This is a genomic window from Actinomadura luteofluorescens, from assembly GCF_013409365.1.
Classification (GTDB): domain Bacteria; phylum Actinomycetota; class Actinomycetes; order Streptosporangiales; family Streptosporangiaceae; genus Spirillospora; species Spirillospora luteofluorescens.
Map to the genome: position 1 here is coordinate 3,743,981 of NZ_JACCBA010000001.1, position 56,721 is coordinate 3,800,701.

The 56,721-nt window shown below is 73.2% G+C and carries 50 protein-coding genes (2 of these 50 only partly in view); 13 read left to right on the forward strand and 37 right to left on the reverse strand.

Features of this window, described 5'->3' with window-relative positions; genetic code table 11:
• The 7 genes from BJY14_RS17225 to BJY14_RS17255 all read right to left on the reverse strand — a co-directional run.
• Positions 1 to 84, reverse strand: partial view of a GDP-mannose 4,6-dehydratase gene (locus BJY14_RS17225; RefSeq protein ID WP_179844547.1) — the 5' end (the start) only. The gene continues 912 nt to the left of window position 1, outside the view; the window shows 84 of its 996 coding nt (coding positions 1-84); its start codon is at positions 82 to 84; its stop codon lies off the left edge, out of view.
• Positions 85 to 98: 14 nt separating this feature from the next.
• On the reverse strand, positions 99 to 1,439 hold the full coding sequence (locus tag BJY14_RS17230) for a hypothetical protein (protein ID WP_179844548.1): 1,341 nt from the start codon (positions 1,437 to 1,439) through the stop codon (positions 99 to 101).
• Positions 1,436 to 2,869 carry a GT4 family glycosyltransferase PelF gene (gene pelF, locus BJY14_RS17235; RefSeq protein WP_218905436.1) on the reverse strand — a complete coding sequence of 478 codons (1,434 nt, stop codon included), beginning with the start codon at positions 2,867 to 2,869 and terminating at the stop codon, positions 1,436 to 1,438. Before pelF ends, BJY14_RS17230 begins: the two co-directional genes overlap by 4 nt.
• 17 nt (positions 2,870 to 2,886) lie before the next feature.
• Entirely contained in the window at positions 2,887 to 4,887 is a 2,001-nt protein-coding gene (locus tag BJY14_RS17240; protein ID WP_179844550.1) for a hypothetical protein, read from the reverse strand.
• A gap of 214 nt (positions 4,888 to 5,101) precedes the next feature.
• Complete coding sequence (locus tag BJY14_RS17245) at positions 5,102 to 5,794, reverse strand: response regulator transcription factor (RefSeq protein ID WP_179844551.1); 693 nt, start codon at positions 5,792 to 5,794, stop codon at positions 5,102 to 5,104.
• 96 nt (positions 5,795 to 5,890) lie between these two features.
• Entirely contained in the window at positions 5,891 to 6,934 is a 1,044-nt protein-coding gene (locus tag BJY14_RS17250; RefSeq protein ID WP_179844552.1) for a maleylacetate reductase, read from the reverse strand.
• A gap of 146 nt (positions 6,935 to 7,080) precedes the next feature.
• The gene (locus BJY14_RS17255; RefSeq protein ID WP_179844553.1) at positions 7,081 to 7,548 is read right to left on the reverse strand and encodes a MarR family winged helix-turn-helix transcriptional regulator; all 468 of its coding nucleotides are present in this window, start codon (positions 7,546 to 7,548) and stop codon (positions 7,081 to 7,083) included.
• 96 nt (positions 7,549 to 7,644) lie between these two features.
• Between BJY14_RS17255 and BJY14_RS17260 the strand changes: the two genes are divergently transcribed.
• Positions 7,645 to 8,727 carry an amidohydrolase family protein gene (locus BJY14_RS17260; RefSeq protein WP_179844554.1) on the forward strand — a complete coding sequence of 361 codons (1,083 nt, stop codon included), beginning with the start codon at positions 7,645 to 7,647 and terminating at the stop codon, positions 8,725 to 8,727.
• On the opposite strand, the gene BJY14_RS17265 is transcribed toward BJY14_RS17260, so the two are convergent.
• The 4 genes from BJY14_RS17265 to BJY14_RS17285 form a co-directional block, all read right to left on the reverse strand.
• The gene (locus tag BJY14_RS17265; protein ID WP_179844555.1) at positions 8,720 to 9,991 is read right to left on the reverse strand and encodes a cytochrome P450; all 1,272 of its coding nucleotides are present in this window, start codon (positions 9,989 to 9,991) and stop codon (positions 8,720 to 8,722) included. The two genes, BJY14_RS17260 and BJY14_RS17265, sit on opposite strands and share 8 nt — an antisense overlap.
• A 1-nt stretch (position 9,992) precedes the next feature.
• Positions 9,993 to 10,811 carry a TetR family transcriptional regulator gene (locus BJY14_RS17275; RefSeq protein ID WP_246395951.1) on the reverse strand — a complete coding sequence of 273 codons (819 nt, stop codon included), beginning with the start codon at positions 10,809 to 10,811 and terminating at the stop codon, positions 9,993 to 9,995.
• A 90-nt stretch (positions 10,812 to 10,901) separates the two neighbouring features.
• Positions 10,902 to 11,306 (reverse strand): hypothetical protein, encoded by a 405-nt coding sequence (locus tag BJY14_RS17280; protein ID WP_179844556.1) that lies wholly within the window; start codon positions 11,304 to 11,306, stop codon positions 10,902 to 10,904.
• 118 nt (positions 11,307 to 11,424) lie between these two features.
• Positions 11,425 to 11,841, reverse strand: a complete 417-nt coding sequence (locus tag BJY14_RS17285; protein ID WP_179844557.1) for a PGPGW domain-containing protein — start codon at positions 11,839 to 11,841, stop codon at positions 11,425 to 11,427.
• A 215-nt stretch (positions 11,842 to 12,056) separates the two neighbouring features.
• On the opposite strand from BJY14_RS17285, the gene BJY14_RS17290 reads away from it, so the two are divergent.
• The 5 genes from BJY14_RS17290 (at position 12,057) to BJY14_RS17310 (ending at position 19,451) form a co-directional block, all read left to right on the forward strand.
• Complete coding sequence (locus BJY14_RS17290) at positions 12,057 to 13,175, forward strand: acyltransferase family protein (RefSeq protein ID WP_179844558.1); 1,119 nt, start codon at positions 12,057 to 12,059, stop codon at positions 13,173 to 13,175.
• A gap of 282 nt (positions 13,176 to 13,457) precedes the next feature.
• Complete coding sequence (locus BJY14_RS17295) at positions 13,458 to 14,876, forward strand: bifunctional cytidylyltransferase/SDR family oxidoreductase (protein WP_179844559.1); 1,419 nt, start codon at positions 13,458 to 13,460, stop codon at positions 14,874 to 14,876.
• 105 nt (positions 14,877 to 14,981) lie between these two features.
• Complete coding sequence (locus BJY14_RS47235) at positions 14,982 to 16,790, forward strand: CDP-glycerol glycerophosphotransferase family protein (protein ID WP_179844560.1); 1,809 nt, start codon at positions 14,982 to 14,984, stop codon at positions 16,788 to 16,790.
• A 38-nt stretch (positions 16,791 to 16,828) separates the two neighbouring features.
• Complete coding sequence (locus BJY14_RS17305; protein WP_179844561.1) at positions 16,829 to 18,796, forward strand: glycosyltransferase family 2 protein; 1,968 nt, start codon at positions 16,829 to 16,831, stop codon at positions 18,794 to 18,796.
• Positions 18,797 to 18,836: 40 nt separating this feature from the next.
• Complete coding sequence (locus BJY14_RS17310) at positions 18,837 to 19,451, forward strand: acyltransferase (protein WP_179844562.1); 615 nt, start codon at positions 18,837 to 18,839, stop codon at positions 19,449 to 19,451.
• Between the two features lie 26 nt (positions 19,452 to 19,477).
• Here BJY14_RS17310 and BJY14_RS17315 read toward each other — a convergent pair whose 3' ends face one another.
• From BJY14_RS17315 to BJY14_RS17360, 10 genes are all read right to left on the reverse strand, one after another.
• Positions 19,478 to 20,080 (reverse strand): hypothetical protein, encoded by a 603-nt coding sequence (locus BJY14_RS17315; protein WP_179844563.1) that lies wholly within the window; start codon positions 20,078 to 20,080, stop codon positions 19,478 to 19,480.
• Positions 20,077 to 21,528 carry a glycosyltransferase gene (locus BJY14_RS17320; RefSeq protein WP_179844564.1) on the reverse strand — a complete coding sequence of 484 codons (1,452 nt, stop codon included), beginning with the start codon at positions 21,526 to 21,528 and terminating at the stop codon, positions 20,077 to 20,079. The genes BJY14_RS17315 and BJY14_RS17320 overlap by 4 nt, the downstream gene beginning before the upstream one ends.
• A 16-nt stretch (positions 21,529 to 21,544) precedes the next feature.
• Positions 21,545 to 22,072: a hypothetical protein gene (locus BJY14_RS17325; RefSeq protein WP_179844565.1), complete on the reverse strand. Its 528-nt coding sequence runs from the start codon at positions 22,070 to 22,072 to the stop codon at positions 21,545 to 21,547.
• Positions 22,069 to 23,355, reverse strand: coding sequence for a glycosyltransferase (locus BJY14_RS17330; protein WP_218905437.1), 1,287 nt, complete (start codon positions 23,353 to 23,355; stop codon positions 22,069 to 22,071). The genes BJY14_RS17325 and BJY14_RS17330 overlap by 4 nt, the downstream gene beginning before the upstream one ends.
• 2 nt (positions 23,356 to 23,357) lie before the next feature.
• Positions 23,358 to 24,956: a glycosyltransferase family 4 protein gene (locus tag BJY14_RS17335; RefSeq protein WP_218905438.1), complete on the reverse strand. Its 1,599-nt coding sequence runs from the start codon at positions 24,954 to 24,956 to the stop codon at positions 23,358 to 23,360.
• 64 nt (positions 24,957 to 25,020) lie between these two features.
• Positions 25,021 to 26,325: a nucleotide sugar dehydrogenase gene (locus BJY14_RS17340; RefSeq protein ID WP_179844566.1), complete on the reverse strand. Its 1,305-nt coding sequence runs from the start codon at positions 26,323 to 26,325 to the stop codon at positions 25,021 to 25,023.
• A 3-nt stretch (positions 26,326 to 26,328) separates the two neighbouring features.
• Complete coding sequence (locus BJY14_RS17345; RefSeq protein ID WP_218905439.1) at positions 26,329 to 27,933, reverse strand: glycosyltransferase family 2 protein; 1,605 nt, start codon at positions 27,931 to 27,933, stop codon at positions 26,329 to 26,331.
• Positions 27,923 to 28,951, reverse strand: a complete 1,029-nt coding sequence (locus tag BJY14_RS17350) for a Gfo/Idh/MocA family protein (RefSeq protein WP_179844567.1) — start codon at positions 28,949 to 28,951, stop codon at positions 27,923 to 27,925. Before BJY14_RS17350 ends, BJY14_RS17345 begins: the two co-directional genes overlap by 11 nt.
• Positions 28,948 to 30,057, reverse strand: coding sequence for a DegT/DnrJ/EryC1/StrS family aminotransferase (locus BJY14_RS17355; RefSeq protein ID WP_179844568.1), 1,110 nt, complete (start codon positions 30,055 to 30,057; stop codon positions 28,948 to 28,950). The genes BJY14_RS17350 and BJY14_RS17355 overlap by 4 nt, the downstream gene beginning before the upstream one ends.
• Before the next feature lie 146 nt (positions 30,058 to 30,203).
• The gene (locus BJY14_RS17360) at positions 30,204 to 31,982 is read right to left on the reverse strand and encodes an ATP-binding protein (protein WP_179844569.1); all 1,779 of its coding nucleotides are present in this window, start codon (positions 31,980 to 31,982) and stop codon (positions 30,204 to 30,206) included.
• Between the two features lie 217 nt (positions 31,983 to 32,199).
• Between BJY14_RS17360 and BJY14_RS17365 the strand changes: the two genes are divergently transcribed.
• Positions 32,200 to 33,579, forward strand: coding sequence for a DUF2201 family putative metallopeptidase (locus BJY14_RS17365; protein WP_312879273.1), 1,380 nt, complete (start codon positions 32,200 to 32,202; stop codon positions 33,577 to 33,579).
• Positions 33,580 to 33,596: 17 nt separating this feature from the next.
• A complete protein-coding gene (locus BJY14_RS17370; protein ID WP_312879275.1) occupies positions 33,597 to 35,450 on the forward strand; it encodes an ATP-binding protein in 1,854 nt (617 codons plus the stop codon).
• A gap of 24 nt (positions 35,451 to 35,474) precedes the next feature.
• Here the strand turns inward: BJY14_RS17370 and BJY14_RS17375 are convergent, their stop codons facing one another.
• A complete protein-coding gene (locus BJY14_RS17375; protein ID WP_218905440.1) occupies positions 35,475 to 37,412 on the reverse strand; it encodes a hypothetical protein in 1,938 nt (645 codons plus the stop codon).
• Positions 37,409 to 38,356, reverse strand: coding sequence for a leucine-rich repeat domain-containing protein (locus tag BJY14_RS17380; protein ID WP_179844571.1), 948 nt, complete (start codon positions 38,354 to 38,356; stop codon positions 37,409 to 37,411). Before BJY14_RS17380 ends, BJY14_RS17375 begins: the two co-directional genes overlap by 4 nt.
• A gap of 120 nt (positions 38,357 to 38,476) precedes the next feature.
• Here BJY14_RS17380 and BJY14_RS17385 point away from each other — a divergent pair, with 120 nt between their 5' ends.
• Positions 38,477 to 39,766 (forward strand): SDR family NAD(P)-dependent oxidoreductase, encoded by a 1,290-nt coding sequence (locus BJY14_RS17385; RefSeq protein ID WP_246395955.1) that lies wholly within the window; start codon positions 38,477 to 38,479, stop codon positions 39,764 to 39,766.
• 4 nt (positions 39,767 to 39,770) lie between these two features.
• Here BJY14_RS17385 and BJY14_RS17390 read toward each other — a convergent pair whose 3' ends face one another.
• The 3 genes from BJY14_RS17390 to BJY14_RS17400 are packed head-to-tail and all read right to left on the reverse strand — an operon-like array spanning position 39,771 to position 43,425.
• Positions 39,771 to 41,387 (reverse strand): hypothetical protein, encoded by a 1,617-nt coding sequence (locus BJY14_RS17390; RefSeq protein WP_179844573.1) that lies wholly within the window; start codon positions 41,385 to 41,387, stop codon positions 39,771 to 39,773.
• A 23-nt stretch (positions 41,388 to 41,410) separates the two neighbouring features.
• Complete coding sequence (locus tag BJY14_RS17395) at positions 41,411 to 42,775, reverse strand: DUF2201 family putative metallopeptidase (RefSeq protein ID WP_179844574.1); 1,365 nt, start codon at positions 42,773 to 42,775, stop codon at positions 41,411 to 41,413.
• Between the two features lie 41 nt (positions 42,776 to 42,816).
• The gene (locus tag BJY14_RS17400) at positions 42,817 to 43,425 is read right to left on the reverse strand and encodes a TetR/AcrR family transcriptional regulator (RefSeq protein WP_179844575.1); all 609 of its coding nucleotides are present in this window, start codon (positions 43,423 to 43,425) and stop codon (positions 42,817 to 42,819) included.
• A gap of 60 nt (positions 43,426 to 43,485) precedes the next feature.
• On the opposite strand from BJY14_RS17400, the gene BJY14_RS17405 reads away from it, so the two are divergent.
• Complete coding sequence (locus tag BJY14_RS17405; protein ID WP_218905441.1) at positions 43,486 to 44,079, forward strand: maleylpyruvate isomerase family mycothiol-dependent enzyme; 594 nt, start codon at positions 43,486 to 43,488, stop codon at positions 44,077 to 44,079.
• Between the two features lie 10 nt (positions 44,080 to 44,089).
• On the opposite strand, the gene BJY14_RS17410 is transcribed toward BJY14_RS17405, so the two are convergent.
• Positions 44,090 to 44,632: a TetR/AcrR family transcriptional regulator gene (locus tag BJY14_RS17410; RefSeq protein WP_246395956.1), complete on the reverse strand. Its 543-nt coding sequence runs from the start codon at positions 44,630 to 44,632 to the stop codon at positions 44,090 to 44,092.
• Between the two features lie 116 nt (positions 44,633 to 44,748).
• Between BJY14_RS17410 and BJY14_RS17415 the strand changes: the two genes are divergently transcribed.
• Entirely contained in the window at positions 44,749 to 45,333 is a 585-nt protein-coding gene (locus tag BJY14_RS17415; protein ID WP_179844577.1) for a DUF2867 domain-containing protein, read from the forward strand.
• 95 nt (positions 45,334 to 45,428) lie between these two features.
• Here the strand turns inward: BJY14_RS17415 and BJY14_RS17420 are convergent, their stop codons facing one another.
• The 6 genes from BJY14_RS17420 to BJY14_RS17445 form a co-directional block, all read right to left on the reverse strand.
• The gene (locus BJY14_RS17420) at positions 45,429 to 47,039 is read right to left on the reverse strand and encodes a monocarboxylic acid transporter (protein WP_179844578.1); all 1,611 of its coding nucleotides are present in this window, start codon (positions 47,037 to 47,039) and stop codon (positions 45,429 to 45,431) included.
• The gene (locus BJY14_RS17425) at positions 47,036 to 47,395 is read right to left on the reverse strand and encodes a DUF485 domain-containing protein (RefSeq protein WP_179844579.1); all 360 of its coding nucleotides are present in this window, start codon (positions 47,393 to 47,395) and stop codon (positions 47,036 to 47,038) included. The genes BJY14_RS17420 and BJY14_RS17425 overlap by 4 nt, the downstream gene beginning before the upstream one ends.
• A 151-nt stretch (positions 47,396 to 47,546) precedes the next feature.
• On the reverse strand, positions 47,547 to 49,277 hold the full coding sequence (locus BJY14_RS17430) for a sodium/solute symporter (RefSeq protein WP_179844580.1): 1,731 nt from the start codon (positions 49,275 to 49,277) through the stop codon (positions 47,547 to 47,549).
• A complete protein-coding gene (locus BJY14_RS17435) occupies positions 49,274 to 49,582 on the reverse strand; it encodes a DUF485 domain-containing protein (protein WP_258942462.1) in 309 nt (102 codons plus the stop codon). The genes BJY14_RS17430 and BJY14_RS17435 overlap by 4 nt, the downstream gene beginning before the upstream one ends.
• Before the next feature lie 86 nt (positions 49,583 to 49,668).
• Positions 49,669 to 50,430 carry a LytR/AlgR family response regulator transcription factor gene (locus BJY14_RS17440; protein WP_179844581.1) on the reverse strand — a complete coding sequence of 254 codons (762 nt, stop codon included), beginning with the start codon at positions 50,428 to 50,430 and terminating at the stop codon, positions 49,669 to 49,671.
• 54 nt (positions 50,431 to 50,484) lie between these two features.
• Entirely contained in the window at positions 50,485 to 51,675 is a 1,191-nt protein-coding gene (locus BJY14_RS17445; RefSeq protein WP_179844582.1) for a sensor histidine kinase, read from the reverse strand.
• Between the two features lie 233 nt (positions 51,676 to 51,908).
• Between BJY14_RS17445 and BJY14_RS17450 the strand changes: the two genes are divergently transcribed.
• Positions 51,909 to 52,100: a hypothetical protein gene (locus tag BJY14_RS17450; RefSeq protein WP_179844583.1), complete on the forward strand. Its 192-nt coding sequence runs from the start codon at positions 51,909 to 51,911 to the stop codon at positions 52,098 to 52,100.
• Between the two features lie 104 nt (positions 52,101 to 52,204).
• Here BJY14_RS17450 and BJY14_RS17455 read toward each other — a convergent pair whose 3' ends face one another.
• A complete protein-coding gene (locus BJY14_RS17455) occupies positions 52,205 to 53,458 on the reverse strand; it encodes a TrbL/VirB6 family protein (protein ID WP_179844584.1) in 1,254 nt (417 codons plus the stop codon).
• Positions 53,459 to 53,628: 170 nt separating this feature from the next.
• Between BJY14_RS17455 and BJY14_RS17460 the strand changes: the two genes are divergently transcribed.
• Positions 53,629 to 54,240 carry a 2'-5' RNA ligase family protein gene (locus BJY14_RS17460; RefSeq protein WP_246396820.1) on the forward strand — a complete coding sequence of 204 codons (612 nt, stop codon included), beginning with the start codon at positions 53,629 to 53,631 and terminating at the stop codon, positions 54,238 to 54,240.
• Between the two features lie 36 nt (positions 54,241 to 54,276).
• Here BJY14_RS17460 and BJY14_RS17465 read toward each other — a convergent pair whose 3' ends face one another.
• The 3 genes in view from BJY14_RS17465 to BJY14_RS17475 are tightly spaced (at most 8 nt apart) and all read right to left on the reverse strand, a layout consistent with a single transcriptional unit that may run on beyond the window.
• On the reverse strand, positions 54,277 to 55,359 hold the full coding sequence (locus tag BJY14_RS17465) for an acyl-CoA dehydrogenase family protein (RefSeq protein ID WP_179844586.1): 1,083 nt from the start codon (positions 55,357 to 55,359) through the stop codon (positions 54,277 to 54,279).
• On the reverse strand, positions 55,350 to 56,288 hold the full coding sequence (locus BJY14_RS17470) for a VOC family protein (RefSeq protein WP_179844587.1): 939 nt from the start codon (positions 56,286 to 56,288) through the stop codon (positions 55,350 to 55,352). The genes BJY14_RS17465 and BJY14_RS17470 overlap by 10 nt, the downstream gene beginning before the upstream one ends.
• Positions 56,289 to 56,296: 8 nt before the next feature.
• Positions 56,297 to 56,721, reverse strand: the 3' portion of a protein-coding gene (locus BJY14_RS17475) for an enoyl-CoA hydratase/isomerase family protein (protein WP_179844588.1). It continues 334 nt past the right edge of the window; the window shows 425 of its 759 coding nt (coding positions 335-759); the start codon falls outside the window, past its right edge; its stop codon occupies positions 56,297 to 56,299.

Sequence of the window (56,721 nt, forward strand, 5' to 3'; positions counted from 1 at the left end):
GCGGTGCCCGCGCTCCACGAGCGCTTCGACCAGGTGGGAGCCGATGAACCCGTCGGCTCCCGTCACGGCGACCGTGTTCTGCATCGGTTGTCTGCCCTTCATCGATGGGAGGTCGCGCGGGCCAGGACGCGGCCCGCGTGGGTCGTGAGGAGGACGAGCAGCCCGCACGAGGCGGCGAGCTGGACCGTGGCCGGGGCCGCGTCCGGCAGGGCGAGGGTCGCCGCGGCCTCGGCGGCCAGGGCGCAGGCGTATCCGGCGAGGGCGGCGCCGACGCGGCCGGTGGCCTGCAGGACGAGGGCCAGGAAGAACGCGCAGCCGAGCGCGGCGAAACCGCCGAGCGTGACGGCGGTGACGGCCGTGGCGGGCAAGCGGGCGACGACCCCGGCGACGGCGATGATCGCCAGCAGCGCCGCCAGGTACTGGACGAGCGCGCGGGCCAGGGCGACGCGGGCGGCGCGGGTGAACGCGGCCATGCCGGTGTGCGAGCGCAGGAGGTGGTGGACGCGCCGGCGGTAGGCGTACAGGACCCATTCGGCGCAGCCCATCGACAGTGAGAGCGACAGCACCGCCACCGTCGTGGTCCCCGACGGGACGGGACGGCCCGCCAGCGCGCACAGCAGCGTGTAGGTCAGCAGCCCGCCGGTCAGCACCCCGAAGAGGGCGAACGGCAGCGCCGCCCTGAGGTCCGCGCGGGTGACCCTGGGGCGTCCGGCGCCGCGCGTGCGGAGGAGCGCGAGCACGACCGTGGCCGCGAGCGACACCGCCCACGCGCCCCAGACGGCGGCGGGCCGTCCCTCCCCGGCGAGGTAGAGGGTCCCCCCGGCGACGCCGGGGAGCAGCGCCGGGAGGAGCCAAGCCTCGGCGCCGTCGACCTGCACGGCCGTGGCCGACAGCAGGTAGACCGACAGCCCGGCGGACAGCGCGGTGGCCATCGTGCCCGCTCCCACGAGGACGCCCGTGCCCACCGTGGCCGGGACGACGACCAGCGTCCCTCCCGCGAGCCCGTACCGCAGGACGCCGGACGCCGCAGCCCGGTCCATGAGCCCCAGCCGGATGTACCCGAGGTAGGCCGTGCCCTGGCTGAACGCCCAGGACAGCAGCAGCGAGAAGACCAGGAGGACGCCCGCGCCCGTCCCGTCCAGCACCTGCGCTCCGGAGACGTAGCAGAGCCCGGGGAGGCCGAACAGCACGCCGCGCAGCAGGTGCCGCAGAGGCTCGGGCCGCCACGGCGCCTCGGTCCTCTCGGGCGGCGGCGGGCGGCGCGGCGTCCGGGCGTACAGGTCCTCCGCCAGCGCGAACACGTCCGGATGGCCGTAGTCCTTGGCCGCCTCGTCGTTGATGCCCTCCGCCTCCAGCCCGGCCGTGACCTCCAGCGCGTCGACGGCGCCCGCGCACAGGTCGGCCATGCGCTCGCGCAGGCCCTCCACCGAGGCGCTCACGCCGGCCTCGCCTCGGCCGCGGGGCGGTGCGCGCCGCCGGGCGCGCGGAGCCCCGCGTAGATCTCCCGGAACGCGTCGATCGCGCGGTCGACGGTGAACAGTTCGAGCGCCCGCTCCCGCGCGGCGCGGCCGAGGCGCCGCCGCGCCACCTCGTCCCCGAGCAGCCGCAGGCACGCGTCCGCCATCTGGCGGGGCGCGCGCGGCGGGACGACCAGGCCGGTGTCGGCGACCGCCTCCCGCACCCCGCCGACGTCGGTCGCGACGGTCGCGCGGCCGCAGGTCATCGCCTCGATCAGCGTGTAGGGGAAGCCTTCGGAGATGCTCGACAGGACGACCACCGTGCCCGCCGCGTAGGCGTCGCGGATGTCGTCGACCCGCCCCTCGAACGTCGCCTGCCCGGCGATGCCGAGGTCGGCGACGAGCTCCTCGCAGCGGGCGCGGTACCGCTCCCCGCCGGACGGGGTGCCGCCGAACATCCGCAGCCGCGCCTCCGGCAGTTCCTCCCGGACCAGCGCGAACGCCCGGATCAGCGTCTCCAGGTCCTTGATCGGGTCGACGCGCCCCGCCCAGCTGAGGGTGGGGCCGGCGGGTTCGGCACCGGCCGCCGGGAAGCTCGCCGGGTCCACGCCGTTGTAGACCGTCTCCATGTTCGCGGGGTCGGCGCCGCACCTCACCTCCCACCGCTGGTTGTAGAGGTTGGCGGGGGTGAGCAGGTCGGCCGAGCGGTAGCCCGCGGCGCACAGCAGGCGCATGAAGCCGAGCACCGCCGCCTTCACCGGATGGGAGAACGGCGACCGCCGCATCCCGATATAGCGTTCCCGCAGGTAGATGCCGTGTTCGGTGAGGCACAGCGGGGTCCCGTAGGTCCATTTCGCGGCGAGGCCGGGCAGCACGGGGATGCCGTTGGACACCGCGTGCGTCACGTCGGCGCGCGGCGGCGGGACCGTCAGCGGGCGCAGCAGGTGCTCCAGCAGGTCGATCGCCGTGAGCGCGTCGTGGACGGTGGGCCGGACGCCGATCCGGTCGAACTCGTCCGCGCGGGCCGTCCAGGCGTCCATGAGCCAGCGGACGGGCCCCTCGGCGCGCATCGCCGCCCCGAGGTCGCTCGTCCGCCCGAACTCGAACAGCCCGCGCAGGATGTGGGGGAACACGTCCGCGTCCCGGGAGGGGGCGAGGACCGCCTCGAGGAAGGAGCGGAAGAGCCGCTCGAACCGGCGGGCCGCGCCGCGGGACGGGGGCCGCCCTCCGGACGGCCCCCACATCGGCACGGACTCGGCGGTCACGTGAGCGGGAAGGTCCCAGACCACCGGTTCCGAGCCGGTGGTCGTGAGCGCCCGGACGTGGAAGGCATGCTCCGGCATGCCCTGGACGAGCTGGTCGCACCAGACGCTCACGCCACCGTAGTTGTGCGGATACGTTCCCTCCGTCACCAGGGTGATCTCCAACGTCAGGCTCCGGGCGGGGTGAGGGTGACGTCCCCGGTCCGGTAGTCCGAGCGCTCGCCCGCGTAGGCCCGGCCGAACGGCGCCCCGCCCTCCTGGGTGCCCTCCGGCATGGTGACCGGCACGTCGAGGCCGTCGGGCGCCCTGACCGTGACCTTGCCGTCCTGCAGGTGGGCGGTGACGTCGGCGCCGCTCTTGAGCGCGGCGCGCCACGCGTCCTGGCGGAGCAGTTCGGCGCCCGCCGCCGACATCGGGACGTTCGTCACCGGGGTGTCGTCGGCGAACACCGCGCGGTAGTCGGCGAGGACCCGGTCGAGCAGCGTGTAGAGGATGCGGCCCTCGGTGAGGTTCGACTGGTGCGCGTAGTGCGGGCGCGGGTCGTTGCCCAGGATGTGCGACAGCGTGATCCGCGTGTCGGTCGGGACGATGTGCGAGGTGAACCCGGTGGCGGGGTCCAGCGGCGTGATGCACGTCGTCGTGTCGGGATGGTCCTCGCACAGGCCGCTGCCGCCGTCGGCGCGGCGCGTGTAGATGTAGTTGTACTCGTCGACCTCCTCGGCTTCCGTCGCGACGTTGAAGAAGACGCTGAGCGGATGGCGCGGGACCGTCCGCACGCTCCCGAGCTCCCGCTGCCCGCTCTCGCGGGAGGCGTCGCCCGCCGTCCACCTGACGCCGGCACCGGCCAGCGCGGACGCCAGGTTGGGGTTGTCGTCGGGCTGCTGCGGCAGGATCCGCAGCCCCGAGTGCTCGCCGGTGACCAGCTCGTCGGTGTCGAGTGAGATGCCGTGGGCGGTCGCCCAGTCGATGTTCTTGGTGACCTCCTTCCTGATGTCGTCGGCGCCGACGTAGAGGGTCTCGCCGGTCGCCGGGTCCTTCACGCACGTCCACGGCCGGATGCGCAGGTCCTGTTGGCAGCCGAGGAAGGCGTGGCCGAAGGTGTGGTTCACCCAGCGGAACTTTCCGCGGGCCGCGACGAAGGCGTCGGCGAGGGGGTCGCCGCCCTTCTCGCGTATCTCGTCGTCGCTGCCGTCGCCGTTGAACGCCAGGTCGAGGGCGAACCCTCGCCGCGTCTGCCACTGGTCGGCGAACGCGACGTCCTCGGGCTTCATGCGGATCTCTTCGGTGAACGTGGGGCCCTGGCAGTCCTCTCCGGGCGTGCAGTCGTCCTCGGTGCTCCACCGCGAGTCCGGCAGGAACACGTCGTCGACGTGGACGCCGAAGTAGTTGCGGCTGTAGCCGAGGTGCACGCCCTTGGTCAGCCAGGTGACGATGCCGTGGCCGATCGTCCGGAACTGCCACTGGTCGCTGTTGGCGCTGAAGGTGAGGACCAGCTCGCTGCGCCCGTCGTGGTTGTAGACGCCGCCGAGCGTGCCCGTCTTTCCCTGGACGGTCCCGGTGAGGAACGTCTGGAACGACGTCCCGGTCGCGGGGTCGTCCGGCAGGGGCGTCGCCAGGAAGCCGTAGCTCTCGCCGACGTCGGCGGCGTTGTCGTCGAACCTCACGGGGCCGCGCAGGTAGCGGAACGCGTCGCCGCGCCCGGCGTCGGTGACCTGGGCGGTGGTGCCGTCCAGGTTGCCGGAGTAGCCCGGCGTGTTCATCCCGACCGTGGAGGACGGGTACACGTAGGAGTCGAGCTGGCGGATCCCGAACCGCTTCTCGTAGTCGGCGAGAACGGTCATCTCGGCGGTGTTGGAGAACGGTGCCGCGTTGGGCAGCACGACCGCCTGGTACTTGGCGCGCGGCGCACCGTCGACGGTGCCGGACAGGAACGCCTCGTCGATCACCGGCCGGCCGGAGTCGCGCAGATCGACGGTCGTGTGGGGGACGCCCTCGGCCTTCAGCTGGTCCGCGGCGGCCGACACCGAGGCGCCGCCGTCGGTGACGACGAGCACCCGCAGGTCGACGCGGGGGCCCGCGGCGGAAGCCGGGGGCTGCGGGCCGAGGGCCAGGGCGGTCGCTGCCAGCGCCCCGAGGACGCCGAGAGCGGGACGGCGGAGGACGCTCACCGGGCCTCCCGGAGCACGCGACGACGGCGACTGAATTTCAACACCGTTCACATCCCGAATAGAAAAGGCAATTGGTTCTTTCGAACCGGACGACCAGAGCATGCGGGACCGCAACGGGCAAGTAAAGGCGGGAGGGGTCCCGTCTTGGACCGGGACCGGTCCTAGGACTCCGCGGGGCCTGCGGATATCGGTTTACCGCGGCCCGTGATCGGCCTTAGGGGATGTCCGCACCGCCGCCGGCGGGCGCCGGGCGCAATTCCCGCCAGCGGGCGATGGCGTGCTCGCGGCCCGCCGCGCCCAGCCGCCTGTAGATCTGGTGCGCGTGGTTCTTCACGGTCTTCTCGGCGATGACCAGGCGCCGCGCGATCTGCCGGTTGGTCAGCCCGGCGGCGATCAGGTCCAGGATCTCGGCCTCCCGGGCCGTCAGCCCGGGGCCCTGCCGGTCCGGCGGGAGCCGCCGCGTCCCGTCGTGCAGCCAGCGCACGAGCGCGGTGACCGCCGGCGGGGACAGCGACGACTCCCCGCGCCCGGCCGCGAGCAGCACGTCCGCGAGGTCCGCCGGTTCGAAGTGGCCGTAGGTCAGGCAGCCGTGCGCCCCGGCGGCGAGGACCTGCACGAGGACGTGCGGGTCCTGCGTCGCGGTCACCACGACGATCCGGACGGCCGCCGCGGCGCGGGCCAGCCGCCCGACGGCGCCCGGGTGCGGCGGCGAGGCGTCCAGCAGCACCACGTCGGGCGCGTGGTCGCGGACGGCGGCCGGGGCGCGGTCGGCGGGCGCGCCGCCGGCGACGGCCACGTGCGGCACCGGGTCCAGCAGCGCCGCGAACCCGATCCGGGAGACAGGATTGTCACTGACAATCAGAACCCGAACCGATTTCGATTCGGGCTCCGGACCGGAAGTGGACATACGCTAAGAATAGAGGATTCCATTGACCGTCCCCTTGACCGTAGGAGGACAGCGGCTCGCATTCGAACATTGCGAGGAATATTCGCTACCGGCCGCTCACCACATCGCGTCGAGCAGTTCCGCGACCGCGTCGGCGTCCGGCGGCCGGGGGTTGGGATAGGGGTCGGCGGCCACCCGCGCGGCCATCTCGGGGAGCCGTTCGCGGGGGACGCCGAGGGCCGACAGGCGGGTCGGGCCCCGGTGCGCCCGGGCCAGCGCGGCGACGACCGCGACCGGGTCCGGCCCGGCCACCCGGGCCAGCCGGGCCGAGGCGGCGGGCGCCGACGGCAGGTTGAACGCCATGACGTGCGCCAGCAGCATCGTGTGCAGTTCGGCGTGCGGGAGGCCGAACGCGCCGCCGAGGACGTGCGCGAGCTGGTGGTGCAGCCCCATCCGCGTCTGCGCCAGGCAGGTCCCGGCCAGCCACGCGGCGGACTGGAGGCGCGCGCGCCCCTGCTGCCCGGTCAGGTCGTCCAGCACCTCGGGCAGCGCGCCGAGGATGCCGGCGGCGGCCTCGGTCGCCAGGGCGTCCGTGACCATCGTGGCGTCCGGCGCCCACAGGGCCTCGACGGCATGGGCGAGCGCGTTCATCGCACTGGTGCGGGTCAGCCCGGACGGCATGCCCAGGGTGAGCCGGGGGTCGTAGACGACCGTCCCGGGTGCCAGCGTCGCGGCGCGGCGCGTGGTCTTCACGCCGTCCTCGGTCTCCCCCAGCACGGGCGTCATCTCCGAGCCGGCGTAGGTGGTCGGCACCGCGACCTGCGGCATCCCCGTCCGCGCCGACACCGCCTTGGCCAGGCCGATCGCGGATCCGCCGCCGACCGTGACGACGCAGTCCGCGCCCGCGGCCGCCTCCAGGGCCCGCGCCGTCACGGCGACGGGGGTGTGCGGCGCCGGACGGTCGAACCGCGCGGCGAGCCGGGCCCCGAGCGCCCCGGCGATCCGGTCGGCGGGCCCGGCGGCGGACGGCGCCGCGACCAGCAGCACCCTCCCCGCCCCGATCCGCGCGACCTCGCCGGCGACGAGATCGCTCGCTCCCGGCCCGATCAGGACGCGGGACGGGAGCGTCTCGTGGACGACGACCTCGTCCGCACTGCTCATGACGACCGGCCCGGCAAAAAGATCATGTGCACTCTCCCGTACGGCGCTGCCGCCTTGTCTACCGCGTGACCTCTCTCTTACTCAGCGCCATGGCCTTCGCATACGACACTCTCCCTTCCGCGACGCCGTCCCGGCGGCGGTTCGGCTCAGCCCTCGTCCTCGGCGATCCGGCGGAGCAGCTCCACGAGCCGGTCGCGCTCGTCGCGGTCGAGGCGGCCGAAGATCCGCTCGCCCACGGCGGCGCCGGCGCGGCGCCCGCCCTCCAGCGCCCGCGTCCCGTCCGGGGTCAGGCTGATCGAGTGGGCCCGGCGGTCCCGCGGGGCGCGCTCGCGCCGGACCAGGCCGCCGGCTTCGAGCTCGTCGACGATGCGCACCATCGTGGACTTGTCGATGCCGGTGAGGTCGATGAGGCGCCGCTGGCTGGACGGCCCGTACATCTCCAGCGCGAGCAGCATGCCGAACCCGCGCACGTCGACGCCGAGGGGGCGCAGCTCGTCGTTCATGCCAGCCCGGCTCCGGTTGTGCGCGGCGGCCAGCAGCATGCCGAGCCCCACGTGCCGGTCGGCGGGGTCGCCGTCCTCGGACAGGACGCGTTCGAGCAGGTCGTCGAGCATGGCCCGAGCTTAGAGGCTTTGATATAGTCTCATTTGAGACTTTCTCATGAGAGAAAGCATGGTGGGCGGCCCATCGAACGATCGAAGGAGACCCGCATGCCCGAGACGACCCGCCGCCGCGCCCTCCAGGTGACCGGCCTGGCGATGGCCGCGGCCGCCGTTCCGGCGGGTGAGGCGGCCGCGGCCGCCGTTCCGGCGGGTGAGGCGGCCGCGGCCGCCCCCCGGCGGTCGCGCGGCAGGATCGACACCCACCACCACGCCGTCCCGCCCCGGATGCGGGAGTGGGCGGTCGAGCAGGGGCTCCTCCCGCCGACCGGCGGCCCGTCCTGGGCCCGGTGGACGCTGCCGAGCACCCTGCGGACGATGAACGCCAACGGCATCGCCGCCGGAGTGGCCTCCGCGCCGGTGCCCGCCGAGGCGTTCCTGGACCGGAGGCTCGCCGTCTCGGGCGTCCAGGTGTGCAACGAGTCGCTGGCCGAGCTGGTGCGCGAGCACCCCACGAGGTTCGGCTTCTTCGCCAACGTGGCGATGCTCCACCCGGACCTGGCCGTGCGGCAGCTCGCCCACGCGCTCGACGACCTGGGCGCGGACGGGGTGCTCCTCAACACCTCGGCCGCCGGGCACTACCTCGGGGACCCGATGTTCGACCCGCTGTGGGCCGAGCTGGACGAGCGGCGCGCGGTCGTGTTCGCCCACCCGGTCGCCCCCAAGGGCCTGGCCGAGGCGCCGGGCGTCGGGGACTGGCTCGCCGACTACCTGCTCGACACCACCCGCACCGCGCTCAACCTGATCGCCTCCGGCACCCTCGACCGGTATCCGCGGGTGTCGGTCATCCTGTCGCACGGCGGCGGGTTCCTGCCGTACATGGCGGGACGCGCCGAGCGCTCCGCGCGCGAGGACGGCGGCCCGCTCCCGGCGAGGATGCGTCCCGCGCTCCGCCGCTTCCACTACGACACGGCCCTGCCGGTCTCCCCGTACGCCGCACCATCGCTGATCGCCGCCGTCGGCGCCGACCGCGTCCTGTTCGGCACCGACTGGCCGGCCAACTCCGCTCGCGAGGTCGCGCTCAACACCCGGGACCTCGACCGCGACCCGGTCCTGGACGACCGCGCCCACCGCGCCGTCGACCGGGCGAACGCCCTCCGCCTGCTCCCCCGGCTGGCCGAACGCCTTAGGTGATGCGGACGGGGAGGGTGCGGGGGCCGCGCACCTGGCCGGCGGCCCAGGTGACCGCCGCCGGATCGGCCAGGGTGAAGGACGGGACGCGTTCCAGCCAGACTTCGAGGGCCGTGCGCAGCTCCATGCGGGCCAGGTGCGAGCCGACGCAGCGGTGGATGCCGAGGCCGAAGGCGGCGTGCCGGTTGACCTCGCGGTCGATGGCGATCTCGTCCGCCCGGTCGAACTGCGCCGGGTCGCGGTTGGCGGCGGGGAACGACAGCAGGATCCAGTCGTCGGCCTTCATCTCGACGCCGCGCCAGGTCATGTCCTCCCGCACCAGCCTCGCCATCGTGACGGGCGCGAAGGCGCGCAGGAACTCCTCCATCGCGGTCGGCACCAGCGACGGGTCGGCGACGAGGCGCTCGCGGTCCGCGGGCGTCCTCGCCAGGTGCCACAGCGAGGCGCCGATCGCGCTCCAGGTGGTGTCGATCCCGGCGATGAGCAGCAGCGCCATCGTCCCCGAGACGTGGGACGGTTCGAGCCTGCGCCCGTACAGCTCGGCTTCGATCAGGTAGGTGGTGAGGTCGTCGCGCGGGTTCGCGACGTGGTCGCGGATCTGCTCCAGCAGGTAGTCGAACAGCTTGTCCATGCGCGCGATGCGCTCGTCCGGGGGGAGGTTGACGCCTTCGAGGGTGTTCTCGACGAACTCGCGGAAGCGGGGCCCGTCCTCGGGCGGGAAGCCGAGCATGTCGGCGATGACGCGGATCGGGATGTGCTGCGCGTACTCGTGGGCGGCGTCGACGACGTCGCGGCCCTCGAAGGAGTCGATGAGCTCGTGGCAGTACGCCCGGGTCGCGGGCTCCAGCCGCGCCACCGCGGACTTCTTGAACGCGGGGAGCAGCAGCTTGCGCGCGTCGTGGTGGAACGGCGGGTCGGAGGAGATCGGCGGCGTGACGCCGACCGGCGCCACCTCGCGCGGCGGCCGGAAGTTGCTCATGACGACCGAGCGGGAGGTGAAGTGCTCGGTGTCGTAGGCGACCGCCGCGACGTCCTCGTAGCGGGTCGGCAGCCAGCCGCCGCCGAACCGCTCGGTCCGGGCGACCGGGCAGCGCCGCCGCAGGTCGTCCTGGATCGGGTACGGGTCGGCGGCCCATTCCGGTTCCAGGTGGGAGAAGTCGGTCGCCCAGTCGGAGACCGGGCCCGTGACGATCTCGTTTCGCCTGCCGAGCGGGCGGCTCTCCCGCTCCTCCCTGAAGCTCCGGCCGAAGCGGTCGTCCGCGCTCATCTCACGCCTCCCCGAGGACGTCGATCGCCCGCTCGGGGCAGTTCGCGGCCGCGAGGCGGGCCTCCTGCTCGCCGCCCTCGGGGACGGCGCCGTCCCCGAGGACCGTGCCGTAGCCCTCGTCGTCCTCGCCGAACAGGCCGGGCGCCAGGTCGTAGCACCGGCCGTGCCCCTGGCAGCGCTTCGGGTCGATCTGCACCTTCATCGTGTTCCTCCCGTGTAGGGCGGCGGCGGGACCGGGCGGCGCGAGCGCGGTCACGATCCGCGCGAGCAGCGCGGCCCACTCCTCGTCCCCGACGGCGTGCATGTCCGGAGGGATGAGCGCGCTTCCCATCCCGAGCAGCAGGCAGAGGTGGGCGAGCGCGTCCGGCGACAGCGCCGGGTCCATCTCCTCGCCCGCCTGGGCGATGCGCATGAGCCCGGCGAGCCAGTCGCCGCGCTCGCCGACGTAGTCGCGCATGGGACGGGCGACCTCCTCGTCCCGGCGGGCCGCGACGAGGGCCTCCACGACGAGGTGGGCGCGGGCGTCGCGGCGCCTCGGCAGCCCCCGCCCGATGGCGAGCAGCAGCTCGACGACCGGACGGTCCGGGTCGGCGTCGAACAGGTCGGCTAGCAGCCGCCGCCCGTGCGCGCGGAGCGCGGCCACCAGCAGCTCCGCCTTCGAGTCGAAGTGCGCGTACAGGGCGCCGTTGCTGACCCCGGCGGCACGCGCGATGTCGGCGACGCGCGTCCCGTCGTAGCCGCGCCGGGCGAACTCGTCGGCCGCGGCGCTGAGCAGCCGCTCCCGCGTCTCCGCGCGAGTGACGCCCGCAATACGCCCCATACCAGAATTAAACGAGCGTTCATTTGCCGGGTCAAGGGCCCCGGCCCGGGGCCGCCAGGTCCACCCGGTGGCCGCCCGGGCCCGGACGCGTCACCGCACGGCGGCCGAGAAGGACTCCGCGCGCTCCTTCCTGCCGACGGTGAGGAACCCCGCGAGCGCGGCGAGCGCGGCGACGGCCTCCCCGGTGAAGCTGATCGTCTTGTCGGCGTACCACTGCGGGTCGTACATCCGGGGGATCGGACCGAGCTGCCCGAAGTCGACGAAGTAGTACAGCAGCACGGCCCCGGCCGCGCTCGCCGCGACGACGAACGCGAGCGCGTACGTCCACCTCCGCGCCCAGACGAGCACGAGCAGGGCCGCGACCGCCGCCGCGATCGCCTGGCCGTAGAACAGGTCGTCTCCCGGGATGACGTCGCTCGGGGTGTTGGGCCCGGGGGCCATGTCGGGCGCGAAGCGCCAGTGCACGACGGCGTCGGCCGCGAGTCCGGCGGCCACGAGTACACGAAGAAGGATGCCCATACCCCTTGCACGGCGGCGCGCGGCCGGCGGATCAACCCGGCGGAACAATTCGCCGTGGCCGGGCCCGGCCACGGCGGGCCGTCCGCCCGGCCCGTCACTCCGGGAAGGTCTCGGCGCGGCGGGCCCTGACCCGCCGCCAGCTCCAGAACAGGAGCCCGAAGAGGATGAAGCCGGACAGGATGAGCCCCGAGCCCGTGCTCCATCCGCTGAGCGGCAGTTCCTCCACCAGGCCCCACGCCACGCCCGCGCCCAGCAGCGCGAGCCCCGTGAGGACCGAGCCCGTGAGGCGCCACCAGGACGTCACGCTGTCCTCGGCCGCCTGGATCGCCTTCTCCCGGACGGGCTCGACGTAGCGGTTCACCGCCGGGAACTCCCGGGAGAGGATGAGCAGGCCCGCCAGCACGAGCAGCAGCCCGGGGCCGGGCAGCACGAGCAGCGCGACCCCGGCCAGCAGCACGGTGCCGCCGGCGACGATCACCACCCCCTGCCGGGTGGACCTCCCGTATCCCATGCCTCTCCCCGTCCCCGCTCCCTACCGGTAACGGCCGGTCTACCCGCCTCAGAGGATCTTGCGCACGGCGGAGCCCTCCAAATGCGCGGCCGGATCCGCGGCGCCCGCCCGTGACGCCCGCCCGTGACGCCGCGGAAGCGTGCTGTGACTCCGAGGATTCCGGAGGATTTCGTTAGGTATGCTCCACGAGCCCCTCCCAGGATCAGAGATCTTTCATGACACAGACACCCGAGGCGTCCGTCGTGGCGGTTCCCGGCTCCGCCGAGGCGGCGGCTCCGGACCCCGCCCCGGCGGCGTCCCCCGCCGAGCGCCCGCAGGACAAGCCGCGGACGGCGGGCGGCGCGGCTCCCCGAGGACGCGACCCGCACCTGGACAACGCCAAGTACCTGGCGATCCTGCTCGTCGCGGGCGGGCACGCGCTGTCGGGCCTGCGGGACGTCCCGGTGGCCGCGGCGCTCTGGAACTTCATCTACCTGTTCCACATGCCGCTGTTCCTCATGATCAGCGGATACCTGTCCAAGCGGTTCACCCTCACCGACGACAAGGCCGTGCGGCTGGTCGGCTCGACCATCGCGCCGTACCTGATCTTCCAGTGCGCCTACAGCCTGTTCGCCTGGGGCGTGGACGGGCGGCGTTTCCAGTTCGACGTGCTGGACCCCTACTACCTGACCTGGTTCCTGCTGGCGCTGTTCGTGTGGCGGCTGCTCACCCCGGTGTGGCGGCGGCTCAGGTTCCCGCTCGCGACGGCCGTGCTCATCGCCCTCCTGGCCTACATGTCCGACATCGGGAGCACGCTCGACCTGTACCGGATCCTCGGGCTGGCGCCGTTCTACGTCCTCGGGCTGAGGCTGTCCCCGGAGGTGCTCCAGATCGTCCGGCGGCCGTGGGCGCGGATCACGGGCGCCGCGCTCCTGGCCGCCGCGCTCGCGGGCGCCTACCTCACCCAGGACCACATGAACGCGCGCTGGCTGAACTGGGACACCTCCAACGGCGACCTCGGCGTGGACGAGTTCACCGGCACCGTGATGCGCGCCGCGCTGCTGCTCACCGGGACGGTGCTGATCCTGGCCTTCCTGGCGGTCACCCCGTCCCGGCGCACCTGGTACAGCGACCTCGGCGCCGCGACCATCTACGGCTACCTGCTGCACGGCTTCCTGATGCGGCTCTTCACGTTCGAGGGCTGGCACGAGCTCGCCTGGTTCGACACGATCCCCGGCGTGCTGTCGGCGCTCCTCGCCGGCTTCGTCATCGTCACGGTGCTGAGCACCTCCCCGGTGCGCCGCGTGACCCGCTGGGCCGTCGAGCCCGACATGAGGCCGCTCTTCGGCCGGTGAGACCGGGGCCGGACGCGCGGGCGCCCCGGGGCCGTAACGATCATGGCACGGAGCGCCACAGGCCCCGTCACGCAAGGGTTACAGGAGCCTGGAACGTCGATGAATTCGCCTCAAAGTTCTACAGACCGGGTACAGTTAGGCGGCAGTTCCCCCCTGTGCGGATCACCAGCCCTGCGAAAGCCGTGCCGCCCGCACCCCCAGATCCCCACGGGTGACTGCATCACGTTCGGTTTCCGGCCGCCGTTCCGGCTGCCATGAAGAAGAAGGACGGTCGCATTGGTCATGGCGCCGCAGGGTGAGCATCGCGTCGTAGCCGTCATCCTGGCGGGTGGCAGCGGACAGCGGATGGGTCTCAGCACCCCCAAGCAGCTCCTCAAGATCGCCGGGAAGACGATCCTCGAGCACACGCTGTGCGTGTTCGAGGAGGCCCCCGACGTCGACGAGATCATCGTCCTGATGAACCCCGGCTTCCTCCAGGACGCCGCGGACTGCGTCCGCAGGGCCGGCTGCACCAAGGTCAAGGCCGTGCTGCCCGGCGGGACGTCCCGGAACGCGACAACGCAGCTCGCCCTCGACGCCCTCGCCGACCACCCGGCCGAGACGACCAGCGTGCTGTTCCACGACGCGGTGCGCCCGCTGCTGTCGCAGCGCATCATCCGCGACTGCGTGGCCGCGCTGCGCGAGCACCGGGCGGTGGACGTCGCCATCCCGTCCGCCGACACGATCATCCAGGTCGACGAGGACGTCATCGTGGACGTCCCGCGCCGCGCGAACCTGCGCCGCGGGCAGACCCCGCAGGGCTTCCGGCTCGCCACCATCCGCGACGCCTACGAGAAGGCCTGGCGGGACGAGAACTTCGAGGCGACCGACGACTGCACAGTGGTGCTGCGCTACCTGCCCGGCACCCCGATCTACGTCGTCCCCGGCGACGAGCACAACATGAAGGTCACCGAGCCGGTCGACATGTTCGTCGCGGACAAGCTGTTCCAGCTCGCCTCCTCCGACGCCCCCGACCTGACCGAGGACGAGTACGCCGCGGCTCTCGGCGGCAAGACGATGGTCGTGTTCGGCGCCAGCCAGGGCATCGGCGCCGCCATCGCGGAGCTCGCCCAGCGGTTCGGCGCCCGCGTCTTCGGCTACAGCCGCGGCGCCACCCGCACCCACGTCGAGCGGCCCGACGACGTCGCCGGCGCGCTCGCGCAGGCCTACTCGGCGACCGGCCGCGTCGACTTCGTCGTCAACACGGCGGGCATCCTGCGGATCGGCCGGCTCGACGCCATCGACCCCGAGGCGATCGAGGAGGCACTGCGGGTGAACTACCTCGCGCCGATCCACATCGCGCGCGCGGCGTTCCCCTACCTCGCCAAGACCGGCGGGCAGCTGCTGCTCTACACCTCCAGCTCCTACACCCGCGGTCGCGCCGACTACAGCCTGTACTCCTCCGCCAAGGCGGCGACGGTGAACCTCACCCAGGCGCTGGCGGACGAGTGGTCCGGCGACAAGGTGCGGATCAACTGCATCAACCCCGAGCGGACCAGCACCCCCATGCGGACCGCGGCGTTCGGCCAGGAGCCCCCGCACACCCTGCTGAGCGCCGACCAGGTGGCCCGCACCTCCCTCAACGTCCTGCTGTCCGGCCTCACGGGGCAGGTCATCGACGTGCGCCGTGAAGACCCCCTCAGCGGCGGCCGCTCCGGCTGACCGCCCCACCCCCGCACGCGCCCGCCCGGCCCGGCGGGCGCAGGTCCCCCCTTCCCCTCTCCACAACGCGCCACCCCTCAGGCGCTGAACAGACGGAGGTGTGCCGTGCGGCGTCTCGTCTCCCGGTACTCGGCTCTCATGCGGTACTCATCGGTGTTGTGGCTGCCCGTCACCCTCGGGCTGCTGATCGGGGCGGCCGCGGCCGGGTGGCCCTGGGCCTTCCTCGGCGCCGCCGTGCTCTGCTACGCGGCGGAGTTCGCCGTCGGCCGGACGCTGCCGGACGCGGCCAGGCCGCTGCGCTGGGGCCAGATGAGCCCGGGCGCGCGGGTGCTGGTCCGGCAGGCGGCCCTGGTGCTGCTGCTCGTCCAGTCGGGCGACGCCGGCAGGCCGACCGTCGTCCTGGCGGCCGTCGGCCTCCTGCTGGTCGACTGGATCCGGGCCGCGACCCTCGCCGGCGCGGTCGCCTCGCGCCGCGTCAACCGGCTCCCCTTCGTCACCCGCAACCTCGGGCAGGGCGAGCCGGCGCTGCCCGTTCCCGCCACCCCCCGGCAGGCCCGGCTGACCCTCCTGCTGGAGAGCCACGCCGACCTCCTGCCGCTGCTGTTCGGCACCGCCGGGCTCCTGCTCGGCCTCCCCGTCCTGGTGGTCGCGGGGCTCCTCGGCACCACGGCCGTCGCGATCGCCGTCGCGTCCGCGCAGCTGCCGCGGCTGCGCCGGATGCGCGCCCTCCTCAACGCCGAGCGGACGGGCCACGACGTGCAGCGCCGCGTCGACCGCTACAAGCCCGAGGTCGTCCTGTACTTCACCGGCCCGGCCACGACCGTCTACCAGGCCAACATGTGGCTGGAGACGCTGGAGCGCCTGGACCGCAAGGCGATGGTCCTCGTCCGCTCCCCCGAGGTCGTCGGCGCGCTCGCGCCGACCCCGCTTCCCGTCGTGTGCGTCACGCGGGCCGAGGACATGATGAACTTCGACCTCGGCACCGTGAAGGTCGCGCTCTACCCGGGCAACACCGGCAAGAACCTCCACCTGCTCCGCGAGGAGCACATCAAGCACGTGTTCGTCGGGCACGGCGACAGCGACAAGGGCCCGAGCTCCAACCCGGTCAGCAAGGTCTTCGACGAGGTGTGGGTGGCCGGCCCGGCGGGCCGCGACCGCTACCACAACTCCGACGCCGGGGTGCGCGACGAGGCCATCGTCGAGGTGGGCCGCCCGCAGCTCGGCGAGATCACCACCGAGCCGTCCGGCGGGCCCGTCCCCACCGTCCTGTACGCGCCCACCTGGGAGGGCTGGGACAGCGAGCACGGCTACAGCTCCCTGCTCGGCATGGGCGAGCGGATCGTCCGGACGCTGCTGGACCAGGGGCCGCGGCTGCGCGTCATCTACCGGCCGCACCCCTACACCGGCCGGCGGCTGCCGGAGGCCGCCGCCGTGCACGCCCGGCTCATCCGGATGATCGAGCAGGCGAACCGGAGCGGCGCGGCCGGCCACCAGGTGGTCACCGGCGCGGACGCCTCCCTCTACGAGTGCTTCAACCGGTCGGACATGCTGATCACCGACATCTCCAGCGTGATCTCCGACTACATCCCGAGCCTGAAGCCGTACGTCGTCGCCAACCCCGACGGCATGGACGAGAACCTCTTCAAGACCGAGTTCCCGTCCGCGTCGGCGGCCTACCTGCTCAGCCCCGGCTGCGGCGAGCTGACCGACATCCTCGCCGTCGCGGCGACGCCCGGCCAGGACCCGCTGGCCGCGGAGCGGCGCACGCTCCGCGACTACCTGCTGGGCCCGGAGCACCCGGACGCCATGACGCGGTTCGCCGCAGCCGTCGACGCGCTCGCGCAGGCCGGCCCGCGGTCGACGATGTACGGAATCTCCGGTCGAGCGGTCACGGCGGCCCCCGAGCACGCCTAAAGTGGCCCTCACAGTCACCACCCGAGCGTAGAGGGACCATGACGCAACCCCTGGTCAGCGTGATCATTCCGGTGTACCAGTGCCGGGACACGGTGGGCGGGGCACTGGAGTCGGTCTTCGCCCAGTCCCTGCCCGCCGAGCAGGTCGAGGTCATCGCCGTCGACGACGGCTCGACCGACGGCGGCGGCGAACTGCTGGACGAGCTCGCCCGCGCCCACGACCGGCTGACGGTCGTCCACCAGCCGAACTCCGGCGGCGCGGGCGCGCCGCGCAACCGGGGCCTGGAACTGGCGTCCGGGACGTTCGTGTTCTTCCTGGACGCCGACGACCGGCTGGGCCCGGAGGCGCTGGAGCGCATGACGGCGATGGCCGAGCGCAACGGCACCGACATCGTCCTCGGCAAGCAGGTCGGGACGGGCGGCCGCAAGGCGCCCAAGGTGTTCGACCGGTCCGTCGAGCGCACCCACGTGCTCGACCCCGGCAGCGACCTGTTCGGGCGGATGTCGATGGCCGCGCTCCAGCTGTTCCGCCGGTCCCTGGTCGAACGGGCGGGGCTCCGCTTCACCGAAGGCCTCGTGGCCCACGAGGACCAGCTCTTCACCGCCGGCGCCTACCTGAACGCCGGCGGCGTCTCCGTCCTCGCCGACTACGACTGCTACTACTGGGCCGCCCGCGAGGACGGCTCCAGCGCGACGCAGGGGGCGGGCGCCCCGCCCGCCGACCTGTACGCGATCATCGGCCGGGCGATGCGGCAGGTCGCCGACCACACCGAGCCGGGCGAGACCCGGGAGCGGCTGAACCGGCGGTACCTGCGGCTGGAGGTCTTCGGCCGCCTCGACCGCCTGTACCTGGACTCCTCGCCCGACGACCGGAAGGTCACCCTCACGGGCTGCCGCGAGCTGCTGGAGGAGTGGTACACCCCCGCGCAGCGGGAGCTGGCCCACCCCCTCCACCGGGTGATCGGGCACTGCGTCCTGCACGATCTCGAAGACGAGCTGCTGGAGGTCCTGCGGTTCCGCCGCGGCGGGTCGCGGCCCCGCCTCCACCTGGAGGACGGGCGCGCCTACCTGAAGTACCCGTTCTTCCGCGACGCCGCCGTCCGCATCCCCGACGCGTGCTTCGCGAGCCCCGCGCCCCTGGTGGTCCTGCCCGCCCTGACGCGCCTGGCCTGGGAGGACGGCGCCCTTCTGGCCGGGGGCAGGGTGGTCGTTCGCGACGTGGACGAGGGAAGCCCCACGGTCCGCCTGCTGCTGGAGGACGGCGACGGCGGCCGCCGCGCGGTGGAGTGCGAGACCGTCTCGGCCGCGCCGGCGGACGAGGGCGTCGAGGCGTCCTTCACCGCCGCCGTCGGCCCGGAGGCGGCCGACCTGCCGGACGGCCGCTGGACGCTGCACATCGAGGTGTCGCTCAGCGGGCACGTGCGGACGGTTCCGCTGGTCAGGCCGCGCGACCTGCCCCTTCCGCGGGCGGCCCTGGCGGGTACCCGCCTCCTGCGCCCGGTGCGGGCGCGCGCCGGCGAGCCCCTCGCGCTGGAGGCCGGAGCCTCCCTCACCTCCGCCGACTTCGGCGACGTCGAGGTCGGCTGGGGGCCGGGGCGGCGGGTCCGGGTGCGGGCCGACGCGCCGCCCGTCCTCGGTGACGGCCCCGCGATGAGCGTCCAGTTGCACCACGCCGACGACGGCACGACGATCAGCGCGCCGCTGGAGGCCGCGCCTGACGACCCGTCGCACCTGCGCGCCGACCTCTCCCTCGCGGGCGCGCGTCCCGGCCGCTGGCGGGCCCGCTTCGCGGTCGACGGCGCGGGCGAGCCCGTCCCGGTGCGTCTGCCCGCCGAGGGCGGCGGCGTCCTCGGGCCGGTGACCGCGTCGGTGGTGCCGCCGCGCCGCGTGCACGTCAAGATGGACCGCAGGACGGCGACCGTGCACGTCACCGCGCCGATGGGGTCGCTGGCGCGGCGCACCTGGCGGCGGCTGCTCCCGGGCGGGGGCACGAAGCCGCGGCCGTGACCCGCATCCACCCGCTGAACATCCGCATGGAAGGCACCGAATGAGTCACCGCATCCTGCCGAGCGCCCAGGTCGACCCCGGCGCGGAACTCGGCGACGGCACCACCGTGTGGGACCTCGCCCAGATCCGCGAGGGCGCCCGGCTCGGCGCGGGCTGCATCGTGGGACGCGGCGCCTACGTCGGCGCGGGCGTGCGGATCGGCGACAACGTCAAGCTGCAGAACCACGCGCTCGTCTACGAGCCCGCCGTGCTGGAGGACGGCGTGTTCGTCGGCCCCGCCGTCGTGCTCACCAACGACCGCGAGCCCCGCTCGGTGGACCCGGACGGCAGGCTGAAGCGCGGCGACGACTGGGAGGCGGTCGGCGTCCACGTCGCCGAGGGCGCCTCGCTCGGCGCCCGCAGCGTGTGCGTCGCGCCGGTCCGCGTCGGCCGCTGGGCGATGGTCGCCGCGGGCGCGGTGGTCACCCGCGACGTCCCCGACTTCGCGCTGGTCGCGGGCGTCCCCGCCCGCCGGATCGGCTGGGTCGGCAAGGCCGGCGCCCGGCTCACCGAGCGTTCCGGGGGGACGTGGGAGTGCCCGCGGACCGGTGAGATCTACGTAGAGGCGCCCGCCGGCGACGGCTCGGAGACGACGGTCCTGACCGAGAAGGGCTGACCCGCCCGGGGGCGGCGGGCGGCCGGTCAGGGCTTGGCGTCGAGGCTGCGCTCCTGCCGCGTCGTCACGACGAGGTCGGGGTGCAGGCGGGCCAGCCGGCGGCCGAGCGGCACCGACGTCCGGTCCATCACGATGACGCGGACGAGCCCGCCCGTGTCGATCTCGCGCAGGACGCGCCGCCGCGCGATGCGGGCCAGCACGTGCGGCCGGACGTGCCGGTAGAACGGCACGAAGAGCCGCCGGTGCACGGCGCGGGAGCCGCGGCTCCGGGCGCGCTCCAGGCGGGCGCCGAGACGGCCCGCCCGCGCCACCGGCCGGACGGCGACCCGCGGCGCCCTGATCACGAACGTGTGCTCCAGCCAGGGCAGCGGGTGCCGGGCCTCCGCCCTGTCGAGCCGGTGCAGGCGCACCCGCTCGTCCAGGCCCGCCCAGCCGTCCGGCTCGGCGGTCACCACGTCGACCCGGGCGCCCTCCTCCGCGAAGTGCCCGGCCAGCCCGATGACCCGCTTGTGCTGGCGCTTGGCGGGCACGGCGGGCGCCGGGTCCATGGCCAGCCTGGGGTCCATGGCCAGGACCAGCACCTTCGGCGGCTGCGCGCCGTGCACGTCACCGTCTCCCACCATGGTCACCCGCCCACGCCGCGCCTGCGGGCGGCCAGCTCGTCGAGCCGCCCGACGAGCGGCTCCAGCGTCACGTTCCGTTCGAACCGGTCCGCGTAGGCGCGGGCCTCGGCCGCCTGCCGTTCGTCCAGTCCGGCGGCCGCCTTCGCCGCCGCGACCATCGAGGCGGCGATGTCGGCCGGGGCGAGCCCGCCGGGGTTGAACCACAGCGGGTACCCGCGCAGCAGCTCCTCGGCCGCCGACCCGGGCGTGTGGACCGACACGATGGGACGTCCCGCCGCCATGTACTCGAAGATCTTCCCGGAGGTGACGTAGCGTCCGCCCCCGTTGAGGAACACCAGCACGTCGGAGTCCTGGTAGACGTCGGCGAGCGCCGTCTTGGACACCGGACCGCGGTGGTGGACGCCGGGGGCGAGCAGCTGCTCGTCGGCCTCCGCGTCCTCGGCGGCGGCCGCCTGCTCGGCCATCGCCGCCCCGCCCCCGACCTCCTGGGCGGTGACGGCCTCGGCCGCCGCCTCGGCCGCGGCCGCGAAGCGTTTGCGGAGCTTGTTGTCGGTGCCCTGGAAGAACCCGAAGTAGCCGTAGAAGTTCAGGGTGGCGGCCCGCATGTCCGAGTGCGCGCGGGCGCGGGAGAACCCCTCGATCAGCTCCTCGATGGGCTGCTTGTCGGTGACCGTGCCGACGAAGGAGAAGCGGGGCGCGTGCCCGTCCGTCGTCGCGCGGGCGGCCGGGGGCGGCGCGGCGCTCTGCGGGAGCGTGTCGGCGTCCCACCCGTTCAGGACGGTCATCATGCGGTCCGCCGCGCGCGGGTAGCGCTCGGCGTGCCAGGCGCGCTGGGCGTCGTTGACGTACAGCGAGTTCGCCGCGGACCGCAGCACCCGGCGCTCCCAGCGCCAGGCGGGATGGTCCTCGTCGAACATCGGCTCCTCGCTGAACTGGTCGAGGGTCCAGGAGTCGCGGTAGTCGATGATGTAGGGCGTGCGGGTCAGCTTGTGGAACAGCCATGCCGCGGCGAACGAGGAGTACGGGTTCCCCGTCGCGAGGACCACGTCGAACCGGCGCCGCGCGTGCATCCGCAGAGCGCGCCGGACGGAGTCGCGCCCCCACGACGCGTAGTGCTCCGGGAAGACGTGCTTCTGCCCCCACGTGTACAGCGACTGGGCCAGCTGGGGGAACGCCCCGCGGAACCGGCTGTACTCGCGCAGGTCCGTCTGCCAGACGAACCGGTTCAGGTCCGGGCGCACCAGCGTGATCCGCGGGTCGACGGTCTCCATCAGCTTGTCGTCGACCGAGCCGATCGTGTCGTACAGGAACGGGAGCGGCGCCGCGAAGACCGTGACGTCCCAGCCCAGCTCGGTCAGCCGGTTCGCGGTCGCCCGGGGCCGGTACACGCCGCTGGCGCGGGACGGCGGGAAGTAGAAGGCGAGATAGAGAAGGCGTGGGCGGCGTTCGGTCATCGAGTCATCCTCTGGCTCAGCCTGCCGGGGACCTTTCATGGGCGATGGAGTAGGAGAGCGCCGCTCCGGCGTCCGTGATCGTTTCCGCGAGCTCGGACACGGTCACCAGCGACTGCGGGTCCGCGATGACGACGAGGTCGATGGAGCGGCCGCGCAGCAGTTCGCGCTCGACCATCCTGCGGCGCACCGCACCGGCGTCGCGCCGGTAGAGGCGGGCCAGCCGCCGGTCGACGGGCCGGGCGACGCGCCTGCGGTACGCCGAGTCGATCCGCTTCCCCAGCGCGCGCAGCGGCCCGGGGAAGCACACGCGCAGCAGCAGCGCGGGAATCCGGAAGAGCGCGATCCGCACCGCGGCGGGACGGTAGCGCCGTTCGAGCGCGGGCAGCTCGACGGCGTCGACGCCGTCCGGAAGCGGGTCCTTCGCCCACGTCGAGGTCTTGCGCACCAGCACGGCGGCGGTGCCGCCGTCCGCGAGGACCTGCGCCGCCTCCCGGACGACCGCGGGCCGGCGGGAGGCGCCGAGCGCCACGAACAGCACGTTCACGCTTCTTCTCCCCCGTTCGCGGCACCGTCGTTCTCCGCTTCGGGCCCGCCGTCCGCTCCGGCGGCCGCGCCGTCCGCTCGGGCCTCCGGGAACCAGTGCCGGTGGTGCGCCTCGGCCACCGTGCGGTATCCGAATCGCCCGTCCAGGATCTCGCGGGCCTTCGCCAGGTCGAGGCCGTCCGGGAAGCGGTCCCGCAGGCGGCGGTAGCCCGCGACGATCGAGCCCGAGTTCTCCTCGACGTCGATCATTTCCCCCGCGGCGGTTTCTATGCCGGCCAGGGTGCGTTCGGGGCCGCCGCAGCGGGTGACGAGCACCGGCAGGCCCGCCGCCACCGCCTCGATGATCGTCACGCCGAAGGTCTCCCACCGGGCGGGGTGGACGAGCAGGTCGTGCTCCCGCATGAGCCGCGCCGCCTCGTCGGGGGCGACCGCGCCGGTGAACGACACCGCGCCCTCGACGCCGAGCTCCGCCGCGCGCTCCTTGAGCTGCTGGGCCAGCACGCCCGGCCCGGCGATGGTCAGCGTCAGCCCGGAGTCCTCGGCGAGGCACTCGGCGAACGCCTCCAGCAGCCAGCCGACGCCCTTGCGCTCGACGAGGGTGCCGACGTAGAGCCAGCGCCGCAACTCGGTGACGGGACGCTCGCGCGGCTCCCCGAACGAGATCGGGTTGGAGATCATCTCGATCTTGTGGGCGAGCGCCGGGAACGCCTCGGCGAGCGTGTCCCGCAGCACGTCGGTGACCACGAGGAAGCCGGTGCAGCGCTCCAGGACCCGCTCGTACATCTCCCGCGAGTCGGGCTGCTCCAGGACCTTGTCCAGGAAGGACGCGTGCTCGGTGACGAACACCCGCGCGTCCGGGCGGGCGTTCTCCAGTGCCGTCCAGCCGCCGCGCAGCCCCACGTGTGCGTGGACGACGGGCGCCGGGATCGGCTCGCCGCCCAGCGCCTCGCGCAGCCACCTGGCGTGCTGCACCGCGAGCTCGGCGAAGGTGTAGTCCGGGACCGTCGGCACCGGGACGCGCACCAGCCGCGAGCCCGCGACGTCGGGCGCGGGGTGCAGCGCGACCGGCAGGAGGCGGCGGTGCGCCTCGCGCGCCGCCTCGACCTCCTCCGCCGGCTGCCGCATCAGCCACGCCTCGGTGTGGTAGACGGTGACGTCGCCGCATCCCGGGGCCGTCGCCTCGACCATCGACCGGACGAAGGATCCGGCCCACTCCTGCAACGGGTTCGGATACCAGGGCGTGACGACCGCCACGCCGGCGCCGGCGCTGCTGTCCGCCGCCATCGTCAGTCCTGCGCGCCGATGAGCTGGTCGTCCGGATCCGCCGGGGGCGCGCCCGGAGCGGGCCTCGCGGCGGACGGCAGCAGCTTGGAGTAGACGCCGTCCAGGATCTCGGCCTGCGCCTCCCACGTCCATTCGTGGAGCAGTTCGGGCCGGTCGTCGTACACCGCGCGGTACCGCCGCGGGTCGGCGAGGACGGCCTCGACCGCCCGCACGTAGTCGTCGAGGTCCTCGGCGCGGAAGACCTCGCCCTGCCCGGTGGCCTTCGCCATGTCGCCCATCGCCTCCACGTCGCTCACGACGATCGGCAGCCGGGCGTGCGAGTACTCGAAGAACTTCGTGATCAGCGCGATCTCGTGGTTGGGCCAGTGGTGGATCGGGATGACGCCGACGTCGGCCGTCGCCAGGAACGGGACGACCTGGTCGAACGGCACGTAGGGCAGCGTGTGGACGCGGTCCGCGGCGCCGAGTTCGGCGGCGCGGGCGACCAGGCCGCGGACGTACTCCGACCCCGCCGAGGAGACGACCAGGGCCACGTGGAGCCCGGGCAGCCGCGGCAGCGCCTCGATCATGATGTCGAGGCCGCGCTGCGGGGCGGCGGCGCCGCTGTAGACGGCGATCGGGGTGTCCGGCCCGACGCCGCACATCTCACGCATGTCGGGAACCGGATCGGACGTGCTCGGCTCGCCCCCGGTGATCGGGGCGTTGAGCACGACGGTCGGCCTGCCGCGCAGGCCATGCCGCTCGACCAGCCGGTCGGCGAGCGCCTCCGAGACGGTCACGACCGCGTCGGCGTCGCCCGCGTACTCGCGCTCGTACGCGCACATGGCGGGGTGCCAGCGCGGATCGGAGCCCCAGGGGCGGATGCCCGGCAGGAACTCGTGCGCGTCCCACACGAGCTTCACCTTCCGGCCCTTCGCGCGGGCCCGCCGCACCGAGCGCGCGGCCACGCCGAGCATGCGGAAGTCGTTGGCGTGGACGATGTCGGGTTCGAGCCTGTCGATGACCTTGCCGTAGGCGCTGTCCCAGTCCCACAGGTTGCGGTTCAGGACGCGCCACGCACGGTCGCCGAGCACCTTCAGCCAGAAGCCGATCGTGAGCCGCTCCACCGGCGAGCGCGGGTCGAGGCGGGCCGCGGCGAGCGACTCGGTCTGCCGTACCCGCAGCGCCACCCACCGCGACTGGAACTTCGCCGTGACCCGCCGGCCCAGCAGCCACACCTTGCGCGCCGGGCCGCGGGAGTTCCGGTCGAGGCGCGCGGCGGCGAGGTCGGCGCGCCGGGACTGCACGAGCCGCCGCCGGTAGTCCGCCACCTTCGGGTGCCCGTAGGCGAGCGGGCGGCGCAGTGTGGCGCGCAGGACGCCGTGCCGGTCGCGCAGGAGCACGTGCTGCACCGGCAGGAGCCGCACCCGCGCGCCGCCGATCCTCCAGGAGCGGCGCCTCTTGCCCCGCGCGCTGCCGAGCAGGTGCACCTCCCACCCGGAGTCGGCCATCGACTGCGCGGCCTTCTGCACCCGGGAGTCGCGCACGACGTCGTTGTCGACGAGCATGACGACGCGGCCGCGCGACGGCCCGCCGGGAACCGTCTCGTCTTCGATTTGCATTCGGATCTCCAGTCGCGGTCGGCCGGGGCGCTTGCGCGGACCGGCCCGAGCGGTCAGCGAGCGGCTACGAACCGGTCCGGGCGTCGGGGGCGCCGATGACGACGCGGTGCACGCCGGGCCAGCGGGTGGCGTCGGTGACGCGGCGGCCGTCGACCAGGGCCTTGACGCCCGGCAGGTCGTCCGCGCCGAGTTCGCGGTAGGCGGCGTGGTCGGACTGCACGATCGCGGCCGTGACCGACTCGCCGCGGTGGGGCGGCAGGCCCAGGGCCTCCAGCTCCCCGGCGGTGTACAGGGGGTCGGAGACGTACGGGACCGCGCCGCGCCGGCGCAGCGCCTCCACCGTCGGGAAGACGCCGGAGAACGCCGTCTCCTTGACGCCGCCCCGGTACGCCGCGCCCAGCACGAGGACCCCGGCGCCGGTCAGGTCGCCGTAGGCGTCGGCGAGGAGGCCGACGGCGTACTCGGGCATGCCCGTGTTGGCCTCGCGGGCGGCGCGGACGACGGTCGCGTCCGGGTCGTTCCACAGGTACATCCGCGGATACACCGGGATGCAGTGGCCGCCGACGGCGATGCCCGGCTTGTGGATGTGGCTGTACGGCTGGGTGTTGCAGGCCTCGATGACCTTCATGACGTCCACGCCCGCCGCGTCGGCGTAGCGCGCGAACTGGTTCGCGAGGCCGATGTTGACGTCCCGGTAGGTCGTCTCGGCGAGCTTGGCGAGTTCCGCCGCCTCCGCGGAGCCGAGGTCCCAGACGCCGTTCGGGCGGTCGAGGTCCGGCCGCTCGTCGAAGTCGAGGACCTGCTCGTAGAACTCGACGCCGTGCCGGGCCGACGCCTCGTCGACGCCGCCGACGAGCTTGGGGTAGCGGCGCAGGTCGGCGAACACCCGTCCGGTCAGCACGCGCTCGGGGCTGAACACCAGGTGGAAGCCGTCGCCGGCGGTGAGGCCGGACCCCTCCGCCAGCATCGGGGCCCAGCGGTCCCGGGTGGTGCCGACGGGCAGCGTCGTCTCGTAGCTGACGAGCGTGCCGGGGCGCAGGCCCTGAGCGATGGAGCGCGTCGCGGCGTCCATCCAGCCGAAGTCCGGGACGCCCTCCGCGTCCACGAACAGGGGCACGACCACGACGACGGCCTCGGACTCGGCGACCGCCGCCGCCGTGTCGGTCGTCGCCGTGAGCAGCCCGGCGCGCACCGCCTCGCCGAGGTGGACGTCCAGCTCCGCCTCGCCGGGGAACGGCTCGCGACCGGCGCCCACCTCGGCCACGACGCGTTCGTCCACGTCGGCGCCGATCACCCGGTGGCCCTTGCGGGCGAACTGCACCGCGAGCGGAAGGCCGATCTTGCCGAGCGCGACCACGCAGATCCGCATGTGCTACCTACCTCCAAGGGACGTCACGCGCCGGACCCGCTGGGCGACGGCCTGGGCCGGACGTACCGGACGTGTCTCGATGATCGTGCCGTGCCGGTCGTCGCCGGCCACCGCCAGCCGGTAGGGCCTGGCGCGGTGCCAGAAGAGCTCGCCGCGCGGGTCGGGCACGACCGGCGCCGCCGCGGGCACGGCGACGTCGTGCGTCTCCCCGGCGGCGCGGACGATCAGCCTCAGTACGTGCCGGGCCTTGCCGGACGCCGCCGTGAGCACCCCCGGGATCCGGGCGGTGACGTGCAGGCCGTCCTCGCGCGCCTCGCGGGTCGTGTACTCGTCGAGGTCGAGGGTCTCGCCGTCGCCGCGGGGGGCGAGCGCGAGCCGGGCGGTCGCGGGGTCGGCGGCCTCGGGGCCGGTGAGCGGGGTCCGGACGGTGATCTCCACCGTGTCGCGGTCGCGCCGCACGGCGACCGTCCGCGCCTCCTGGGACAGCCGCTTGCGCATCCCCTTGGTGATCTCGAACAGGTCGTCCGGCAGCCCGAGGCGGGGGTCCTCGAAGCCCTGGTAGGCGAGGTAGGTGCGGCCGTCCTTGAGCGCGATCAGGTAGGGGCGCTCGGCGACCCCGTCCCGGATCGCCTCGCACAGCAGGTCGACCTCGCCGAGCTGCGCCAGCCGGAGCCGGGCGCGGCGGACGATGGGCAGCGTATAGAGGACCTCGTCGGTCACGTACCGCTCGACGAGGCTCCCGACGCGGGCGGCGACGTCCTCCTGCGCCGCGCGGTCGAGTTCGAGGAACCCTTCCCGCGTCGGCATGGTCAGCTCCCAGCGCGCGTGCCGCCTGAGGATCGCGTCCCGCTTCGGGCCGGGTTCGATCAGGTCGGCGACGACGCCGAACAGGCTCTCCGCGCATTCGAGCCGGGTGTGGACCTGGACGGCGCCCTGCGTGATGTTGCCGCCGTCGTCGCGCAGCACCGCGTAGTAGCAGGTGTAGTCGGCGAGGACGGAGATCCGGCGGGCGCGCACGCACGCCTCGAGGGTGAACGGCTGGTCGCTGCCGATCCGCATGTGCTCGTGGAAGCGCAGCTTGTGCCGCTCGACCAGCTCGCGGCGGAACAGCTTGCAGTTCGACAGCACCCACGGCAGCACCGAGTCGTACAGGTCGATCTCGGGGCGGTTCTCGGCGAACAGCTCGGGGCGGCGGACGGCCCGCCCGTTGACGCCCTCCATCTTCCCGACGAGGACGTCGGAGCCCCACTCGTCGGCCGCCGCGACCATGCGCTCCAGCGCCTCGGGGCCCAGGTGGTCGTCGGCGCCGACGAAGTAGACGTAGCGGCCGGTCGCGTGGTCCAGCGCCCGGTTGCTCGGGGCGGCCGGGCCGCCGGAGTTCGGCTGGCGCAGCACCCTGATGACGTCCGGGTGCTCCGCGGCGAACCGGTCCAGCTCGGCGCCGCTGCCGTCGGTGGAGCCGTCGTCGACCGCGACGACCTCCATGCGGCCGGGGCCGATGCTCTGCCCGACCAGCGAGTTCAGGCAGTCGGTCAGGTACGGCATCGTGTTGTAGACCGCGACCACGACGGTGACGTCGGGTACCCCGGCGGCTGCGTCAGACGGCACCGAGCACCTCCCCTGGGAGCAGCGTGACCGTCTCGCCGAGACGGGCGGACTTCAGGACGGCGGCCGACACCTCGACCGTCCGCAGGCCCTGCCGCAGGGTGACGACGTCGCCCGGGGCCGATCCGCCGGGGCCGGCGAGGACCGCGTCGCGGAAGCGCTCGTGCTCGACCAGCAGCGGCTCGCGCTTCGGGATCGCGTACCGGATCATGTCGCCCTCGGAGACGCCGCGGAACGCGCGCAGCGCCTCCCACTCGGTGTTCACCTCGCCGTTGGCGTAGAACGTGAGGTCGGCGGTGAGCGTGTCGGCGATGAAGCAGCCGCGCTCGCCGGTGACCACGGTGGTGCGCTCCTTGAGCGGGCTCAGCCAGTTCACCAGGTGGTTGACCATGGAGCCGTCGGTCAGCCGCCCGACGGCGGCGACCATGTCCTCGTGCGGGCGGCCGCTGCGCGCCACGGTGTGCGCGGAGATCGACACGTAGTCCTGGCCGGTGACCCACCCGGTCAGGTCGATGTCGTGGGTCGCGAGGTCCTTGACGACGCCGACGTCGGCGATCCGGTGCGGGAACGGGCCCTGGCGGCGCGTGACGACCTGGAACACCTCGCCCAGCTCGCCCGCCTCCAGCCGGCTCCGCATGCTCTGCAGCGCCGGGTTGTAGCGCTCGATGTGGCCGACCCCGGCCACGAGCCCGCGCGACTGGAACGCCGTCACCAGCCGCTCGGCGGCCTCCACCGAGTCGGCGAGCGGCTTCTCGATCAGCGCGCCCGCGCCGGCCTCGGCGAGCGCGAGCCCGATCTCCTCGTGCAGCGCCGTCGGGCAGGCGACCACGGCGTAGTCGACGCGGGCGTCCAGCAGTTCCTGGAGGGACGCCATGAGCGGCACCCCGTGCGGGGCGCCCTCGGGACGCCCGGCCGGGTCGACGATCCCGACGAGGTCGACGCCGGGCAGCCCGGACAGGACCCGGGCGTGGTTGCGTCCCATCACGCCGAGCCCGACCAGGCCCGCGCGCAGCGCGCTCACGACGCGGCCCCGGCGGCGTTGACCGCGTCGGCCACGCGCGCCAGCTCGTCGTCGGCGAGGGACGGGTGCACCGGCAGCGACAGCACCTCGGTCGCGGCGCGCTCGGTCTCGGGCAGGTCCCAGCGCGGGTCGGGGGCGCCGTCCTTCAGGAACGGCCGGAGCCGGTGGACGGGGTTCGGGTAGTAGACGGCGCTGCCGACCTTGCGCTCCTCGAGGCGCCGCTGGAAGGCGTCCCGGTCGCCGGCGACGCGGACGGTGTACTGGTGGTAGACGTGCCGCACGCCGGGCGCGACCGGCGGCACCACCGCGCCGGTGATCTTGCCGTCCAGGAACCGGGCGTTGCCGATGCGGCGCTCGGTCCAGCCGGGCAGCCGCTTGAGCTGCTCCCGACCGATGGCCGCGGCGACGTCGGTGAGCCGCACGTTGGCGCCGACGATCTCGTTGGCGTAGCGCTGCTCCATGCCCTGGTTGCGCAGCAGCCGCAGCGTCCGGGCGGTCTCCGCGTCGGCCGTGGTGATCATGCCGCCCTCGAGGGCGTGCATGTTCTTGGTCGGGTAGAAGCTGAAGCAGCCGATCGTGCCCAGGGCGCCCACCGGGGTGCCGCCGTGGGCGGCGCCGTGCGCCTGGCAGGCGTCCTCGACGACGGCGAGGCCGTGCCGCTGCGCGATCGCGCCGACGCGGTCCATCGCCGCCGGGTGCCCGTACAGGTGCACCGGCATGATGGCGGCGGTGCGGGGGCCGACCGCCGCGGCGACCGCGTCCGGGTCGACGCAGAACGAGCCGCGCTCGATGTCGACGAAGACGGGCTCGGCGCCGACGAGGCGGACGACGTTGGCCGTGGCCGCGAACGTGAACGAGGGCACGATCACCTCGTCGCCGGGGCCGATGCCGAGGGCCATCATGCTCAGGTGCAGGGCCGAGGTCCCGGAGTTGACGGCGACGCAGTGGCGGCCCGCCACCAGCGCGGAGAACTCCTCCTCGAACGCGGCGACCTCGGGGCCCTGCACGACCCGCCCGCTGCGGAGCACGCGGACGGCCGCCTCGATCTCGGCCTCCCCGATCACGGGACTCGCCGCGGGGACGGGCCTTTCCGATTCCACGGGCATGCACAGGCTCCTTAGGGCAGGACGATGAGCAAGGGCTTCCTCGCGGGGGACAGATCGCGACCGGACAAAGATGCGCACTCTCGGCGGAAGCCTGTCTGACGGACGGATTCTAGCCAAGTCGGACCGTGGCGAGGACGTTTGCCGATCTATCCCCCCTGGAGACCTCCCATGAAGACGCCCGTCCAAAACCGCTGCCGCTCCGGATCGGCTCCGAACAGGTACGTGGCCTTCAGCTTGGGCGGCAGCAGCGGCGCCAGCCGGGCGGCCGCCTCCTCGTGCCGGCGGAGCTGCGACAGCTCGGCGTTGGCGAGGACGCGGTGCACGATGTCGGTCGCGTCCGAGCCCTCGTCCCCGGCCGCGCGGAGCCGCTCCACCCAGACGTCCAGGTCGGCGGCAAGTTCGCGCAGGCCGGTCACCTCCCGGCGGGCCAGCCGCGCCTCGAGGGCGGTGAGCGAGACCGGCGCGTAGTCGCCGTCGCCCAGGTACATCTTGCCGACGTCCAGGGGCAGCCCGGTGCCGTGCAGGCGGATGAGGCGCTCCAGGGTGCGTTTGGTCATCCACTGCCGCCCCTCGTCGTCGATGTCGTTCTTCCACCACTCAAGGACGGTTTCCGCCACCCCGCCGTAACGGGAAATAAGCCATTCGTTCGCCGGAATGTCATCTGGCTCGATTTCCAGCGAGACCGTGAAGCGGGACGCCTGCGCGATGGTGTTGCGTGACACCAGCAGCTTGCGGCCCAGGTAGTACGGAGGATTCTGCAAGGCGATCTGCGCACGGAGATCCTTGATGCGCCGTCCGGCCAGGGACCACTCCTGCGTGACCTCCATGAGGCGGGCGAAGGTGGCCTTGTCCTTGGGACGGTTGTACTCGTCCCAGACGATGGCCTTGTCGCCCGGCTCCAGGAACGGGCCCGACAAAAGGTTGTCGAGGGTTCCGTCCAGAGCCGGGACGGGCGCGCACAAGTCCTCCACGTTGGTGACGGGCAGAGAGAAGTAGAGCGGCTCCGCGCCGAGTTCGTCCCGGACGACCTCCTTCACCACCTCCGTCTTGCCGCAGCCGGGCGGTCCCTGGACGAGCACGGCCCAGCGCCGCTCGATCGCCGCGCGGACGACCCGGCGGACGGCGTCCGGCACGTGCGCAGGGTTCGGGACGTCGGCCCCGGCGCGGCGCAGTTCGGCGGCGATGCGGCCGAGGATCTCGGGGGCCTGGTCGGCTCCCCGCTTCTTGTCCGAGGCGGCGAGCGGCAGACGGCGTCCGTCCACGAGGGGCAGGCCCCAGGCGAGCGGGAACCCGGCGAGCGCGCAGTCGAGGACGTGCTCCAGCGTGCGCGGCGACAGCAGCCTGCGCAGCTCGGCGGGCAGCGACGCCCACACCCGGAACACGCCGGTGAGGTCGACGCCGCGGAACCTGCGCGACAGCGCGGCCCGCCAGGCGGTGTCGGCTGCGGTGACCCGCAGCGTCGCCATCCGGTCCAGGACGGCCGGGTCCGTGCGCAGCGCGGCGGTCTCGGTGAGCGTCTCGTTGTCGGTCAGGAACACCCCGACGCAGCCGAGCGCGCGCAGGTCGTGCTCGCCGAGCGTCCAGTTGCAGGCGATCTGCATGAGCTGCGACTGGATCGTCGCGCCCGCCTGGAGCGAGTCGTCGATGAGCAGCACGAACGGCTTGCCCGGCTTGAGCTGCCCCATGATGAGCTGCCGCAGCACCAGTTCCCCGTCCTGCCGGACGGGCGCGTTGACCAGCAGGTCGTCCGGCGTGAGGTTCGCCGCGGGGACGTAGACGAGCGCGGTGCCCTCGCGGCGCCTGACGTGGTGGAAGAACGTGGAGGTCTTGCCGATGCCGTGCTCGCCGAAGACCTGCCCGGTGATCCCCAGCTCGATCATCGTGTCGATGAAGCGGGCCAGCCGCGGCCCGTCCGGCATGCTCATGCGTCAAGTACACCGGTCCGGAGACGTCCGGATCACCCGATTTACCCGCTGACCCGCCGCCGCTCCCCCGGCCGCGGCCCGGAGCCTGTCGTATCGGCCCGCTATCGTTCCTGGCTCCGGATGTCACAGGGCGGGATCGGAGAACGCCATCTACACGGGGAAGGGCGCGACCGGGGGCCTCCGCCGGCTCCTGGCGGAGGAGGCCGCGGACCCGGAGGTGGTCGAGCAGGCCCGCCGGCGCAAGGAGTCCGTTCTGCTGGGCTTCGGTGCGGGGCAGAGCGTGGTGGCGTCCTGGCTGTACGCCAAGTGCCATCACCACATTCCGACCACCGCGATCCCGACGGCGGCCGTGACGGCCACCGGCGACGGAAGCTGCGCCCTGCTCTACAACCCGTACTTCTTCCTGGAGCTGGACTACGACGGCGTCGGGTTCGTGCTGTTCCACGAGGCCCGGCATCTGATGCACCGGCACCTCCACGTGGACGAGGAGCTGCGTTCCGACCCGGTGTTCACGATGGCCGCCGAGGTGTCCATCAACCATGTCGCCCTGCGCCGGTTGGGACGGTCCGGCCTGCCCACGGTCCCCGCGCGCACGGCGTCCGGCGCCGGGGAGCGGGAGCCGGTCGGCGTCGACCCCGACCTGGTCTACGAGGCGTACCGGGACGATCTGCGGCGGCAGGGGCTGGCGCCGCTCCCCTACGACGAGTTCAGCCACACCGATCTCACGGTGTACGGCGAGCTGCGCCGGATGAAGGCGCTCAGCGAACCCGTCACGGCGTACTGCGTCCACCTGGGCGGCGACGATCCCGGCGAGACGAGGCACGGCGACCGGCTTGGACGGCGGGACCTTCCCCTGGACGCGGAGACCGTGGAGCGGCTGGGCGGCGAGGTCCTGCGCGAGGTGATGCAGGCCGCGCTGCGCGGGAACCCGGCGGCGCGCGGCGAGCTCCTCGATCTGGCGGGCCGCACGGCGGACGGCGGTGAGCGGCTGGAGCGGCTGTGGGGGAGCCTGGGCCTGGACAGGCTGCGCGGCGTCACCCCGAAGACCCGCCGGGTCGACTGGTGGCAGCGGTGGCTGACCGACGTGCTCGCCTCGAAGCTGAGCGAGGGCGACCGCCTCGTCTACCCGAAGAAGCACGGCGCGGTCCTGCTTGCCCTGGGCCACGACCCGATGCTGGTCCGGCGCGGACCGGAGCGGACGAAGGTGATGCTCGTCGCCATCGACACGTCGGGATCGATGCCCGACCACGTGATCGACTGGCTGACCACGCTGGTCGGCTCGACCGACGGGGTGGAGAGCCACTGGCTCTGCTTCGACGGTGTCGTGACGCCGTTCGTTCCCGGCGAGCGGGTGGCGGGCGGAGGCGGCACCGACTTCCAGAACGTCGTCGACTACGCCGAGGGCCGGCTGGAGGTCGACGGCAGGCGGTTCGAGACCGAACCCGACGCGGTCATCATGGTGACCGACGGCCGCGCGCCGCACGTCACCCCGGCCGCCCCCGGCCGCTGGATCTGGTTGATCACCGACGGCGGCGACGACTGGCCGGACCACCACCGCCCGCCGATGGCGTGCCACCGGGTCACGTCCGGGCGATGAGCGAGGAGAACCGAACAGTGACGGCTGCGGGACGGCTGTGGAGACCCACCGCCACCTATCCCGGTCCACCGGAGCACGGCCCCGCCACGAGGCTCGAGAAGTTCATCGACGCGATGATCTCGACCGGGCAGACCGGGCAGATCTTCGGCGAGCACGGCATCGGCAAGACCTCCACGTTCGTCTCGTACGTGCCGGAGCGCTTTCCCGGCACCGCCCTGGTCGTCGTGCCCGCCGCCAACCTCTCCCCCGACGACCTGCTGGTGAACGCCCCGGTGCGCGACGACCGCAGCGGGGAGCTGGTGCTGCGCCAGCTCGTCATGCGGCAGCTCGTCCCGGGCAGGCCGTTCGTCCTGCTCATCGACGACTCGCTGCAGGCCGGCAACGCGGTGCAGTCCCAGCTGATGCAGATCGCCTGCGACTGGAGCCTGGGCGAGTACGACCTGCGCGAGCTCGGCTGCGTCGGGGTGTTCCTGACCGACAACGAGTCGCTGGCCGAGACGGGCGTCCGCCGGTCCGACCCGGCGATCCTGGACCGGATGGTCACCCTCCGGCTGACCGCGAACGACACCGCGTGGCGGGCCGCGCTGGCCGAGCGGTATCCCGACTGGGATCTGCGTGAGGTGTTCCGCGACTGGGCCGCGCTCAGCCCGGAGCTGCGCCACCTGCTCTCGCCGCGCACGCTGCAGCACGTCCTGGACTGCGCCCGCGCCGGCTTCCCCCTCGCCTGGGGGCTGCCGATCCAGAACGGCCGCCGGCTGGCGCTGGCGGAGGAGGATCGGGACGGCCGGCCGGGCCGGGACCGCACGGCCGAGGTGCTCGACGGCATCGCCGCGGCGGTCGGGGCGGGCAACCCCGCCACCGTCGCCGACCCGGTCCGCCGCATCCTGCGGGCCGCGGTCGCCAACCGCTGGGCCGTCCTCCTGCAGGGCCCGCCGGGATGCGGCAAGACGGAGATCACCAAGCAGATCGCCCGGGAGGAGACCGGCCACGAGCCCGTCTACTTCTCGCTGCCGGTGACCAGCGTCGAGGACCTGTGCGTGCCGGTGCCCACCCGGGACGGGTCGCTGGAGACCATGCTCGCCCGGCCGCTGCTCGACCCGAGGCCCAGGGTGCTGATCTGGGACGAGTACAACCGGCCGAAGGACAAGGCGGCCTTCGCCAGGCTCATGGAGATCACTCAGGAGTGGACGCTCGCCGGGCGCCGGCTCCCCGGCCTGCGGGCGCAGGTGGCGCTGCAGAACCCTCCCTACCATCTGGGCCGCAAGCTGCTGGTGGCCGCCAACAACGTGGCGCAGGCCAGCCGGTTCACGGTCAGCTACGAGGTCCACCCGGACGACATCCCGGCCAACGAGTGGCTGATCTCGACCTACGGCGAGACGGCCGAGACGGTCCTGGAGTGGTGGAAGAACGACATCGACGACGAGGGCCGTGACTGGGTCACCAAGCGCACCATGGAGCGGCTGATCAAGCTGCACCGGGCGGAGATGCCGCTGCAGCCCGGCCTGATGTACCTCGGCGACGGCGAGTACGCCCCGGTGCCGCTGTCCGGGCTGGAGGCCCGGCTGGCGGACCGCCGGCGGATCGGCCTGGTGGAGATCGCCGAGGACCGCGCCGGGTGGGAGGCCCGGCTGGCGAAGGCGGCCGAGACGTCGCGGGAGGGCACCGACGACACCGATCTGGTCCACCAGGTGTTCTCCAACGCCGAGGTGTCGCAGCTGGAAAGGCATCTCGACGTGGTGGCCCGGCTGCTGCCGTACCTGCCGCCGAAACTGCGGGCCACCTACCTGGTCGGGCAGACCCGGGAACGCCAGCGCTTCTGGGTGGCGGCCCTGGCGCGGATGGCCCAACTGTCCGCGAACGGCCGCGCCTGAACCGTCCGAGTGGCCGCGGCGAGGCTACTCGCCGGCTTCCTCGACCTCGCCGTCCTCGTCATCCTCTTCGGCGCATCCGCAGCCGCACTCCTCGCAGTCGTCGGTGCACAGGCACTCGTCCTCGTCGCAACCGCAGTCACAGTCGCACTCGCACATGCACTCGTAGCCGGTCTCGTCCATGTCGAACGGACGGATCATCGGCACCGTGACGGTGGACTGCTCGTGCTTCGCCATCCAGGTGTTGCGGAAGAAGTCGAACTTGAGGTGGTAGGTGTCGGCGGTCTCGGCGAACAGGATCGGCGGAACGAGGAAGTGCGCCACGCCGACCTTGGCCGCGGGGGTGATGAAGTCCTCCGCGTCCGGGAACCGGGGGCCGCCCTGGCAGGCGGCGAAGTTCACCGGCGCCGGCGCCTCCTTGCCGAGGACGTGGATGCGGTTGCCCTCGACGAGGAACATCTCCGGATCGAGGTGGACGTCCTCGCCGAGCATCAGGACGGGCGCGGGCAGGATGTCGGCCTTCGCGGAGTCCTGGGCGCGCGTGTAGTGCTCGATGATCTTGGCGTTGCGCGAGGTCTCGAAGTTCGGGCCGACCACGCTCCCGCTGCAGATCATGCAGGCGCAGTCGGGCAGGCCGTCGCTGGAGGGCGCCTCCGGCGCCGGGAACAGCAGGGACTTGTCGAACGGCGCGACCGCCGGTTCGCCGCGCCTGTCTCCGAGGAAGGCCGGGATCCAGTCCGTGCCGTCGGCCTCGATCACCTCGGAGTCGCACAGGGTGCGGAAGGCCTCGTCGCCGAGCTTGCAGTTGAAGTAGTCGAGCAGCGTGAGGGCGGCGCACTCGGCGAGCGTCGTCTCGTCGCTCTTCGCGAACCAGAAGTCGTAGCCGTTCGCGACGAAGTGCACGCCGCGGAACTGCTTGTGGACGAAGGGCTCGCGGCCGGCGCCGGTCGCCAGGCCGTTCCAGTGCGCGGCGGCGACCCGGTTGTAGTAGGCGTCGGCATGGCGGGCGAGTTCCGGCGCGAAGACGCTCTCGCCGGTCAGGTAGCAGGCCTTGCTGAACAGCGCGCCGATCTCGGGATCGTGCGCGACGTCCGGATCGGTGAAGACGAGTTCGGTGCGCAGGAAGACCTTGCGGCCGTCGCGGTAGGGCGCGCCCTCGTGCTCGTACCGCTGGTCGAAGATCACACAGGTGAGGGGCTCGATCGTCTCGAACGCGGCGCCGCCTTCGAGGGCGAGGGCGGGATCGGCCGAGCCGCCGGTGAGGTACAGCAGGACCGTGTAGCGGGAGACGTGGCGGCGCGAGGCGTCGTAGTAGGGGGTGTCCAGGTGGCGGTGGAAGTCGGCGTCGCCCGGCTCGAAACGGTTGCAGCGGAACACCGGGTTCACGTGCGAGAAGCCGTCGAGGGCCGGCTGCGGCATCGCCTCGGCCACCGCGCTGGTGAGGGCCTCGGCCAGCAGCGCCGAGTGGAAGATGAACCGGTCGCCGCCCCGCGAGCCCGCGTTGAGCGGCGGCACGTACAGGTCCAGCGAGTCGAGCTGCTCCAAGCAGGCCCGGGCCGGGTCGGGGAGCCGCAGCGAGAACGCCTGGACGCCCTCGGCGACCTCGTCGCGACCGGCCAGCTCGAGCTCCAGCGGGACGCCTGCGAACCGGTGGTCGAGCGGGAGGATGTTCTCGAACGTGCGGAACGAGAACTCGCGGGGATCGACGAAGACGGCGGCGAGGTACGGCGCGTTCTCGCTCGGCCGCGCGAACAGATCTCGTACACCGGCGTCGATGCGTTCGGCGTCGACGAAGCGCACCGCCTTGAACCTCGCCGTCGGGTGCCAGCTCGCCGCCAGCCCGTCGATCGTCGTCGCGGCCTCGGTGTCGGTGGCGTCGACCAGGGCGCGGTAGCGGTCGACCTCTTCCGCGGGGGCCCGGCCGTTCGAGAGGGCGAAGAAGCCGTCGCGGAGCTCGATGCTCACACGTTCCTCCAGTAGCTGCGCAGTGCGGGCGGGAGGTGCGGTGCGTCGGCGAGCATCTTCGCGCCGGCCTCTCCGACGTCGTCGCGGTACAGCAGCAACCGCTCCAGCGAGCCGGCGAAGGGCGCGGCGAGCAGGGCCTCCACCCCCTCCGCGCCGATCGCGTTGTAGCGCAGGTCGAGCTCGACCAGTCCGGTGAGGAGATGCAGCGCGCTCACGCCTTCGGCGGAGAGCAGGTTCCGCTGGAGGTGCAGGCGGCGGACACCGGCGAAGCCCTCTGACGCCGCGAGGGCTGCCAGGCCGGCGTCTCCGACGCGGCAGTACCGCAGGTCGAGGACCTCGGTTCGCCCCCTCCCCGCCGGGGCGCCGGGGCCGCCCGCGCCGGACGCCACGAAGCGGAAGTACGTCGAGACGGCGAGGGCCTCGGCACCGGGTGCGCCGATGCGCAGGTACGAGAGATCGAGTTCGACGATCCGGCCGAGGTCGAGCGTCGCGAAGGCGCCGGTGTCGATGGACGGGGACGGCACCGGCCACGGGGGTTCGGACGGGTCCTCGTCCCAGAGGAGGTCGCTCCGCTCCTGGGCGTCGGAGGGCGCGATCCGCAGCGCGGTCACGAAGGGGGCCTGCACGACCTGCTCGATCGACGCGGGCGCGTTGCCGGACCATTCGACGGCGACCTTCGTGGCGAACCCGTACCGGCGCTCCAGGACGGTCGCTCCTTCCGGCAGCCCCGCGTCCCAGCTCCGCCGGTGCTCGTCCTCGAGCGCGGCGATCTCGCGGTCCAGGGCCTCGCGATCGGCCGGACGGGTGCGGTCGCGGCGCTGCCGGAGCTCGATGAGAGTCCCCCGGGCGTCGCCCCGCTCCCGCAGCCGGTCGCCGTAGGCGCGCCAGGAGGCGAGGTCGCCGGGGTCGTCCCGGAGCGCCTGTTCAAGATCGGCAGCCTTCATTGGACGGACGCTAACAGCAGGCGGCGACAGACTTCTCACGGTTCGGGCACGACCGTGCCGTTTTGTGATCTTGATGGGCGAGGTCGCGGGGCGGGAGATCGCGGGTCTTAAATGGTGCGCATGCGCGACGACGATGTGCGGACCTGCCTGCGCGTCCTGGCGGAGCTGGCGGACGCGCCGGACGGCGACCCCGACGTGGCGCGGGTGCGGGCGGCGGCGGGCGCGTTCGTGCGGCGGGCCCGGGAGCGCGAGCGGGCCGCGGCCCGGCTGCGGCGCGCGGCGGCCGACGCGCGGATGCTGGCCGCGACCGCCACCGGCGCGGCGGCACGCGTGGAGGGCGCGCCCGCCGAGCCGCCGCGCGAGGCCGTCCCGTCCGGGACGGTGACGGGCGGGCTGCGCGCCTGCTACGTCTGCAAGGCGCACTTCCGGGAGGCGGACGCGTTCTACCACCGCCTCTGCCCGCCGTGCGCGCGGGAGCACCGGCGGCACCGGCACGCGCGGGCCGACCTGGCGGGACGCCGCGCGATCGTCACGGGCGGGCGGGTCAAGGCCGGGTTCGAGCTGGTGCTCAAGCTGCTGCGGGACGGCGCCGCCGTGACCGCCCTGACCCGGTTCCCCGCCGACGCGCGCCGCCGCTTCGCCGAGGTCGCCGACCGCGCCGACTGGCACGACCGCCTCACGGTCGCCGGCATGGACCTGCGGGACCTCCCGTCCCTCGTGCGGTGGTGCGACGCGCTCGTCGAGGCGGGCGAGCCGCTCGACATCCTGGTGAACCTGGCGGCGCAGACGCTGCGCCACCCGCCGGAGTCGTACGCGGAGCTGCTGGCGGGCGAGGATCGCGCGGCGCTCCCCGCGCCCGCCGCGCCGCCCGTGCCCCTGCCGGCCGGGGCGCTCGACGTCGCCGGCCTGCTCCCCGACCCGTCCCCGGTCAACTCCTGGACCCGGCTGGTGCACGAGGTCGACCCGGTCGAGCTGCTGGAGGTCCAGCTCATCAACGTGACGGCGCCGTTCGTCCTGCTGGGACGGCTGCGTCCCCTTCTGGAGCTCTCGCGGCATCCGCGGCGGTACGTGGTGAACGTCTCGGCCGTCGAGGGGCAGTTCGACCGCGTGTACAAGGGCGCCGAGCATCCGCACACGAACATGGCGAAGGCGGCGCTGAACATGCTGACGCGCACGACCGCGTCCGAGCTGGCCGGGCACGGCGTGCACGTCACCAGCGTCGATCCGGGCTGGTTCACCGACCAGCAGCCGGAGCCCGCGCGGGCGCGCCGGACCGCCGCCGGGTTCCGCCCGCCGCTCGACGTCGTGGACGCCGCCGCCCGGATCTACCACCCGATCGTGCTGGGCGAGCGCGACGGCGACCCGCCGAGCGGCTGCCTGCTGAAGGACTACCAAGTCGTCAACTGGTGACCGCTCAGCTGGAGACGGCTCCGGCGGTCGCCAGCAGCTCGGGCAGCGTGCCGACGAACCCGTCCTCCAGAAGCTTGAGCGCCACCATCCACGCTTCGGGCCGCCCGCCGAGATGCCGGTCGACGTGCTCGGCGAGGCGGCGCAGCACCCGCGGGTCGGGCCTGCCCTCGACCTCGTCGAGGGCGGGATTGACATCCAGTGCCACCAGGACGGCGTTGACGTTCGCCGCCGCGAGCACGGCATCGGCGGTGACCTCCCCGTCCCCCGTGAACAGCCGTCCCGCTTCTATGCCGTAAGCGAGCACCGGGTCCCAGTGGTGCCACACGCCGGGTTCGCGGAGACGGTGCTTGCGGCCGTGGCCGGTCTCGTCGACGAACCGCGGTGTCAGGGCGACGTCCCCGTCGAGCCCGAGCCGCGCCCTGACCTGCGCCGTGCCGCGCAGGCCCGGGATCCACAGCGTCTCGGCGACCGCGCGCAGCGCGGGCTCCGGAACGGTCTCGGTGACGAACCCGGCGGTCAGCGTCCCGGCGGCGAAGCCGTTCCCGACGACCTTGACGATCACGTCCGGGCCCGCCCCCGCCGCGGCGAGGTCGGCGAGCACCTCGGGCGCGGGGTCGGGCAGGAGGACGGCCAGGTCCGGATGGTCGGCGACGACGATCCGGGCCAGGTCGAGCGGAGCGTCGGTGCGCCTCGCCACGAACCGGGCCGCGCGCAGGGGGAACGGCCCCTCCGCCGCCCTGCGCCGCGGCTCGTCCGCCAGCACCGCGTCCCAGCCCACGCGCGGGACGCAGGGGTGGCGGCGGTTCACAACCGTCCGGACGAGCGGCCTCCCGCGCCACGGCTCGCAGCCGTCCACGTCGGCGATCTCGGCGACCGAGCGGAGGAACTCGGGCCGGCGCACGCGCTCCGACAGCTCCCGCAGCCGCCGCTCCCCCTCCGCGCTCGCCAGCGCCGCCTGCGCGTACGCCAGCACGCTCGGCTCGGACTCCTCCGGTCCCCACCGGAAGGCGGGCAGGCGCCCTTCCTCGACGAGCTGCCGGATCTCGGTCCGCCGGTCCGCGTCCAGCAGCGTCAGGCAGGCCAGGGCGGCGCCGTGCGGATCGGCGCCCGCGCCGAGGTAGAGCAGCGCGTCCCCGGCCAGCTCCGGGTCGGCCGCGTAGAGCAGCGCGTGGTCGAGGGGCTCCTGCCCCCGCGTGGACAGCAGGGTCCGCCGCACCTCGGCGGGCAGCGGCAGCGGCGTCACGCCGTCCCGCCGGGACGTCTGGTGGGCGAGCTGGCGCCGCAGGTTCCGCGGGATGCGCCCGAGCGCGGCCTCGGCCGTCAGCAGGGTCGCGTTGACCTCGGGGTCGTCCAGGTCGAGCAGCCGCCCCAGCAGCTGCGGCGGGTCGCCCGCGAGCAAGGCGTGCTGGACGAGCAGGTCCAGGTCACTGGGCCGGCCGCGGCGCAGCAGGGCTTCGAGGACGACCCGGTTCGGCCGCCCGAAGCTGTGCACCGCCTGCTCGACGCGGCTCTTCGGGAGATGGCCGAGCAGCGCGTCCATCTCGCCGGGCGTCGCGAACCGGAGCAGGCCGGCCGTGCAGCGGGCGATGTCGAAGGCTCGGGTCCTGGAAGGGGAGGCCATGAGCCGCCACCGTAGCCCAAAGCTCACCATTCCGACCGGACCCGGTGGCAGGCCATCCCCCGCCGCTCCGGCCACTCGTCGCCCCCGGAGGTGATCAGCCAGATCCACCGGCCCGGGTCCGCCGGGACGATCGGGTCGGCGTACCCGTCGGTCACCACGATGACGGCGTCCGCGGGCTCGTCCCGTCCCTCCACGTGGCGCCGGACGGCGTCGAAGTCGGTCCCGCCGCCGCCGCGGAGCGGCTCCCCGGGCCGGAACGGCTTCACGGAGCCGTCGAACGCGACCCACTCGGCCTCGGCCCCGTCGATCCGGCCGACCAGCTCGCCGAGCCACTCCACGAGGCCGTCCGGCATCGACCCCGACGTGTCCAGCGCGATGACCAGCGTCTTCACCCGCTGCGGCCCGCGGCGCGCCAGCATCGGCTCGTGCCCGAGCGCCGCCAGCACCGCCCCGCGCTTCTTCGGGTAGACGAGCCGCTCCCCCTCCTCCAGTTTCGAGGCGAGGACGTCCACGAGCCACCGCTGCCACCACTCCACCCGCCGCGTGGCCGACGTGGCGCCCCGCAGGGCGTGCGCCCCGAGGTCACCCCAGATCTTGTCGACGCCCTCCGTGGCCCCCTCGGTGCGCCGCAGCAGGTCGAGCAGCTCGTCGCGCGCCACCCGGTCGCCCCGCCGCGCCGCGATGAGCACGCTCCGCAGCACGTCGTCCCCGACCCGCCCGGCGGTCTCCTGGTCGAGCACATCGACGATCACGTGGACGCAGGCGGCCCGTCCGGTGCCCGGCGGGTTCCGCATCCGCCGGAGCTCCCGGTAGACGCTCATGTCGGTCTCGGCCCACTCCTCGAACGGAAGCGGCTCGACGCCCTGCTCCCGCAGGTCCTCCGCGTAGGACCCGTACACGCCGCGAGGCGAGATCCCCACGGGCGAGCCGCCGATCTCGGGCAGGTCCGCTCCGAGCCGCACCATCGCGACATGGTTGATCGTGACCTCGCACGCCAGCGTGAACACCGGGTCGCTGCGCAGGTCGGCGTCGGCGAAGAGGTGCCGCTGGACGAGGTGCCGGGCCTCGTGGAACAGGACGAACCGCACCCCTTCGCCGCCGATCCCCACGAAGAACTCGGGGTTGTAGAGGAGCAGGCAGGACCCGTCGCCGGAGGCGACCACGGCCGCCGTGTCCACCGCCGTGGTCGGCACCTGGTGGTGGCACTTGCTGAACAGCCACGACGCGACGGCGCTGTGCGTCATCCCCAGTTCGAGCAGCGCCCGCTCCTTCAGCGCCCGCGCGGCCGCCACGACCTCCTCGTCGGCGGGCCGCCACCGCTCCAGCGCCCGCCGGTCGGCCAGCTCGATGACCGGCGCCCGCGGCCGCCCGACCTCTCCGTATCCCACCCCCCAACCCTCCCGGCAACCCGCGTCCTCTTTCCACAGATTTAAGAAGATCCGAGCAGCCCGGCCGCGTGGCGCATGGCGTCCCGCGCACGGGCCGCGGCCGAGGGGTCGTCCAGTAGCTGGATCTCCTGGTTGGCCGCCATCGACAGGCCCATCAGCGTCGAGGCGACCTCCGCCGCCGGACGGTGCGGGCCCGGCAGCGCGGTCTGGGCGGCGGCGACCTCCGCCGCCAGCGCCCCGCGGTTGGACGCGACGATCTCCCGCAGCCGGTCGCGCAGCGGCCCCGGCCGCCCGTCGAGCTCGGACGTGGCGGCCGTGATGAAGCAGCCCCCGGGGAACGGGCAGTCGGCCAGGTACTCCACCCACCCGTCGATGAGCCGTCCCAGACGTTCCGGCCCGGGCGGCAGCCCCTCCAGGGGGCCGGTGACCGCGGCGCGGAAGATCTCGCAGGCCTGGTCGAGCGCCGCCATGAGCAGCCGCTCGCGCGACCCGAACGGGCCGACCAGGCCCGCCTTGCTCATGCCGAGCCGCTGGGCCAGCGCGCCGACCGTCAGGCCTTCCAGCCCCAGCAGGGAGGCGTCGAGCACCGCCGCGCGCACGATCCGCTCGCGCGTCCGGGCGGCTTCGGCCGCCGAGTGACGAGGAGACATGCCCGCCAGTTTAGCGAACGGCCGTACGCTATGGTTTTGGCGAACGAACGTTCGCCAAAGATGGGACGCGACATGACCGACCTGCTCGATCTCGACGCCACGGCCCTGGCCCTCATCGGCCACGACGTGGCACTGATCCCCGACGCCGCGCTGGCGGACCCGACCCCCTGCGAGGGATGGACGGTCGCGGACCTGCTCCACCACATGAACGAGCGCCACGAGGCCATCGCACGGACCGCGCTGCCGCCCCTCGAACCGGCCGGCGACCCGCGCGACGGCTTCGCCCTGACCGCCGCCCGCTGCCTCGCCGTCCTCGAACGGGCGGGCGAGACCGTCACCATGCCCCGGCTGGGCCCGCTGTCCACCGCGTGGGTGCTCGGCATCCACGCGGTCGACATGCTGGTCCACCGCTGGGACCTGGCCCGCGCCCTGCGCACCACGCCCGCCACCCCGTCCCGGATCACCGAGGCCGCCCTGCCCCTCGCCCGGGCCAACACCGCTCCCGGCAGCCCCCTCAACGGCCCGGACGGCGCCTACCGCCCACCCCTCGCCGAAGACCCGTCCCGCCCCGCGATCGACAACATCGCCGCCCTCCTGGGCCGCGACCCGCACTGGTCTCCGCAGGAGGTGACACCCCGCGAGGAGGCCCTGTGAACCGAGAGGCTCAGTCGGTGCCGAGCAGGAGGCTGCCGGCGCGTTCGATGACCTCGCTCCGGGTGCGGGCGCCGTGGTCGGCGGCGAGGAAGTGGCTGCCGACCAGGAGGCAGAAGGCGAGCATGCTGCGAGCCTCGACCTCGTCGGGGTCGGAGCAGAAGGTGCCGAACAGCTCGCGCAGGTAGTCCATGCGCTGGTTGTCCACGCGGCGGACGCGCTCGGCGACGGCCGGGTCGCGGCGGGCCCAGTCGCGCATGGCCAGGTCGATGTGCAGGTGGTCGCCCGCCCGGGTGAGCATGCCCGCCCGCCGGATCTTCGCGCGGGCGTCACCGCCCTCGCGTTCCACCCGGTCGCGCATGTCGTCGACGGACTGCCGTTCCCAGTGGTCGAGCATGGCGTCCAGCAGCGCCTTGCGGTCGGGGAAGTGGCCGTAGAAGCCGCCCTTGGTCACGCCGAGCGCCTGGGCGAGCACCTCGACCCGGACCGCGTCGGGCCCGCCGGCGGCGAGGGCCTTCAGGCCCTGCTCGATCCAGCTGCTGCGTGGCGTGCGCATGACGGCGGGCATGGTCCATTATCGCCTCCCCCTCCAGAGGCGATTCATACGGTGCCGTATATTTGAACGCGAGGCGGACGCGCGGCGCGTCCCGCCCACCGAGGAGGTGCTTGGCGATGAAGCTCCCCGCGAGCGCGCACACCGGCCGTCCCTGGCGGATCCACGAGATCGCGTCCGGCTTCCGGCTCGAGGACGTGTGGGCCCTGCCCGTCTCCGGCGGGCCGGACGACCTTCCGAAGCTGCTGGAGCAGATGACCTCAAGCGAGAACCATCTGCCTGGCGTCGCCGGGGTGCTCTTCGCCATCCGCTGGCGGCTCGGGCGGCTGCTCGGCTGGGACAAGGAGGACTCCGGGCTCGACGGGCGGGTGCGGTCGCTGCGCGAGCGGCTGCCGGACGATCTGCGCGGCCGCCCGGCGGGCCCCGCCCCCCGTTCGCTGCCGTTCCGGCCGCTCTACCTGACCGAGAACGAGTGGGCGGCCGAGATGGCCAACCGGACGGTGCACGGCGTCATGCACATCGGCTGGGTCCCCGACGGCGCCGGCGGGCACCGCGCTCACATGGCCGTGCTGGTGAAGCCGAACGGCCTGCTCGGCAAGGCCTACATGGCCGCCATCCTGCCGTTCCGGTACACCCTCGTGTACCCGACGCTGATGCGGACCATCGGGCGCGCGTGGAAGGCCCGCGAGGCGAAGCCGGCCTGACGCCGGACACAGAGCGGCCCCGTCCCCGCGGGGGCAGAAGGGGACGGGACCGCGAGCCGCGCGGGCGGGGGCGGCGCCCCTCCGCGCGGCGGCTCTCAGTGCTCGGCCGCCGGCTCGGCGCCCGCGCCCGTGAGGGAGCGGACCTCGATCTCGGCGTACTTGGCGGCGTTGAACTCCTTGCTCAGCAGCGTCCCGATCCAGCCGCACAGGAAGCCGAACGGGATGGAGATGATCCCGGGGTTCTCCAGCGGGAACCAGCTGAAGTCGGAGTCGGTGAACAGGGCCTTCTCCGAGCCCGACACGACCGGCGAGAACGCCACCAGGAAGATGGCCGAGCCGAGACCGCCGTAGATGGCGGAGACGGCGCCGGTGGTGTTGAACCGCTTCCAGAACAGGCTGTACAGGATCGCGGGCAGGTTCCCCGACGCCGCGACCGCGAAGGCGAGTGCGACGAGGAACGCCACGTTGAGGCGCTGCGCGTAGATGCCGAGGACGATCGCCACCGCGCCGATCACGAACGCGGAGATGCGGGCGACGCGCACCTCGTCGCGCTCCGACGCCTTGCCCTTCTTGAACACGTGGGCGTACAGGTCGTGGGAGAACGACGAGGACGAGGCGAGCGTGAGGCCCGCCACGACCGCGAGGATCGTCGCGAACGCGACCGCCGCGATGACCGCGAGCAGGATCGTCCCGCCCGCGTCCCCGAAGACGATCTCGCCGATGCGCTGGGCGAGCTGCGGGGCGGCGGTGTTGCCGGCCGGGTTCGCCTTGGCGATCTCCTTGGACCCGACGAGCGCGGCGGCGCCGAAGCCGAGGACCAGGGTGAGCAGGTAGAACACGCCGATGATCCCGATGCCCCACAGCACCGACTTGCGGGCGTCGCGGGCGGTCGGGACGGTGTAGAAGCGGATCAGGATGTGCGGCAGCCCGGCGGTGCCGAGGACGAGCGCGAGACCGAGGCTGATCAGGTCGAGCTTGCCCTCCAGGCCCTGCTTCTCGGTGGCGTAGCGCAGCCCCGGCTCCAGGAACTCCCCGCCCTTGCCGCTCTGGTCGGCGGCGTCGTTCAGCAGGCTGGACAGGTTGAACCCGAACTTGCCCAGCACCAGCAGCGTGATGAGGGTGGCGCCGGTCATCAGCAGGACGGCCTTGACGATCTGCACCCAGGTGGTGCCCTTCATCCCGCCGAACACCACGTACACGATCATCAGCACGCCGACCAGCGCGATCGTCGCGCCCTTGGCGAAGTCGCTGGTGAAGCCGAACAGCAGCGACACCAGCGCGCCCGCGCCGACCATCTGCGCCAGCAGATAGAAGATCGACACGACGATGGTGGAGACGCCGGCGGCGGTGCGGACCGGGCGCGGGCTCATCCGGAACGCCAGCACGTCCGCCATCGTGAAGCGGCCGGAGTTGCGCAGCAGCTCGGCGACCAGCAGCAGCGCCACGAGCCACGCGACGAGGAACCCGATCGAGTACAGGAACCCGTCGTAGCCGTAGAGGGCGATCAGCCCGGCGATCCCGAGGAACGAGGCGGCGGACATGTAGTCGCCGCCGATCGCGATGCCGTTCTGCGCGCCGGAGAACGACCGCCCGCCGGCGTAGAAGTCGGTGGCGTTGCGGGTGTTGCGGCTCGCCCACACGGTGATCGCCAGGGTGGCCGCCACGAACACCAGGAACAGGATGATCGAGAGGGTCTCGTTGCTCATTTGGCGTCCTCCGCGGCCGGGGCGGCCTCCGCCTCGATGCGGGCGCGGATCTCGTCGGAGACGGGGTCGAGGCGCCGCTCGGCGTGCCGCGCGTACAGGTAGGCGATGAGGAAGGTCGAGACGAACTGCAGCAGCCCGAACACCAGGGCGACGTTGACGGCCCCGAACAGCTCGGTGCCCATGAAGTCCCGCGCCCACCCCGACAGGACGACGTACAGCAGGTACCAGCTGAGGAACGCCGCGGTCATCGGGAACACGAATCGGCGGAATCTGCGCCGGAGTTCCTGGAACTCCGTGGTGCCCTGGAACCGTTCATAGACGGTGCCGGTGGCGCTCTTGTCGACGGACACGCCCACCCCTCCTCGGTTGTGACGCCGGTCACGCGCAACCGTAAAGATCCTGCTGGGAGCGGACGAGGGGTCGGCGGCAGGGCTGCGACAAGCCGCCGTTCACCGTCGTTCAAAGGTCGCCCGCGTCGCCGAGCGGTCGTTCTCGCGCGACGAACGGTCACACCCGCTTGGGCCTCCACGTGCCCCGGTCGACGTCGAGCGACTCCGGCGTGTGCAGGCGCACCATCATCCGCGCGACGCCGCGCGGGATCCGTCCGGGCGTGCACAGCGACACGAGGATCATGACGGTGAACGCGATCGGGACCGTCCAGGCGGCGGGCTGGGCGAGCAGCGCCCCGAGCAGCCCGGACGGCGGTCCGGCGGCGATCGTCACCACGACCGCGGTCCCGGCGAGCGCGCCGCCGAGGACGAGCCCGGCGAGCGCGCCCGGCACGGTGAGCCGCCGCCACCAGACGCCGAGGACGAGCAGCGGGCAGAACGTGGACGCCGCGACGGCGAACGCCAGCCCGACGACGTCCGCGACGGCGAGGGACCGGGCCGCGATCGCCAGGCCCAGCGGGACGGCGAGGGCGAGCAGCGTCCCGACGCGGAACGACCGGACGCCGCCGCGCAGGATGTCCTGAGCCAGCACCCCCGCGACCGACACGGTGATGCCGGACGACGTCGACAGGAACGCCGCCACCGCCCCGCCCGTCACCAGCGCCCCCAGCAGGTCACCGCCAAGCCCTCCGATGAGCCGTCCGGGCAGGGTGAGGACGACGGCGTCGGCCCGTCCGGTCATCAGCAGTTCGGGGGTGTAGAGGCGTCCGAGCACCCCGTACAGGGCGGGCAGCAGGTAGAACGCGCCGAGAAGCGTCAGCACCACGACCGTCGTACGGCGTGCGGTGCGCCCGTCAGGGTTGGTGTAGAAGCGGACGAGGACGTGCGGCAGGCCCATCGTCCCGAGGAACGTGGCGAGGATCAGCGAGTAGGTGGCGTAGAGGGAGTGGTCGCGCCCGTCCAGCGGCAGCGCCCACTCCCGGCCCGTGGTGGCGGGGCGCCCGCTGACGTGCGGGACGTCGGCGCCCGCCGGGAAGGTGACGGACGTGTCCTTGTCGAAATGGTGCGATCCGGGCCCCAGCACGAGGGGGGCGCCGGAGTGGGCGCGCCCGTCGACCCGTCCGTCCACGGTCACCTGGACGGGCGCCGTGACCTCGACGGTGACCGCCATGCCGACCGCGACGGTCGTGCGGTCGCCGAACCGCGGAGGGACGTCCGACGACAGGCCGGGCGCGCCGTCGTACCGCCACGCCATCAGCAGGAACACCAGCGGCACGGCGAGCGCGGTCAGCTTCAGCCAGTACTGGAACGCCTGCACCATCGTGACGCTGCGCATGCCGCCGACCAGCACGTTCGCCGCCACGACGACCGCGATGAGCACGCCGCCCGTCCACACCGGCGCGCCCGTGACCGTGCGCAGCACCAGCCCGGCGCTCTGGAACTGGGGCAGCAGGTACAGCCAGCTGATCAGCACCACGAACACGCTCGCGACGCGGCGCACCGCCATCGACTCCAGGCGCGCCTCCGCGAAGTCCGGGAGCGTGTAGGCGCCGGCGCGGCGCAGCGGCGCCGACACCAGGACGAGCAGCACGAGGTACCCGCCCGTCCAGCCGACGGGCAGCCACAGCATGTCGGCGCCGTAGGCGAGGATCAGCCCGGCGATGCCGAGGAACGAGGCGGCCGACAGGTACTCCCCGCCGATCGCGGACGCGTTGCGCAGCGGCGTCACCGTCCGGGACGCGACGTAGAAGTCGGACGTGGTGCGGGAGATCCGCACCCCGAGCACGCCGACGAGCATGGTCGCCACGACCACCAGCAGCACGCCCGCGAGCCCGTACGCGGCGCTCACGGCCGGTCGGCCCGGTCGACGAGATCGGCGAAGTCGTCCTCATTGCGCTCGGCCTGCCGCACGTACCACCAGCCGCACGCGACGAACCACGGGTACATCAGCCCGCCGAGCAGGACCCACGGCAGCGGAAGCCCGAACACCTCCCGCTCCCGCACCGCCGGGACGAGCGCGAACAGCAGCGGCAGCCCCAGCACCACCACGGCGAGGACCAGGCACAACCGCGCCGCGAGGCGCCACTGGGCGCGCACCAGCGACCGCATGTACGCCTCGCCGAGCCCGGTCTGCTCGTCGATCTCCCGCGTCACCGGGTAGCGGGGCCGCCGGACCGTCCGGGTCCGCGGCCCGGTGACCAGCGTCCGCCCGGGCGCGACGTCCCGCGCGTCCGGCCCGCTCAGGGTGACCGCCTCGCCCGGCGGACGAGCAGGTCGCGCAGCTCGCGCACGTGCCGGCGCGCGACCGGCAGCTCGGCGCCGCCCACGACCACCGTGCAGCGCCCCGAGTCGAGCCGCAGCTCCGTGATCGCCGCCAGCGCGACGAGATGGCTGCGGTGCACCCGGACGAACCCGGCGCCGCTCCACCGCTCGCTCAGCGCGGCGAGCGGGATCCGCACCAGATGGCTGCCGCCCGGCGTGTGGAGCCGCGCGTAGTCGCCCTGCGCCTCGACGTACAGCACCTCCCCGGGCGCGACGAACCGCGTCACCCCGCCCAGCTCGACGGGCATGGCCTCCGGCTCGGCCGGCTCCGGCGCGGCCCCGTCCTCCCCGAAGGCCTCCCCCGCGGCCTCGGTCACCCGCCGGATCGCCACGGCCAGCCGCTCCGGCCGCACCGGCTTGAGGATGTAGTCGGTCGCCTTGATCTCGAAGGCGTCCACGGCGTGCTCCTCGTAGGCCGTCACGTAGACGATCTGCGGGGCGCGGGCGAACTGGGCGAGGACGCGGCCGAGGACGGTGCCGTCCAGGCCGGGCATCCGGATGTCGAGGAAGACGGCGGCGACGGGACGCCCCTCGGCGAGGGCCCGGTCGAGCTTTCGGAGCGCGGCGGCCCCGTCCCGCGCGGTGTCGATCTCGCCGATGCGCGGGTCGGCGCGCAGCAGGTGGACGAGGTCGTCGAGCGCGGGCGCCTCGTCATCGACCGCCAGGACACGCAGGGACACCGCACCGCCCTTCCGCCGCCATTCGCCACATTCCAGTCAACTGACCGCACCGCGTCAAGAGGCGGTGACGCCCGGCCGGTACTTCGGCACCCGCACCGTGGCCTTCGTCCCGGCTCCCGGCCCCGTCTCCACCGCGAGGCCGTACTCGTCCCCGTACACCTGCCGGAGCCGCGCGTCGACGTTGGCGAGCCCGATCCCGGCCGCGTCGTCGGCGGACGGCTCGGGCCGCTCCCCCGACAGCAGGCGGCGGACGTCCTCGGGGTCCATGCCGATCCCGTCGTCCTCCACACTGATCACGCAGTCGGCCCCCGCGTCCTCCGCGATGATCGTGATCGACCCGGGCTCGGACCGGTCCTGGAGCCCGTGCCGGACGGCGTTCTCCACGAGCGGCTGCAAGCAGAGGAACGGGACCGCCACCGGCAGCACCTCGGGCGCGATCCGCAGCGTCACCCGCAGCTCCTCACCGAACCGGGCCCGCTGGAGCAGCAGGTACTGGTCGATCGACCGCAGCTCCTCCGCCAGCGTCGTGAAGTCGCCGTGCCGCCGGAACGAGTACCGCGTGAACCCGGCGAACTCCAGCAGCAGCTCCCGCGCCCGCTCCGGATCGGACCGGACGAACGAGGCGATGGTCGTCAGCGAGTTGTAGACGAAGTGCGGCGAGATCTGCGCCCGCAGCGCCCGCATCTCCGCCTCCATCAGCAGCGTCCGCGAGTGGTCCAGCTCCGCGAGTTCGAGCTGGGCGTCCACCCACTGCGCGACCTCCTCGGCGGCGCGGATCAGCCCGGCGGGAACGTCCTCCCCGTACGCGGCCAGGGTCCCGACCACCCGGTCGTCAGTGGCGAGCGGCACGACCACGACCCGGCGGATCGGGCAGTCCAGCCGGTCGCACTCCACGTCGTGCACCTGCGTCCGCCCGTTTCCGCGCGTGACCTCGGCATGCCTCGGCCCGTCCACCGCATGATGGTCGTGCTCGCCGTCCCAGGCCAGCAGCCGCTCCCCGTCGGTGATGGCGAGCGCCTCGCACCCGAGCAGCGCCCGCAGATGCCGGGCCGCCTTCTGCGCCCCCTGCTCGGTCAACCCCGCCCGAAACGCCGGCGCCGCCCGCGACGCGGTGTGCAGCGTCTCGAAGGTCGCCCGCCGCTCCGGCCCCCCGAGATCCCCCCGCCGCCGATGCCGCCGCCCCCACAGCAACGCCGGCACCCAGGTCACCACCAGCGCCGCGGCCACGGCGACGACCACACTCATCCGGCAAACCTACGCCGAACCGGGCCGTCCTCCACCTTCTCCCTCACTTTGCCTACTTGGAAAATTTTTCATTATCTCAATATCCAGCTTGTGTGACAAGCCCCACATTCGCGACATTTTTCTTACCTGAAGCTGGCCGCCCGGCGTCGCACCGGACAGTCCTCCATGCACGCCTGGTGCCGCGCCTCGAACGCGGACCAGTAGACAAACTGGGGAGTCACAACGTGCTTTTGATGGAGCCGGAGCTCGAGTCGCAGTCCGACCTGCCGCCCGAGACACCGTTCGACAAGCCGCCCGAGTCCTCCAATCTTCCGATATGCATGGGGGACTGCCCTTCGAGCCCGGACGGCAACCACAACCTGGTGGACCACCACACGAAGGGCTTCAAGATCTGCACGTACTGCAGTGGGGTCTACTACGGGTAAACAACTGCTTTCACAGCTCTCCTCTCGATGAATCTCGGGAGCTCCTCTAAGGGGGTCCTGGCCGCCATGCGGCCAGGACCCCTTTTTTGCCATGGCTGCTCAGCTCATGTGCGGGTCTGGAACCAGTGGAGCGTGTCGGGCAGTGCGCGGTGGAGGGTGGCGAAGTGGTCGGTGCCGGCGCCGGTGCCGTAGTCGACCACCTGCGGGCGGGTTCCGTGGGCGCGCAGAGTGCGAACGCAGTTGCGCGTGTTGTCGAAAGTGACCTGCTCGTCGCCGGACGCGCCGTACAACCGGACCGGGACGTCGGGTGCCCAGTCGCAGGTGCCGTCCGCCGCGCGGATCGCCCGCAGGAGCGCGCCGGAAGGATGCTTGAGCCAGTTCAGGTAGCGCGGGGTCAGCAGTTCCTCGGGGCTCGCGGGTAGCTGCGGGAAGATGTCCGACTCATCGTGGCTGCCGTCGAAGAGCCGTTCCGCGGTGGTGTCATAAGGCGCCTGGAAGACCTCCGAGGGCGTCTTGTAGAGATGGTGGAACCGGTTCCAGGCCACCGTGGCGTAGGCGAGGTTGAACGCCGACACCCGCGAGTCCAGCGAGCTCTGGGCGCGCAGTGACGCCGGGAGCTGGGCGCGCCGCAGGTCATACGTCCCGCTGACCGGGGCCAGCGCGCCCAGCCGCAGGTAGGGGTCGGTCCCGCTCTGCAGTTGGCGTCCCAGCGCCATGGCGGCCTGACCGCCCTGCGAGAAGCCGGTCACCAGCACCCCCCGCTCCAGACCTCTGCCCTGCCGGGTGGCGACGGCGCGGGCGGCGCGGAGCATGTCCAGCGACGCGGACGCTTCCGAGGCGGCGTCCAGGTAGGGATGCGCTCCAGGCCCCTCACCGAGTCCGAGGTAGTCGGGGGCGACCCCTGCGTATCCGGCGGCGGCGTAGTAGACCGCCGCGATCCTGCTCTGCCCGTCCGCGGCGACCGAACCGGCGGTACTGCGTCCGGCGTGGGTCCCATGGGTGAAGCTGACGGCCCGCAACGCCCCAGTGGCGCCGCTGGGCAGGACGACGACCCCGCTGGCGACGGTCGGCCGGCCGGTCGCGGAGACGGTGCGGTAGAGGACCTTGAAGCCGCTCACCCCACCGCGCGGCCGCGACGCCAGCCCCTCACCGCCCAGGTAGGCGCGAACCTGCGCCCGCGACATGTGAACCACCGGCGTCACCGACACCACCGTCCCCCGCCCGCCGGCGGCGTCCGACCGTCCGGCGGCGGCCACGGCATGCCCTCCGGACGACGCGGCGCAACCCGCCCCCGACACGACCAGCGCGGTACCGACCAGAACCCGCGAAATGCGGGTGCCCACAAAGCGAATCTTCATGCCCACGACGCTAGAAAGGCCGGAGCCCGCCCACCATCGACCTACACACCCGTCCCCCGGTGAACCTAGACCGCCCCACACGGTGTACTCAGACACACCCGAACTCCGCCCGTCCCACGCGGTGCGTCCGTCATGCTGGCGCTGAGCGTTCTGGAGGGGCTGTGGACTCGATGCCCGAGCGGATGACTGATCACTGGTGGTGGCTGCCGGGGATGCGGCCCGGGCGGCGGATGTTGCTCTGGCACCTCCTGCCCCACGGGCAGGAGGAGGTGTTGGACCTGGTCCGTCGTTACCAGGACAGGCTTGCCGGGGTGGACGGGCTGGACCTCGTTCCTGCCGAGTGGCTGCACATGACCACCCAGATCGTCGGGTTCGAGGACGAGATCCCAAGCGGGCGGGTCGAGGCGCTCGTCGCGGGTGCCGGACGCCGGCTGGCGGCCCTCGCGCCGATCGAGGTGGAGGTCGGGCGGTTGTGGGTGCACAGCGAAGGGGTGGCGCTCGGCATCCGTCCGGAGCGCGGGCTCGATCCGGTGCGGCGGGCGATGCGCCAGGCCGCGGCAGAGACCGTGGGAGTGCACTCGCTCGACGGTGACCCAGGTTGGACGCCGCACGTCTCCGTCGCCTACAGCAATGCCGACGGGCCGGCCGCGCCCATCGTCAAGGCTCTCGATCGGGCTCCCGGGTCGGTACCTCTGCGCGTCGGCGCCGCGCACCTGGTCGCGCAGGTGAGGGACGGACACCTCTACCGGTGGGAACCCCTCGCGGAGGTCGCGTTGGGCTGACGCCCGGCCGGGGTCCGGCCGGGCGTCAGGCCGTGGTCAGGGAAGGTCGAGGGTGTCGGCCAGGGTGTCGAGGTGAAGGTCGGCGTCACCGAAGGCCAGGGACGCCGACAGTGCGTGTTCCGAGAACAGGTGCAGGTCGTGTTCCTGGGTGAAGCCGATGGCGCCGTGCACCTGGTGGCCTAGGGCGCATACGCGTTCGTAGGCCTCGCTCACCCAGGCCTTGGCCATGGAGACCTGTTGGGCGGCTTCCCGGTTCACCGACAGGAGCCAGATCGCCTCGTAGGCGGTGAAGCGGGAGCCCAGGACGTCGATGGCCATGTTCGCGCAGTGGTGCTGGACGGCCTGGAACGAGCCGACCGCGCGGCCGAACTGCTCGCGTTCCGTGGCGTACTGGACGGTCATGTCGAGGACGCGTTGGGCCGCGCCGACCATTTCCGCGCAGGTGGCGGCTGCGCCGAAGAGCGAGATCGCGGCGGCGGCGTCCGGGCCCAGGGCGGCGTCGCCGGGGACCCAGAGGCCGTCCAGTTCGGCGTGGCAGGGACGGTCGTGGCCGACCGTCCCCAACGGCTTCAGGGTGACGTCGGCGGCGTCCACCCAGAAGGCGTGCGGTTCGCCGTCCAGACGCGCCACCAGCAAGATGTGCTCGGCGGACGCGGCGAACGGGACGAAGGTCGCCGTGCCGTCCAGGACGTAGCCGGAGTCGGAGCGTGACGCGACCGGGCCCTCGCCGGGGCGGTCCCAGGGGAGCGGCGCGGCGGTCACGATCTGGCCGTCCGAGATGGCGTTCAGCCAGCGCTCCTTCTGGGCGGACGTCCCGAACCGCGCGACCGGCATGCCGCAGCACGCGACGGAGGCCAGCAGCGGGCTCGGGACCTGCGCGTACCCCAGTTGCTCGAAGAGCAGGCAGACGTCCAGGAAGTCGCCGCCCACGCCGCCGTGCTCTTCGGGGAAGGCCAGGCCCGTCCAGCCGAGCTCGACCATCTCCTTCCAGAGCGGCGCCGAGTAGCCGGCCGGGTCGCCGTCGAGGGCCCGCGCCCCCGCCGTCGCGGCCTTGGACTCCAGGAGTTCGCGGGCCGTGGCGGCGATCAGCTCCTGGTCCTCGGTGAGGCTCAGGTCCATGGCGGCGGCACCTTGTCCGAGCGGACCCACACGCCCGGCCGCTCCTCCCAGAACAGCTGGACGAGGATGCCGCCGGTGTGCTTCGGGTGGACGAACGTGTGCTTCCAGGCGGCGCCGTCGGTGACGCCCTCCTCGTCGTCGAAGGTGGGGACGTCGTGGTGGTCGCAGGCCGCCAGGGCCGCGTCCCAGTCGGCCACCTCGAAGGTGACGTGGTGGGCGCCGGGGCCGCCGCGCTCCAGGAAGCGGTCGATGAACGAGTCCTCCCCCCGCGGCATGATCACTTCCCAGCAGATCGTGGAGCCGGGGATGTTCAGGACGAGGTCGGCCATGTCGGGATGCTCCTCGTCCGCCGTCCGCCAGACCTGCACGAACCCGGCGAGGTCGTGGTACCAGCGGGCGAGGACGTCCCGGTCGTGGAACGCCTGGCAGATGTGGTCGAGCGCCACGACGCCGAGCGACGGGCCGTCCGGCTCGGACGTCCCGGCGGTGGAGGCGGCGGTGTCGCCGCACATGTCCAGGCCGCCCGGCCCGCGCAGCCGCCACAGGACGCCGGGACCGTGCTCGGGCGGGCTCAGCGACGCCTCCAGCCAGCGTCCCCACGCCCAGTCGGTGGGTTTGATGCCGCGCACCTCGAGTTCCGCGCGGACGGCCTCCAGGTCGGGTACCTCGGCGCCGACGTGGTGCAGGCCGGGGCGGCCCTTGTGCTCGTCCAGCCACGTCTGCAACGTCGAGCCGTCGCCGGCGGGCGCGAGCACCTCCCACGCCTGCCCGCGGCTTCCCGGGATCTCCAGCCGGGCGCCGCGCACGCCCTCGGCCGGGTTGTCCCAGCCCCGGACGCGCCGGAACCCGAACAGCCCCTCCAGCAGGGCGACCTGCGTGTCGAGGTCGGGGGTCACCTGCGCGACGTGATCGATGCGGTAGATCTGCACGGGTCCTCCTAGCTCGGGTGGGGCTCGATCCAGTCGTAGCCGTAGGTGACGAGTTCCTTGACGAGCCGCAGGTTGTAGCGGTTCATCGCCGCGATCCGCTCGGCCAGCTCGCCGATCCGCTTGTCGAACTCCTCCGCCGGATACACGTCGTTGACCAGGCCGAGCCGCAGCGCCCGCTCGGCGCCGATGCGGGCGCCGGTGAACAGCAGCTCCTTGGCGCGTGCCTTGCCGATCCGTTCCGGCAGCCGCTTCACGCCGCCCCAGCCGGGGGCCGACCCGCCGAACTCGGGCTGGTCGGGGTCGCCGTCCTCGGTCATCTTCGGGCGGTACGGGGGCCGCGCCGACAGCGTGATCTCGACGAGCCCCATCTTGGCGTTGTCGGAGGCGATGATGAAGTCCGCCGCGAGCGCCAGCTCCAGCCCGCCGCCGACCG

What these genes read in the sequence shown, in the direction of transcription:
- BJY14_RS17245 (WP_179844551.1), bottom strand. Translation starts at nt 5,794, where the DNA reads ATGTCCACTTCCGGTCCGGAGCCCGAATCGAAATCGGTTCGGGTTCTG.
- BJY14_RS17250 (WP_179844552.1), bottom strand. Translation starts at nt 6,934, where the DNA reads ATGAGCAGTGCGGACGAGGTCGTCGTCCACGAGACGCTCCCGTCCCGC.
- BJY14_RS17255 (WP_179844553.1), bottom strand. Translation starts at nt 7,548, where the DNA reads ATGCTCGACGACCTGCTCGAACGCGTCCTGTCCGAGGACGGCGACCCC.
- BJY14_RS17260 (WP_179844554.1), top strand. Translation starts at nt 7,645, where the DNA reads ATGCCCGAGACGACCCGCCGCCGCGCCCTCCAGGTGACCGGCCTGGCG.
- BJY14_RS17265 (WP_179844555.1), bottom strand. Translation starts at nt 9,991, where the DNA reads ATGAGCGCGGACGACCGCTTCGGCCGGAGCTTCAGGGAGGAGCGGGAG.
- BJY14_RS17275 (WP_246395951.1), bottom strand. Translation starts at nt 10,811, where the DNA reads ATGGGGCGTATTGCGGGCGTCACTCGCGCGGAGACGCGGGAGCGGCTG.
- BJY14_RS17285 (WP_179844557.1), bottom strand. Translation starts at nt 11,841, where the DNA reads ATGGGATACGGGAGGTCCACCCGGCAGGGGGTGGTGATCGTCGCCGGC.
- BJY14_RS17290 (WP_179844558.1), top strand. Translation starts at nt 12,057, where the DNA reads ATGACACAGACACCCGAGGCGTCCGTCGTGGCGGTTCCCGGCTCCGCC.
- BJY14_RS17295 (WP_179844559.1), top strand. Translation starts at nt 13,458, where the DNA reads ATGGCGCCGCAGGGTGAGCATCGCGTCGTAGCCGTCATCCTGGCGGGT.
- BJY14_RS17305 (WP_179844561.1), top strand. Translation starts at nt 16,829, where the DNA reads ATGACGCAACCCCTGGTCAGCGTGATCATTCCGGTGTACCAGTGCCGG.
- BJY14_RS17310 (WP_179844562.1), top strand. Translation starts at nt 18,837, where the DNA reads ATGAGTCACCGCATCCTGCCGAGCGCCCAGGTCGACCCCGGCGCGGAA.
- BJY14_RS17320 (WP_179844564.1), bottom strand. Translation starts at nt 21,528, where the DNA reads ATGACCGAACGCCGCCCACGCCTTCTCTATCTCGCCTTCTACTTCCCG.
- BJY14_RS17330 (WP_218905437.1), bottom strand. Translation starts at nt 23,355, where the DNA reads ATGGCGGCGGACAGCAGCGCCGGCGCCGGCGTGGCGGTCGTCACGCCC.
- BJY14_RS17335 (WP_218905438.1), bottom strand. Translation starts at nt 24,956, where the DNA reads ATGCAAATCGAAGACGAGACGGTTCCCGGCGGGCCGTCGCGCGGCCGC.
- BJY14_RS17340 (WP_179844566.1), bottom strand. Translation starts at nt 26,325, where the DNA reads ATGCGGATCTGCGTGGTCGCGCTCGGCAAGATCGGCCTTCCGCTCGCG.
- BJY14_RS17355 (WP_179844568.1), bottom strand. Translation starts at nt 30,057, where the DNA reads ATGCCCGTGGAATCGGAAAGGCCCGTCCCCGCGGCGAGTCCCGTGATC.
- BJY14_RS17360 (WP_179844569.1), bottom strand. Translation starts at nt 31,982, where the DNA reads ATGAGCATGCCGGACGGGCCGCGGCTGGCCCGCTTCATCGACACGATG.
- BJY14_RS17380 (WP_179844571.1), bottom strand. Translation starts at nt 38,356, where the DNA reads ATGAAGGCTGCCGATCTTGAACAGGCGCTCCGGGACGACCCCGGCGAC.
- BJY14_RS17385 (WP_246395955.1), top strand. Translation starts at nt 38,477, where the DNA reads ATGCGCGACGACGATGTGCGGACCTGCCTGCGCGTCCTGGCGGAGCTG.
- BJY14_RS17390 (WP_179844573.1), bottom strand. Translation starts at nt 41,387, where the DNA reads ATGGCCTCCCCTTCCAGGACCCGAGCCTTCGACATCGCCCGCTGCACG.
- BJY14_RS17400 (WP_179844575.1), bottom strand. Translation starts at nt 43,425, where the DNA reads ATGTCTCCTCGTCACTCGGCGGCCGAAGCCGCCCGGACGCGCGAGCGG.
- BJY14_RS17405 (WP_218905441.1), top strand. Translation starts at nt 43,486, where the DNA reads ATGGGACGCGACATGACCGACCTGCTCGATCTCGACGCCACGGCCCTG.
- BJY14_RS17410 (WP_246395956.1), bottom strand. Translation starts at nt 44,632, where the DNA reads ATGCGCACGCCACGCAGCAGCTGGATCGAGCAGGGCCTGAAGGCCCTC.
- BJY14_RS17415 (WP_179844577.1), top strand. Translation starts at nt 44,749, where the DNA reads ATGAAGCTCCCCGCGAGCGCGCACACCGGCCGTCCCTGGCGGATCCAC.
- BJY14_RS17420 (WP_179844578.1), bottom strand. Translation starts at nt 47,039, where the DNA reads ATGAGCAACGAGACCCTCTCGATCATCCTGTTCCTGGTGTTCGTGGCG.
- BJY14_RS17445 (WP_179844582.1), bottom strand. Translation starts at nt 51,675, where the DNA reads ATGAGTGTGGTCGTCGCCGTGGCCGCGGCGCTGGTGGTGACCTGGGTG.
- BJY14_RS17450 (WP_179844583.1), top strand. Translation starts at nt 51,909, where the DNA reads ATGGAGCCGGAGCTCGAGTCGCAGTCCGACCTGCCGCCCGAGACACCG.
- BJY14_RS17455 (WP_179844584.1), bottom strand. Translation starts at nt 53,458, where the DNA reads ATGAAGATTCGCTTTGTGGGCACCCGCATTTCGCGGGTTCTGGTCGGT.
- BJY14_RS17460 (WP_246396820.1), top strand. Translation starts at nt 53,629, where the DNA reads ATGCCCGAGCGGATGACTGATCACTGGTGGTGGCTGCCGGGGATGCGG.
- BJY14_RS17465 (WP_179844586.1), bottom strand. Translation starts at nt 55,359, where the DNA reads ATGGACCTGAGCCTCACCGAGGACCAGGAGCTGATCGCCGCCACGGCC.